This window comes from Aldersonia kunmingensis (genome assembly GCF_001646865.1).
In the GTDB taxonomy this organism is placed as follows: Bacteria; Actinomycetota; Actinomycetes; order Mycobacteriales; family Mycobacteriaceae; genus Aldersonia; species Aldersonia kunmingensis.
In genome coordinates this window covers 1-56448 of the sequence record NZ_LRRB01000315.1, presented here as the reverse complement: position 1 = coordinate 56448, position 56448 = coordinate 1, and the positions used below count along the sequence as shown (strand labels likewise).

At 66.3% G+C, this 56448-nt stretch carries 54 protein-coding genes and 1 pseudogene; 30 read left to right on the top strand and 25 right to left on the bottom strand.

Going from position 1 to position 56448, the window contains the following annotated elements; translation table 11 throughout:
* Positions 1-181: 181 nt before the first annotated feature.
* From A8G08_RS25330 to A8G08_RS25320, 3 genes are read right to left on the bottom strand one after another with little or no spacing between them, the layout of a single operon-like run.
* Positions 182-823: an RES family NAD+ phosphorylase gene (locus tag A8G08_RS25330; RefSeq protein WP_084436865.1), complete on the bottom strand. Its 642-nt coding sequence runs from the start codon at positions 821-823 to the stop codon at positions 182-184.
* A complete protein-coding gene (locus tag A8G08_RS25325; RefSeq protein ID WP_068280534.1) occupies positions 820-1326 on the bottom strand; it encodes a hypothetical protein in 507 nt (168 codons plus the stop codon). Before A8G08_RS25325 ends, A8G08_RS25330 begins: the two co-directional genes overlap by 4 nt.
* A 49-nt stretch (positions 1327-1375) precedes the next feature.
* Positions 1376-2212, bottom strand: a complete 837-nt coding sequence (locus A8G08_RS25320) for an SMP-30/gluconolactonase/LRE family protein (RefSeq protein ID WP_068280531.1) — start codon at positions 2210-2212, stop codon at positions 1376-1378.
* A 312-nt stretch (positions 2213-2524) separates the two neighbouring features.
* On the opposite strand from A8G08_RS25320, the gene A8G08_RS25315 reads away from it, so the two are divergent.
* Positions 2525-3706, top strand: a complete 1182-nt coding sequence (locus A8G08_RS25315) for a pentapeptide repeat-containing protein (protein ID WP_068280528.1) — start codon at positions 2525-2527, stop codon at positions 3704-3706.
* 173 nt (positions 3707-3879) lie between these two features.
* Here the strand turns inward: A8G08_RS25315 and A8G08_RS25310 are convergent, their stop codons facing one another.
* Positions 3880-5025 carry a thiolase family protein gene (locus tag A8G08_RS25310; RefSeq protein WP_068280525.1) on the bottom strand — a complete coding sequence of 382 codons (1146 nt, stop codon included), beginning with the start codon at positions 5023-5025 and terminating at the stop codon, positions 3880-3882.
* 149 nt (positions 5026-5174) lie between these two features.
* Here A8G08_RS25310 and A8G08_RS25305 point away from each other — a divergent pair, with 149 nt between their 5' ends.
* The 8 genes from A8G08_RS25305 to A8G08_RS25270 all read left to right on the top strand — a co-directional run bounded on the left by A8G08_RS25305 (position 5175) and on the right by A8G08_RS25270 (position 13451).
* Positions 5175-6203, top strand: coding sequence for a TIGR03617 family F420-dependent LLM class oxidoreductase (locus A8G08_RS25305; protein ID WP_068280522.1), 1029 nt, complete (start codon positions 5175-5177; stop codon positions 6201-6203).
* Complete coding sequence (locus tag A8G08_RS25300) at positions 6203-7063, top strand: alpha/beta fold hydrolase (RefSeq protein WP_068280519.1); 861 nt, start codon at positions 6203-6205, stop codon at positions 7061-7063. The genes A8G08_RS25305 and A8G08_RS25300 overlap by 1 nt, the downstream gene beginning before the upstream one ends.
* A 12-nt stretch (positions 7064-7075) precedes the next feature.
* The gene (locus A8G08_RS25295) at positions 7076-8050 is read left to right on the top strand and encodes an NADPH:quinone oxidoreductase family protein (RefSeq protein ID WP_068280516.1); all 975 of its coding nucleotides are present in this window, start codon (positions 7076-7078) and stop codon (positions 8048-8050) included.
* A gap of 181 nt (positions 8051-8231) precedes the next feature.
* Entirely contained in the window at positions 8232-10382 is a 2151-nt protein-coding gene (locus tag A8G08_RS25290; protein WP_068280513.1) for an acyl-CoA dehydrogenase family protein, read from the top strand.
* Between the two features lie 112 nt (positions 10383-10494).
* Positions 10495-10941: a nuclear transport factor 2 family protein gene (locus tag A8G08_RS25285; protein ID WP_068280562.1), complete on the top strand. Its 447-nt coding sequence runs from the start codon at positions 10495-10497 to the stop codon at positions 10939-10941.
* Positions 10938-11915, top strand: a complete 978-nt coding sequence (locus tag A8G08_RS25280; RefSeq protein WP_068280510.1) for an NADP-dependent oxidoreductase — start codon at positions 10938-10940, stop codon at positions 11913-11915. Before A8G08_RS25285 ends, A8G08_RS25280 begins: the two co-directional genes overlap by 4 nt.
* Entirely contained in the window at positions 11915-12502 is a 588-nt protein-coding gene (locus A8G08_RS25275; protein ID WP_068280507.1) for a TetR/AcrR family transcriptional regulator, read from the top strand. The genes A8G08_RS25280 and A8G08_RS25275 overlap by 1 nt, the downstream gene beginning before the upstream one ends.
* A 43-nt stretch (positions 12503-12545) precedes the next feature.
* A complete protein-coding gene (locus A8G08_RS25270; RefSeq protein ID WP_084436863.1) occupies positions 12546-13451 on the top strand; it encodes an acyl-CoA thioesterase in 906 nt (301 codons plus the stop codon).
* Between the two features lie 3 nt (positions 13452-13454).
* On the opposite strand, the gene A8G08_RS25265 is transcribed toward A8G08_RS25270, so the two are convergent.
* The gene (locus tag A8G08_RS25265; protein ID WP_068280557.1) at positions 13455-14261 is read right to left on the bottom strand and encodes an enoyl-CoA hydratase; all 807 of its coding nucleotides are present in this window, start codon (positions 14259-14261) and stop codon (positions 13455-13457) included.
* 97 nt (positions 14262-14358) lie between these two features.
* Between A8G08_RS25265 and A8G08_RS25260 the strand changes: the two genes are divergently transcribed.
* Together A8G08_RS25260 and A8G08_RS25255 are read left to right on the top strand one after the other, a co-directional pair.
* The gene (locus A8G08_RS25260) at positions 14359-15189 is read left to right on the top strand and encodes an enoyl-CoA hydratase/isomerase family protein (RefSeq protein WP_068280502.1); all 831 of its coding nucleotides are present in this window, start codon (positions 14359-14361) and stop codon (positions 15187-15189) included.
* Positions 15190-15203: 14 nt separating this feature from the next.
* Positions 15204-15974 (top strand): SDR family NAD(P)-dependent oxidoreductase, encoded by a 771-nt coding sequence (locus A8G08_RS25255; RefSeq protein WP_068280499.1) that lies wholly within the window; start codon positions 15204-15206, stop codon positions 15972-15974.
* Positions 15975-16559: 585 nt separating this feature from the next.
* Here the strand turns inward: A8G08_RS25255 and A8G08_RS25250 are convergent.
* On the bottom strand, positions 16560-16859 hold the full coding sequence (locus A8G08_RS25250) for a putative quinol monooxygenase (RefSeq protein WP_068280495.1): 300 nt from the start codon (positions 16857-16859) through the stop codon (positions 16560-16562).
* Between the two features lie 112 nt (positions 16860-16971).
* Positions 16972-18372 (bottom strand): dihydrolipoyl dehydrogenase, encoded by a 1401-nt coding sequence (gene lpdA, locus A8G08_RS25245; RefSeq protein WP_068280492.1) that lies wholly within the window; start codon positions 18370-18372, stop codon positions 16972-16974.
* 123 nt (positions 18373-18495) lie between these two features.
* Here lpdA and A8G08_RS25240 point away from each other — a divergent pair, with 123 nt between their 5' ends.
* Positions 18496-20523 carry a prolyl oligopeptidase family serine peptidase gene (locus A8G08_RS25240; RefSeq protein ID WP_187344526.1) on the top strand — a complete coding sequence of 676 codons (2028 nt, stop codon included), beginning with the start codon at positions 18496-18498 and terminating at the stop codon, positions 20521-20523.
* Between the two features lie 141 nt (positions 20524-20664).
* On the opposite strand, the gene A8G08_RS25235 is transcribed toward A8G08_RS25240, so the two are convergent.
* The gene (locus tag A8G08_RS25235) at positions 20665-21525 is read right to left on the bottom strand and encodes an alpha/beta hydrolase family protein (protein ID WP_068280489.1); all 861 of its coding nucleotides are present in this window, start codon (positions 21523-21525) and stop codon (positions 20665-20667) included.
* 221 nt (positions 21526-21746) lie between these two features.
* On the opposite strand from A8G08_RS25235, the gene A8G08_RS25230 reads away from it, so the two are divergent.
* Positions 21747-22037, top strand: coding sequence for a hypothetical protein (locus A8G08_RS25230; protein WP_068280486.1), 291 nt, complete (start codon positions 21747-21749; stop codon positions 22035-22037).
* Positions 22038-22180: 143 nt separating this feature from the next.
* On the opposite strand, the gene ppk2 is transcribed toward A8G08_RS25230, so the two are convergent.
* From ppk2 to groL, 4 genes are all read right to left on the bottom strand, one after another.
* On the bottom strand, positions 22181-23098 hold the full coding sequence (ppk2, locus tag A8G08_RS25225; protein ID WP_068280483.1) for a polyphosphate kinase 2: 918 nt from the start codon (positions 23096-23098) through the stop codon (positions 22181-22183).
* 63 nt (positions 23099-23161) lie between these two features.
* On the bottom strand, positions 23162-23794 hold the full coding sequence (locus tag A8G08_RS25220) for a TetR/AcrR family transcriptional regulator (RefSeq protein WP_068280480.1): 633 nt from the start codon (positions 23792-23794) through the stop codon (positions 23162-23164).
* 154 nt (positions 23795-23948) lie between these two features.
* Entirely contained in the window at positions 23949-24092 is a 144-nt protein-coding gene (locus tag A8G08_RS27325) for a hypothetical protein (RefSeq protein WP_157108798.1), read from the bottom strand.
* A gap of 301 nt (positions 24093-24393) precedes the next feature.
* Positions 24394-26019, bottom strand: coding sequence for a chaperonin GroEL (groL, locus tag A8G08_RS25215; RefSeq protein WP_068280477.1), 1626 nt, complete (start codon positions 26017-26019; stop codon positions 24394-24396).
* 277 nt (positions 26020-26296) lie between these two features.
* Here groL and A8G08_RS25210 point away from each other — a divergent pair, with 277 nt between their 5' ends.
* Entirely contained in the window at positions 26297-27085 is a 789-nt protein-coding gene (locus A8G08_RS25210) for an HAD-IIA family hydrolase (RefSeq protein ID WP_068280474.1), read from the top strand.
* Positions 27086-27101: 16 nt separating this feature from the next.
* Here A8G08_RS25210 and A8G08_RS25205 read toward each other — a convergent pair whose 3' ends face one another.
* Complete coding sequence (locus tag A8G08_RS25205) at positions 27102-28649, bottom strand: carboxylesterase/lipase family protein (RefSeq protein WP_068280471.1); 1548 nt, start codon at positions 28647-28649, stop codon at positions 27102-27104.
* Between the two features lie 382 nt (positions 28650-29031).
* A complete protein-coding gene (locus A8G08_RS25200) occupies positions 29032-29676 on the bottom strand; it encodes an NAD(P)-dependent oxidoreductase (RefSeq protein WP_068280468.1) in 645 nt (214 codons plus the stop codon).
* A gap of 125 nt (positions 29677-29801) precedes the next feature.
* Between A8G08_RS25200 and A8G08_RS25195 the strand changes: the two genes are divergently transcribed.
* Positions 29802-30767, top strand: a complete 966-nt coding sequence (locus A8G08_RS25195) for an AraC family transcriptional regulator (protein WP_068280465.1) — start codon at positions 29802-29804, stop codon at positions 30765-30767.
* Positions 30768-30863: 96 nt separating this feature from the next.
* Here the strand turns inward: A8G08_RS25195 and A8G08_RS25190 are convergent, their stop codons facing one another.
* Positions 30864-33659 carry a helix-turn-helix transcriptional regulator gene (locus tag A8G08_RS25190; protein ID WP_068280462.1) on the bottom strand — a complete coding sequence of 932 codons (2796 nt, stop codon included), beginning with the start codon at positions 33657-33659 and terminating at the stop codon, positions 30864-30866.
* A 74-nt stretch (positions 33660-33733) separates the two neighbouring features.
* Between A8G08_RS25190 and A8G08_RS25185 the strand changes: the two genes are divergently transcribed.
* The 3 genes and pseudogenes from A8G08_RS25185 to A8G08_RS25175 all read left to right on the top strand — a co-directional run.
* The gene (locus A8G08_RS25185; RefSeq protein WP_245672999.1) at positions 33734-34138 is read left to right on the top strand and encodes a hypothetical protein; all 405 of its coding nucleotides are present in this window, start codon (positions 33734-33736) and stop codon (positions 34136-34138) included.
* Positions 34135-34653: a YceI family protein gene (locus A8G08_RS25180; RefSeq protein WP_068280459.1), complete on the top strand. Its 519-nt coding sequence runs from the start codon at positions 34135-34137 to the stop codon at positions 34651-34653. The genes A8G08_RS25185 and A8G08_RS25180 overlap by 4 nt, the downstream gene beginning before the upstream one ends.
* A 140-nt stretch (positions 34654-34793) precedes the next feature.
* Positions 34794-35675, top strand: a pseudogene (locus tag A8G08_RS25175) (alpha/beta hydrolase); the annotation flags it as partial.
* A 6-nt stretch (positions 35676-35681) separates the two neighbouring features.
* Here the strand turns inward: A8G08_RS25175 and A8G08_RS25170 are convergent.
* The 4 genes from A8G08_RS25170 to A8G08_RS27690 form a co-directional block, all read right to left on the bottom strand.
* Entirely contained in the window at positions 35682-36032 is a 351-nt protein-coding gene (locus A8G08_RS25170) for a UBP-type zinc finger domain-containing protein (RefSeq protein ID WP_068280453.1), read from the bottom strand.
* Positions 36029-37507, bottom strand: coding sequence for a sensor histidine kinase (locus A8G08_RS25165; protein WP_068280449.1), 1479 nt, complete (start codon positions 37505-37507; stop codon positions 36029-36031). The genes A8G08_RS25170 and A8G08_RS25165 overlap by 4 nt, the downstream gene beginning before the upstream one ends.
* Positions 37508-37524: 17 nt before the next feature.
* Complete coding sequence (locus tag A8G08_RS25160; protein ID WP_068280446.1) at positions 37525-39213, bottom strand: NAD(P)/FAD-dependent oxidoreductase; 1689 nt, start codon at positions 39211-39213, stop codon at positions 37525-37527.
* Positions 39214-39301: 88 nt separating this feature from the next.
* The gene (locus tag A8G08_RS27690; RefSeq protein WP_169823367.1) at positions 39302-39454 is read right to left on the bottom strand and encodes a hypothetical protein; all 153 of its coding nucleotides are present in this window, start codon (positions 39452-39454) and stop codon (positions 39302-39304) included.
* Between the two features lie 199 nt (positions 39455-39653).
* Between A8G08_RS27690 and A8G08_RS25155 the strand changes: the two genes are divergently transcribed.
* The 4 genes from A8G08_RS25155 (at position 39654) to A8G08_RS25140 (ending at position 41372) form a co-directional block, all read left to right on the top strand.
* Positions 39654-40019, top strand: coding sequence for a DoxX family protein (locus A8G08_RS25155; RefSeq protein WP_068280442.1), 366 nt, complete (start codon positions 39654-39656; stop codon positions 40017-40019).
* A gap of 41 nt (positions 40020-40060) precedes the next feature.
* Positions 40061-40480 (top strand): MarR family winged helix-turn-helix transcriptional regulator, encoded by a 420-nt coding sequence (locus tag A8G08_RS25150; RefSeq protein WP_068280439.1) that lies wholly within the window; start codon positions 40061-40063, stop codon positions 40478-40480.
* Positions 40481-40501: 21 nt separating this feature from the next.
* Entirely contained in the window at positions 40502-40834 is a 333-nt protein-coding gene (locus tag A8G08_RS25145) for a rhodanese-like domain-containing protein (protein WP_068280437.1), read from the top strand.
* Between the two features lie 85 nt (positions 40835-40919).
* The gene (locus A8G08_RS25140; RefSeq protein ID WP_068280435.1) at positions 40920-41372 is read left to right on the top strand and encodes an SRPBCC family protein; all 453 of its coding nucleotides are present in this window, start codon (positions 40920-40922) and stop codon (positions 41370-41372) included.
* 57 nt (positions 41373-41429) lie between these two features.
* On the opposite strand, the gene A8G08_RS25135 is transcribed toward A8G08_RS25140, so the two are convergent.
* The gene (locus tag A8G08_RS25135; RefSeq protein ID WP_068280432.1) at positions 41430-42110 is read right to left on the bottom strand and encodes a TetR/AcrR family transcriptional regulator; all 681 of its coding nucleotides are present in this window, start codon (positions 42108-42110) and stop codon (positions 41430-41432) included.
* Positions 42111-42155: 45 nt separating this feature from the next.
* Here A8G08_RS25135 and A8G08_RS25130 point away from each other — a divergent pair, with 45 nt between their 5' ends.
* Positions 42156-42905: an SIMPL domain-containing protein gene (locus tag A8G08_RS25130; RefSeq protein WP_068280549.1), complete on the top strand. Its 750-nt coding sequence runs from the start codon at positions 42156-42158 to the stop codon at positions 42903-42905.
* Positions 42890-44140: a PQQ-dependent sugar dehydrogenase gene (locus A8G08_RS25125; protein WP_245672998.1), complete on the top strand. Its 1251-nt coding sequence runs from the start codon at positions 42890-42892 to the stop codon at positions 44138-44140. The genes A8G08_RS25130 and A8G08_RS25125 overlap by 16 nt, the downstream gene beginning before the upstream one ends.
* 96 nt (positions 44141-44236) lie before the next feature.
* On the opposite strand, the gene A8G08_RS25120 is transcribed toward A8G08_RS25125, so the two are convergent.
* Positions 44237-45268, bottom strand: a complete 1032-nt coding sequence (locus A8G08_RS25120; RefSeq protein WP_068280545.1) for a beta-ketoacyl-ACP synthase III — start codon at positions 45266-45268, stop codon at positions 44237-44239.
* Positions 45269-45504: 236 nt separating this feature from the next.
* Between A8G08_RS25120 and A8G08_RS25115 the strand changes: the two genes are divergently transcribed.
* The 5 genes from A8G08_RS25115 (at position 45505) to A8G08_RS25095 (ending at position 52818) form a co-directional block, all read left to right on the top strand.
* Positions 45505-46224, top strand: a complete 720-nt coding sequence (locus A8G08_RS25115) for a phosphatidylserine decarboxylase (RefSeq protein ID WP_068280427.1) — start codon at positions 45505-45507, stop codon at positions 46222-46224.
* Positions 46225-46315: 91 nt separating this feature from the next.
* The gene (gene pssA / locus A8G08_RS25110; protein WP_068280424.1) at positions 46316-47116 is read left to right on the top strand and encodes a CDP-diacylglycerol--serine O-phosphatidyltransferase; all 801 of its coding nucleotides are present in this window, start codon (positions 46316-46318) and stop codon (positions 47114-47116) included.
* Positions 47117-47125: 9 nt separating this feature from the next.
* Complete coding sequence (locus tag A8G08_RS25105; protein ID WP_068280421.1) at positions 47126-49303, top strand: AAA family ATPase; 2178 nt, start codon at positions 47126-47128, stop codon at positions 49301-49303.
* Between the two features lie 355 nt (positions 49304-49658).
* Entirely contained in the window at positions 49659-51110 is a 1452-nt protein-coding gene (locus A8G08_RS25100) for a hypothetical protein (protein ID WP_157108797.1), read from the top strand.
* 109 nt (positions 51111-51219) lie between these two features.
* Positions 51220-52818, top strand: coding sequence for a hypothetical protein (locus A8G08_RS25095; RefSeq protein WP_157108796.1), 1599 nt, complete (start codon positions 51220-51222; stop codon positions 52816-52818).
* Positions 52819-52870: 52 nt separating this feature from the next.
* On the opposite strand, the gene A8G08_RS25090 is transcribed toward A8G08_RS25095, so the two are convergent.
* The 4 genes from A8G08_RS25090 to A8G08_RS25075 form a co-directional block, all read right to left on the bottom strand.
* Positions 52871-53623 carry an isocitrate lyase/PEP mutase family protein gene (locus tag A8G08_RS25090; RefSeq protein ID WP_068280411.1) on the bottom strand — a complete coding sequence of 251 codons (753 nt, stop codon included), beginning with the start codon at positions 53621-53623 and terminating at the stop codon, positions 52871-52873.
* Positions 53624-53665: 42 nt separating this feature from the next.
* Positions 53666-54133, bottom strand: coding sequence for a hypothetical protein (locus A8G08_RS25085; protein WP_068280408.1), 468 nt, complete (start codon positions 54131-54133; stop codon positions 53666-53668).
* 110 nt (positions 54134-54243) lie between these two features.
* Positions 54244-54834, bottom strand: a complete 591-nt coding sequence (locus A8G08_RS25080; RefSeq protein WP_068280405.1) for a hypothetical protein — start codon at positions 54832-54834, stop codon at positions 54244-54246.
* Positions 54835-54996: 162 nt separating this feature from the next.
* Entirely contained in the window at positions 54997-55407 is a 411-nt protein-coding gene (locus tag A8G08_RS25075) for an NUDIX hydrolase (protein WP_068280402.1), read from the bottom strand.
* Positions 55408-55523: 116 nt separating this feature from the next.
* On the opposite strand from A8G08_RS25075, the gene A8G08_RS25070 reads away from it, so the two are divergent.
* The coding region (locus A8G08_RS25070) for a proton-conducting transporter transmembrane domain-containing protein (protein ID WP_281182183.1) at positions 55524-56448 on the top strand (925 nt) is incomplete at its 3' end.

Here is a 56448-nt window from a genome sequence, read left to right as displayed (position 1 = left end):
GCGGCCGGTTCGCCCCCGTCAGCCGAACCGCCTGCGCTGCACAGCCTTCGATACCCACTGCGCCATGCACCGAAACCTCGTCCCGGGCAAGCGGCAAAACTTCATGCCCTACGCGGGCGGGATCGTGGGGTACGAGAACACCTGGAACGGAGTCCGCGACGCGGAAGAGCGGTTACCGACCTCACAACGAGTGCGGGATCGGCAGAACGGTGATTCCGGTGTTGCGGCGCAATGCCTCGATCAGGCCCGGCCGGGTATCGAGGGTGTGGGTGGTGACCACGGCGTAGTCGCCGGTGATTGTTCCGATATTGGCACGATCGCCGGCCCCGTCGAACAGCGCGAGACAGGCGCGCGTGTGAGCCAGGTCGTGGCGGGCCCAATAGCGGATGCCTCGGTAGCCCGCGGCCCGGAGCGCCGCCGCCCACAACTGGGTGAGCTGATAGTTGCCGGTCGTGAAAATCTCTGCGGTGACACCGAATTGTGCGCATTCGTTCGATGTCAGATCGGCGACCGTGCGGTCCACGCCGAGTTGCACCCGCGAGATCGCCCGGGCTGACAGCTCGGAACTCGGGATGACTCGCATGCCGCCCCAGGTCTCGAGCAACGTGATCTGTTCGGACTCGGCGACGTAGCAGGTCCCATCCGGGGGTGCGAGATCGATACGGCCGTAACCGCTGTGGCCGAACCAGCACGGCCCCAACCCGGCGCCGTGGCAGCGGTAGGTGATCGTGCCCGCGGGCAGCGTCCTGGCCGGAAAACGACCGCGGAGCTGATCGGGGGAAGGAGGGGCGAGCAGGTGCAGAGCGGTGCGAGGTGCACTCACGCGGCAAGTCGCCCCGTCGCCGCATGGGCGAGGTCGACTACGGCAAGCGCATCGCCGTCAAGCAACGCCTGGCGAGGGGTGCGACCATCCAGCTCGGGTTGTTCGGTGCTCAGCCAGGACGCTGTCATCCAGCCGGACGCGTCGGGACCCGCCCACACCTTCAGCACGTCCTTGAGTCCCACGATCGGACGGGCGGGAGTGGCGTCATCGAATCCCGCCACCGAGTATCCGGCCGAGCCGTCCTCGGCCTGCAAACGCACAACCCGGTGCTCGCGAACGGCCTGGCTCAGGGCCTGCTTACTCCACCCCGTCACCTCGAGGACCTGCTTGTGGGTGAGGATCGGGCCGATGTGGTTTTCCCAAACTCGGCGCGCCTTCAGCCCAGAGAGCACGCTGCGGATCCCATGTTCTATGTAGGCAACGTCGGCCGGGTTCAGCTCGGCCTGTTCGAGACCGCTGGCGGCGAGCTCCGCGGCAACGATGTCCCGTATCGGGGTGCTCATGCCACAATCATCCTAGGTCAAGCAGGTCAAGTCAAGTAGGTCAAGTAACCTAGGGCGACCCAGCACCCGGGACGTCGACCCGCGTCTGCACAACCCATCCGGTCGACTCGCCGGCCATGAGGCCCTCGTGGGTCGTGTCGTCGACAACCATGTAGAGCGTGCGCCCATCGGCGCCACCCAGTGCGGGTGCCACGGCCCAGCCACCTTCGATTTCGACGAGATGAGTCACGTTGCCGCCCTGCATAACTCGCAGGAACTCGCCGGTGTCATAACACCCGACCCACACGGCGCCTTCGGCATCGACGCAGAGTCCGTCGGGGTGCCGCTCGGGCCCCAGATCCGCGAACACGCCTCGAGCGCCCAAGCTGCCGTCCGGCTCGATTCGGAACGACGAGATCCGCGACCCGCCCGTCTCGCTGACCACCAACGTTTGCCCATCGGGAAGGACGCACATCCCATTGGGCAGTTCCAGGCCATCCGCGACCACCCGAACCGCACCGCTTCGGTCAACGAAGCCGATCGCACCTCCGCCTTCGCGATAGAGATCGACGTAGGCATAGCCGCCGGGAGTGACGAGGAGGTCGTTGGTCGACCAAGCCACGTCGCTGATGTCGAACGTTGTCGCCGCGTTGGTCTTCGCGTCGACGTGATGGATCTTTGCCGCGAAAAGCGAGGAAACGACGAGCGTCCCGTCGGGAAGCCAGCCCAGGCCCGAGGGGCGTTCGACCTCGGCCTCAACGGTGAGGTCCTCACCTTCGCCCACCGAGTACACCTTGCCCGCCGGCCCGTCGGTGAACCACAGCCGATCCGCATGCCAACGCGGCCCTTCGCCGTAGACGAAGCCGTCGATGAACGGATGCGAGTCGAGGGCTGTGGGCGCAGTCATGTCCGCAGGTTAGTGACAGGGACGCTGAGCAACCACTCTTCGCCAGTTTCAACGGGATCCCGCGGATCCGAGCGCCGAGTGGTTGCCCAGCACCAAGCCGGCGGCAGGCGTGGTCGGGCGAGGTCCGGCCCCGTACATGTAACAAGGTAGACATTCCACTGGTACGCGTCGTCGGGTAGTTCTAGTGCGACACGATTCCGATTTGGACGCACGATGCCGAACTCTCCTGCAGGTCCACCCGGGCGCATCACAGCGAGCGCTCGGCGATGGCTGCTGGCTGCGTTTGGGACGATCGCAATCACCGCTGCGACGATGTTCGTTCTCGCGGTCGCCTCGTTCGTACTCGACTGGCAGGGGTTTTGGTCAAAGGCCAGCGCACCTTTCGGAGTGGTCATCGCGGGAATGGCCGTGCTCGGCGCGGGCGCACTCGTCCTCCACAACGGTGAACGCCAACGCCATAGCGACGCCGAGCATCAACTCGACGCGGCTCGACGATGGCGCGAGGAGCAACATCGCGCGGCCGCCGTCGCCGACCGGGCCCACGCTCGTGAGGTCGACCGGGAACTGCGCGTGCGGTTCAACACCGCGGCCGATCAGCTCGCGCATCCGAATCCAAATTTGCGTCGGTCCGGTGCCGCTGCGATCGCCACGCTCGCCGACGACTGGCACAGCTTCCGCGGCAACAAGGCCGAGCGTCAGGTCTGCATCGACGTACTGTGCGGCTACCTGACCACGCCCAACTCGACGCTCCACGCCACCCAGACGGAGCGCACCCATCGCCCCGCCAGCGACAACCCGCCCAGCGCGGGTGCCGACGGTACCGTCCGCACCACGATCGTGCAGCTGCTGTCCCGCCACCTGATCAGTCCGGATCGCGACATGAACTGGCGTGATGCGACGTTCATGCTCAAAGGCGCGGACCTTCGAGCCGTCGACCTGACGGGCGCGGTTTTCCACTATGCCGATCTCCGGCGCGCGCTGCTGAGTTGGTCCGCGCTCGGGGGTGCAGCGCTGCACTACGCCGATTTGTCCCACGCGATCCTGTCCTACGCCGAGCTATCCGGCGCGAATCTCACCGGCGCACGGCTGTTCGGCACAAATCTCACCGGCGCAACGATGTTCGGCACCAACCTCGCCAATGCGAACCTGGACTACGCCAAGCTGACCAACGCCGCTCCGTTCAGCGCGAACCTCACCAACGCACACCTGAACTACACCGATCTGAGCCGTGCGGATCTCACGGGCGCGGACCTGACGAACGCCGGCCTGGTCCGCGCGAATCTGACCGGAGCGAACCTCACCAACGCGAACCTGTTTGGCGCAAACTTGGCCGGAGCAGACCTCACTGACGCCCGACTGATTGGCGCAAACCTGACCGCCGCGAACCTGAACGGCGCGAATCTCGAGTACGCGGTCGTCGACCACGAAACGACCTGGCTGCCGCGATCGGCTGCCCCAGCAAGACACCGCCGCGTGCTGCGGACGACCGGATAGTCGCCGCTCGCGTTCACAGGTGCAAATTGTGTTTGTGGGTGCGAAGTTTCGGCCCCGTTTGGGGGTTTTGCACTCGTTTGGCTCGGACTTGGTTCTGTCCAACGGCCACGGCGTGCACAGACAACGACGCCGCGACGCTCGGTGAGCGCCGCGGCATCGGATGAAGCGTGGTGTTACTTGACGAGCTCGAGGATCGTCGCGTTGGCCTGGCCGCCACCCTCACACATGGTCTGCAGGCCGTAACGAATGTCGTTGCGGCGCATGTGGAAGATCATGTCGGTCATGATGCGGGCGCCCGAGCCGCCGAGCGGGTGGCCGAGCGCGATCGCGCCGCCGTTCGGGTTGAGCAGTGCCTCGTCGGCGCCGATCTCCTTCTGCCATGCCATGGGCACCGGCGCGAAGGCCTCATTGACCTCGAAGACGCCGATGTCGGAGACGGACAGGCCGGACTTCTCGAACGCCTTCTCAGTGGCCGGGATCGGCGCGCCGAGCATCATCACCGGGTCGGCACCGGCGACGACCGCGGTGTGGACGCGGGCGATCGGGGTGAGGTTGTGCTTCGCGGCGAACTCGTCGCTCACGATCAGCAGCGCGGCCGCGCCGTCGGAAATCTGCGAGGCGTTACCCGCGTGGATGACACCGTCCTCCTTGAAGACGGTCTTCAGCCCGGCGAGCTTCTCGACGGTGGTGCCGCGGCGGATGCCCTCGTCCTTGCTGATGACCTCGCCGTCCGGGTTGGTGACCGGGACGATCTGCTCGTCGAACAGGCCGGCGTCCTGCGCCGCCGCCGCACGCTCGTGCGAGCGGGCCGCGAACGAGTCGACCTCGTCACGCGAGATCGCCCACTTCTCGGCCATCATCTCGGCGCCGACGCCCTGGTTCGGACGCGCGTTGTAGCGCTCCATGAACAGCGGGCTCAGCGGGCTGCCACCGGCAGCTGCGCTGGTGCCGATCGGGATGCGCGACATCGACTCGACGCCACCGGCGATGACCGCGTCGTAGTGCCCGGCGAGCACACTGGCCACCGCGAAGCTCATCGCCTGCTGCGACGAACCGCACTGGCGATCGACGGTCACGCCCGGCACGGACTCGGGCCAGCCCGCAGCGAGCACGGCGTTGCGCGCGAGGTCGTTGGTCTGCTCGCCGACCTGGCTGACAACGCCCCAGATGACGTCGTCGACCAGCTCGGGCGCGATGCCCGCGCGGCGGACCAGCTCGTTCAGCACGACGGCCGAGAGGTCCACGGGGTGGATGCCGGAAAGCCCACCGTTCTTCTTGCCGACCGGGGTCCGTACGGCCTCGACGATCACTGCGCCCATCTGTCCTGCTTCTCCTTTGTCGCGGGTCCTGTGGTTGTGTTGATGACAGCCACATGGCCCTTGTATTGCATCCGCTCTGAGTTGCGTTGACTCCGAGCTTAGCGAGCGATAACTATTTAGCAAGAAGTTGAGACCTACGGGAGCTGATCATGAAGGTTGACCTGCCGCTCGGTGCACGCGGGGGCGCGCTTACCGGCGTCGACGAACTCGCGCGCGAGGCCGAGGACATCGGCGCCGATGGTGTCGCGTTCAGCGAGCTCACCGGCGATCCGATGCTGCACCTGACCGTCGCCGCGGGCGCTACCCGCCGCGTCGACCTGCTGACCAACATCCTGGTGGCGTTTGCCCGCTCACCGATGACGGTCGCCGTGCAGGCCACCGCGATTCAGGAGTACAGCAACGGCCGGCTGCACCTAGGCCTCGGCAGCCAGATCAAGCCGCATATCGAGCGGCGCTTCTCGATGCCGTGGAGTGCCCCGGCCGATCGGATGGCCGAGTTCGTGTCCGCGTTGCGGGCGATCTGGCACTCGTGGGAGACCGGCGACAAGCTCGATTTCCGCGGTGACTTCTACTCGCACACCTTGATGACGCCGATGTTCGTACCGAAGACCGACAATCCCCCGCCCAAGGTGCTGATCGCCGCGGTCGGCACCAAGATGACCGAGACCGTTGGCAAGGTCGCGGACGGACTGCTCCTGCACCCGTTCACCACCATGAGCTACGTGAACGAAGTGACACTGCCTGCGCTGCAACGCGGCCGGGCCGTGGCCGGCGCACCCGAGGCCGCACCCGAGATCGTCTCGTCCGGCATGATCGTCACCGGCCGCACCGAGGAGGAATTCGAGGAAGCCAAGACCGCGGTGCGCAACCAGATCGCGTTTTACGGCTCCACTCCCGCCTACCATCCGGTGCTCGAACTGCACGGACTCGGCGACCTTGGCGCCGAACTCAATTCGCTCTCCAAGAGCGACCGCCCGAAAAAGTGGTTGGAAATGGGCGAACTCATCGACGACCACGTGCTGAACCTGTTCGCCGCCGTCGGCACGACCAGCCAGGTCGCCGGAATCATCGCGGAGCGAAATGGTGACGCGACGCGCTACATGCTCAACTCCACCGGGCTGCCGTCAGCGGAGCTGCGCATCGAACTCATGCGCGCGATCCAGGAGGCAACGCGCTGATGTCGCCGGAGTGGTTCACCGATGCGTTGGCCGCCCCGGTCGAATCGCGATTCGTCGAATCGGCCGGCGTCTCTGTGCACCACCGCATTTGGGGCGCCCAGCACACCGGACCGGGCATTCTGCTGGTACACGGGAACACCGCGAACACCCACTGGTGGGATCACATCGCGCCGGCACTGGCCGCCGATCGCCGCGTGGTCGCGATGGACATGACGGGCTTCGGTGACAGCGACCGCCGCGATACGTACAGCTTCGACTTGTGGGCCAACGACATTCGGGCCGTACTGGACGAATCCCTTGCGTCCGGCTCGGTGATCGTGGCGCACAGCATGGGCGGCAAACCCGCGTACCTCGCCGCGACCAAGTACCCGAAGCTCGGTGGGTTGGCACTGCTCGACTCGAATATCGCGATAAAGCCCGACCCGGACCGCCTGGCGATGCTGGTGTCACACGCCGACAGCACGCCCCGGATCTACCCCGAGCGCGAGGATGCGGTGCGCGCCTATCGCTTGTTCCGCCCCGACGACAGCCCAATCGACGTGGCGGACTTCATCACCGAGCACATCGCACGGAATTCGGTGCGGCCCGTACCCGGCGGCTGGAGCTGGAAGTTCGACTACGGCGTGTACAAGGCCGTGCTCGATCCGCCCGCGCCGCTGCGGCCGCTCGATGTTCCTGTCTCAGTGATCCGCGCCGGGCATCACTCGGTCATCGACGATGTCTGCCACGAAATTCTGCTGCGTGATCTCGGGCCCGGGGTGATCGACACGACCCTGCCGAACGCCGGCCATCACGCCATGCTCGATGACCCGCATGGCGTGATCGAGCTTGTCCGCCAACTGGTTTCGGACTGGATCTGATAGAGGAGTCTCATGCGTGCAGTGCGGTGCGAACGGTACGGCGATCCCGACGTGCTCGAGGTCAGGGAGTTGCCCGACCCGGTCGCGGGCCCCGGCGAGGTGCTGGTCGGAATCGAGGCAGCGGGGGTCAACTTTCCCGATGTGCTGATGGTGGCCGATAAGTACCAACTGAGCATTCCCGTGCCGTTCACGCCGGGCGCCGAATTCGCCGGGCGCGTACTCGCCGTTGGAGACGGTGTCACCACCTTCGCTCCCGGGGATGCGGTGATGGGCGGCTCGTTCCTCGGCGGCTTCGCCAACCGCATCGTCCTGCCCGAGGCGATGCTGGCGCCGGTTCCGGAGGGGTTGGACATGGCGGGTGCCGCGGCATTCGGCCTCACCTACCGGACGGCTTACCACTCGCTCGTCACGACAGCAGCGATGAAGCCCGGCGAGTGGGTGGTCGTGCTCGGTGCCGCGGGCGGTGTGGGTTCGGCGGCCGTCGATATCGCGACTCGACTCGGTGGCAAGGTCATCGCGGCGGCCGCGACACCGGACCGGCTCGAGGTCGGTGCCGAACTCGGTGCCGTCGCTGGCATCGCCTACGGCAGCGAGGACCTCAAGCAACGCATCAAGGACATCACCGGCAGCGGCGCCGACGTCATCATCGACCCCGTCGGCGGCGTGTACGCCGAGCAGGCGATCCGCGCCGGGGCATGGGGCAGTCGCTACGTGACAGTCGGCTTCGCCGACGGCGCGATCCCCCGAATTCCGATGAACCTGTTGCTCCTCAAGGGCGTCACGCTCAAGGGATTCGACATGCGGACGCTGCCCGAACACCAGCCGGAGGCGCTTGCCGCAGGTGAACAGGCGCTTGCACAACTGATCGCCGGCGGGCTGCGTCCGCACGTCTCCAGGACGTACGCGCTGGCCGAGGTTCCGCAGGCACTGGAGGCAATGCGCACCAGATTGGTCCGCGGAAAAATCGTGATAGACACCACACGCTGAACCCGGCACTCTTGTGAACAGCCGCCAACCGGCGGCTCGCCAACGCATCGGGGTCAGCGTCGGGAACGAAATGTTTCCCAATTCTGCCCCGGCGTTTACCGGGGGTGCGCCAAGCTGGCACTGGCCATCGTCGGTATGGCGACGGCCCGTTGACCCGTCCGCGCACCGAGGAGTTGCCCAGATGTCCCTCGCACTGACCGACGAACACCGCGCGCTAGCCGATGTCGTCGCATCATTCCTTGCCGATCAGAAGACCTTGGCGCTCTCCCGTGCCGTGCTCGATCACAACAAGGGCGCCGATGACATCGGCCCGCTGTGGCGCGGGCTGGCGAAGCTGGGCTGGCTCGGCCTGCACCTGCCGTCCGAGTTCGGCGGTGACGACGCGGGCCTGCCCGAACTCGCCGTGGTCGCGGAGCAACTTGGTCGCGTCGTCGTCCCGGTTCCGTTCGTTTCCACGGTCGTGGCTTCGGAACTGCTCAACCACGCCGGAAGCGATGACGCCAAGCAGCGACTGCTCCCCGGCTTCGTCGACGGAACGAACATCGGCGGCATCGGCCTCGGCGGCTCATTGGCCCTCGGTGCCGACGGCACCGTGGCTGGTGAATCCGGATACGTCATCGGAGGCAAGGTGGCGACCGTGCTTGCGCTACGGGCCGGCGATGACGTCGTGCTCGTCGCGGCCGACGCACCGGGCGTGACAGTCGAGAAGGTCCGGGCCATGGACCCGACCCAGCACATCGCGAAGTTCACGCTGAGCGGTGTCACCCCGGAGGCGGTGCTATCCGGTGCTGCCGTGCGCGCACGCCGACTTGCCAGGGTGCTCGGAGCCGCGGACGCGGCCGGTGGTGCCCGCGCCACGATGGAAATGGCCGTCGAGTACGCCAAGGTGCGCCAGCAGTTCGGCCGCATCATCGGCTCGTTCCAGGCGATCAAGCACCACGCAGCGAACATGCTCGTCGCAGCCGAACTCGCGGTTGGCGCGGCCTGGGACGCCGCGCGGGCCGGCGTCGACGACGAGCAGGGCGTGCTCGCGTCGGACGTCGCGGCCACCGTCGCATTCGAGTCGTATGTCACGAACGCGGAGATGAACATTCAGATCCACGGCGGCATCGGCTTCACCTGGGAGCACGACTGCCACCTGTTCCTGCGCCGCGCGCAAAGCCTGCGGGGCCTGCTCGCCGACGGGGAGGCCGCCCGCGATGAACTGATCGCGATCAGCCGCTCCGGTGTGCAACGCCAGTACGCGGTAGACCTGCCGCCGGAGGCCGAGGACTACCGGCGGGATGCCGCCGAGGTCGTGGCGAAGTACAACGCGCTGCCCGAGGCGGACCGGCGTCTGCATCTCGTCGACACCGGCTACCTCGTGCCGCACTGGCCCGCACCGTTCGGGCGCGGCGCATCACCGGTCGAGCAGTTGGTGATCGAGGAGGAATTCGCGGGCGTCGAGGTGCCGAAGCTCGGCATCGCCGGCTGGGTGATGCTGACGCTCTCACAGCACGGCGATCCGGCCCAAATCGAGCGCTGGATCCGTCCGGGCCTGCTCGGCGAACTGGTGTTCTGTCAGCTGTTCAGCGAACCGGGTGCCGGTTCCGATGCCGCCGCGGTGTCCACCAAGGGCGTGAAGGTCGACGGCGGCTGGCGGGTGACCGGCCAGAAGGTGTGGACCAGCGACGCGATGGCATGTAACCGCGGCCTGGCGACCATCCGCACCAACAAGGACGCGCCCAAGCACCTCGGCATCACCACGATGGTGATCGATCTGAAGGCGGAAGGCGTCACGATCCGCCCGCTGAAGCAGATCAGCGGCGATTCCAACTTCAACGAGATCTTCTTCGACGACGTATTCGTGCCCGATGAGGATGTCGTCGGCGCGATCGATGCCGGCTGGACGGTCGCGCGCGCGACGCTGGGCAACGAGCGCATCTCCATCGGTGGCGGCCAGGTGATGTTGAGCGCCACCCACCTGCTGGCCATGCTCGAGGGCGAGACCGGCAAGGACCGGGCCGCCACCCGTGCAGTCGCCGACCTGATCGGCACCGAGCAGGCCATGCGGATGCTCAACCTGCGTCAGGTGGCGCGAGCAGTCGCCGGCGCAGGTCCCGGCCCGGAAGGCAATGTGACCAAGCTGGTTTCGTCCGAGCATATGCAGAACATCACCGAACTGTTCATGCGCCTCGGTGGAGAAGGCGCAGTGACCGGCGAATTGCCCGCGGCCCAGCTGATGTACCTGGGCAGCCGCGCGATCACGATCGCGGGCGGCACGTCCGAGATCAATCGCAATGTGATCGCAGAACGACTGTTGGGTCTGCCGCGCGAGCAAATCGCGAACTAGGGCTCCACCCAAAAGGGTGCGCACTTGAGGGGTGCGCACCTTTTTGATCTTGACCTAAAGAGACAGATCGGTCTATATTTACGGAGTCCCGGGGGAAAGGGTGGATGCAGGAATGAGCGAACAGTGCAGTGCCGCAACCGAAGCGGCCGAGATTGTCCGGCGGTTGGCACAGGCGAAAAGCCGTCAGGACGTAGCAGGGGCGATGGCGATCTATCACCCGGACGTGGTGCTGGAGTCGCCGCCGCTGGGGACCCGGTCCGTAGGGGAGGAAGTCAAGGGGGCCATCGAGGGTTGGTTCGCCTTCGCGCCCGATTACGAGGTGCGCGTAGATGGGCACGGCCTCGACGGTGACACGCTGTGCTGCTGGGGTGAAATATCGCTCACTCCTGCATTCACCTGGAACGGTGCTGTGCCGAACGGCAATCGGGCGACGGTTCCGGTCTTCATGCTGTTCCGGTTCCGCGACGACCGGATCGCCTACGAGAGTTTCCATTTCGACGTTGCAGGCGTGGCGCGGCAATGCGGAGTGGACGCCTCATCTCTGGTGGGTGCCGCATGATCATCGGTGCACGCCGGCCCAGCAGCACGACGATGCGCGCTGCGGTGCACGAGCAGTGGGGAGCGACGCTCGCGCTCGTCGAAGTTCCACGCCCGGAACCCGCTGCGGGCGAGGTACGCATCGCGGTTCGCGCAACGAGCGTGAACCCGATTGATATGCACACCGGCAACAACATCGGTTACGAGCAGTCGATGCAGCTTCCACATATTCCCGGCTGGGATGTCGCGGGTGTGGTGGATGCCGTCGGGTACGGCGTCAGTCGGTACGAGGTGGGAGACCGCGTCTACGGCCTGGCCTGGTTTCCGCATCCGGCAGGGACATATGCGGAGTTCGTGACGGTACCCGCGTATCAGCTTGCGCCGATGCCGGTTTCTGCGTCGTTCACGGAAGCGGCGAGCCTCCCGATGGCGGCACTCACGGCGTGGCAGATGCTCGACGCGGCACGCGTGGAAAGTGGACACCGCGTGCTCGTCACCGGCGCCTCCGGCGGAGTTGGGCATCTGGCCGTGCAGTTGGCGGTTGCCCGCGGAGCCAGCGTGGTCGCCCTGGCCCGGCCCGACGATCACGCGACGGTGCACGACTTGGGCGCTGACTCGTGCGTGGACTACAACGACGCCGAAGCAGTGGCGGCGATCGGGAAGGTCAATGCCGCAATCGATTTGGTCACCGGCGGTTCCGGCACGTCGTTATTCGATCTCGTGGCTCCGGGCGGCACCATATCCCTGGCCAACGGATGGTCGATACCCACCTACCGCTCCGACGCGGCCGAGCGCGGCGTGCACGCGGTGTCGTGTCTGGTCGAACCGGATCCCGAAGCATTGAAAGCAATTGCTGCCCTGTTCGACTCAGGCCGTGTCCGCGTCATCGTCGGTGCCGAGTTCGATCTCGATCACGCCGCGGATGCGCAACGGTGGGTGTACAAGCGATTCGGCTTCGGCAAGGCGGCGATCGTGATCGGCAGTTCGGAGGCGTAGTGGCTAAACAGGTGCGAGGCGACGCGCTGCGGGACAGGATCGTCGGGATCGCGGCGACCCTGTTCTACCGCAACGGGACTCGTGCCGTTGGTGTGGACGAGGTCGTTCGTCGCGCGGAGACCACCAAGGCAAGTCTGTATCGGTGGTTTCCGAGCAAGGACGATCTCGTCCTCGCCGTGCTGCAGCGGCGGGACGAAACATTTTGGGCGGCATGGGACAGGGCCGCTGCCGACAATTCCGAACCGCGCGACGAACTCGACGCGCAACTCACCTGGATTCAGGACCTCGCGACGCTCCCCGAGTACCGCGGGTGCGCCTTCGTGAATACGGCCGCGGAGTTCGACGGCGCGGACACGGCAAAGATTAGAGAACGCTGCCTCGCCCACGAGGAGGAACTTCGGCGCCGATTGCGTGCCCTGACCGCGCGACTTCATCTCGTCGACAGCGACCTGCTCGCCGACCGACTGCACATCGCGATCGTCGGCACACTAGCCATCGGTGGGATGTATCCGGCAAACGGGCCGGCCGATCAACTCCGCGCCCTGGCAAACGTTCTACTTACTGCGGCAGAACCGGACAAAACATGACGTCCTACCGTTACCGAAGGAAATGACGTCATAAAGTGACCAAATGGTCGAAACCACTGCAGACATTCCGGATAGTCCCGCGAGCCGGCGACCGCCGCTCGACCGGATCCTGCACGTCGAGCCCATCGGCGACGATGTCTTCGAGGGTCGCTCCTACACCGACGCGGGTCGGATCTACGGCGGAACGGTAGTCGGGCAGGCACTGGTCGCCGCGGGACGGACGGTGGAGCCCGATCGGCACGTACATTCACTACACGCGCAGTTCCTGCACCCGGGAAGCACCGCCGACCCGGTGATCTACCGGACGGAACGTGCCCGCGACGGGCGCAGCTTCACCACTCGCAACGTCGTGGCCGAGCAGAACGGCAAGACGATCTTCGAACTGTCCGCGTCGTTCCAGCGGCTCGAGGACGGCCTATCCCACCAGCCCGAGGCGCCGACGGCCACAGCCCCCGAGGAACTTCCGGACATGCTGGCGCTGTTAACCGACGAGCACAAGGCGGTAAACGAGTGGGCTCGTAATTACGAGCGCAATATCGCGATCGACTTCCGCTTCCCCGGTCCCGATCAGCCGCGTATGGCCGGTGGCGCCGCTGGGCCCAAGGATCCGCATCAACTTGCCTGGGTCAGGACCTCCCAGCAGCTCTCCGACGACCCGATCGTTCATGCCGCGGCGTGGGGCTATATCTCGGACATGTTCCTGCTGTCCGCCGCGCTACGTCCGCACGCGATCAGCATGCAGCCGGATCAGATGCAGGTCGCGAGCCTCGACCATGCGGTGTGGTTCCACGCGCCGTTCCGCGCCGACGAATGGCAGCTCTACGAGCAGGACGGCATGTGGACCGGCGGTGGCCGCGGTCTGGCCCGCGGCCACCTCTACACCCGCGACGGCCGACTGATCGCGACCGTTATGCAGGAAGGCCTGCTGCGCGTCGTGGGTAAGGGCTGAGTCCTACTGCCCCGCAACGGTATTCTGCGCGCGACCGCGATCGATGACAGCTTCGCGGCGCTGCGCGACGGACGCGGGATTGAACTGCGCCAGCCACGCCTTCGAAACCGCCGCCTCGGACTCCAACGCCGGATCACCGATGTGCTCCTCGGCGCTGCGGTAGGACGCGAGGAGCGTCCGCACGCCGCTCTGATCGTTGCCGGAGATGGTGTTTGCCACCTCGAGGGCCTGGTCCAGCAGCTGATCGTGCGGCACGACCTGGGTTACCAGGCCGGCTCGCAGCGCGTCCTCGGCGCCGACAAAATCACCCGACAGGCTCATTCGGCGCGCGAACCCACGCCCGACCGCAGCGGGCAGCCGCCACGTCAGCCCCCAGCCAGGCAGCACGCCGACCCGAGCATGGGTGTCGGCGAACCGGGCCTGCTCGGAGGCGATGAGGAAGTCGCACGCCAGCGCGATCTCGAGCCCGCCGGTGATGGCGGCGCCATTGATCGCGCCGATGACCGGCTTACTCAGCGGGCGCCACGGATGCCCGGTCGGAATCCCTTCGACGTGAACCAGATTGCGGTCACCGTCGCTCGAACCGAGCTCGCGCAGGTCGACGCCCGCGGAGAAGGCCGGGTCGGTTCCGGTCAGGATCACGACGTCCACGTCGTCGTCAGCGTCGGCGTCGGCAAGTTCGGTTCGGATCGCCCCGATCAGCGCCATGCTCAGCGCGTTTCGCGACTTCGGGCGGTTGAGGGTCAGGACTCGGACACGGCCTCGCTGCTCGGTGAGCAGAACTGATTCGAGCGGCGACTGGTCCGACATGTGCACTCCCATATCTGCGGTCAACGTGACGTGGCACACTGCAGCCTACAGAGCTAGCGTTCGCTCAGGTACCGCCGAATGTGGAGAGGACTTCGTGATGAGCACAGGGGTCGATGCGCCGACCGGACCGCCCGTCATCGTCGAGCAACCCCGTCCGGGCGTGGTCGTACTGCGCATGAACCGACCGGCCCAGCTGAACGCGATGAACCACGACCTGGTCGCCGCGCTGCACGCCGAACTCGACCGACTCGCCGACGACCTGCACACGCGCGTCGTCGTCCTCACCGGCGCCGGGCGCGGCTTCTGCTCCGGCCTCGACCTCGGCGGCTACGGACAGATTCCGGGTGCACAGGACATTGGCGAGACGCAGCAGTCGATGCTGCTGCAGAGCCGAATCGCTCTGCTGGTGCAGAAGATTCGTCGTCTACCCCAGGTCTTCGTCGCGGCCGTCAATGGCCCGGCCGCAGGTGGCGGCCTCGCGCTGGTATGCGCGAGCGACGTCCGGATCGCCGCCGAACCGGCGGTCTTCGCGGCGTCCTTCATCCGCATTGGCGTCTCCGGCTGCGATATCGGCGTCTCGTGGCTGCTACCGCGCCTCGTCGGCGCCGGCCGGGCACACGAATTGCTCCTCACCGCAAGGAAATTCGGATCCGAGGAGGCCCTGCGAATCGGTCTCCTCGCCGATGTCGTTCCGTCGGACGAGCTCGATGCGCGCGTCAACGCAGCCATCGACGATCTGCTCCTCGCAGCGCCGATGTCGTTGGCACTGACCAAGCGCGGCATGTGGCTGGCCCTGGAGACCCCCAGTTTCGACACCACGATCGAACTCGAGAACCGGCAGCAGGTGCTCGCCATGAACACCGCCGACCAGACCGAGGCGATGGCGTCCTACGTCGGACGACGCGCGCCCAACTACCAGAACCGCTGACGAAGGGCTCGATCATGACCAACACGAATCCCGTTGCCGTCGTCACCGGAGCCGGCCGTGGCATCGGCCGCGCCATCGCGCTCCAGCTCGCCACCGACGGTTACGACGTGGTCGGCACGTACAACCGCGATGACGCGGCCGCCGAGGAGACCGCGCAGGCGGTCGCGAAGCTCGGCCACACGGCCACGATGGTGCGCTCCGACGCCGGCGACCCGGAGGCCGCTGCCGCCCTTGCCCAGCTGGTGCAGGACGAATTCGGCCGCGTGGACGCGCTTGTGCACAACGCGGGCATCGCGAGCCGGGGCCGCATGATCGCCGACACCGATCCGGCGGAGATCCAGAAGGTGCTCTCGGTGCATGCGCTGGGTGCGTTCTACCTGTGCTCGGCGCTCGCGCCGACGCTGCGCAAGAGCCCGAGTGGCGCGGTGGTGCTGATCTCGAGCACGGTCGCCGCCCGCGCGGGTATCGGCAGCGCGCCGTACATGATGGGCAAAGTCGCGCTCGAAGCGCTCGGCCGCACGCTGGCGGTCGAGGAGCAGCAATTCGGAACTCGGGTGAACATCGTTGCGCCCGGCCTGGTCGCGACCGATATGGGCGACCGGCTCGCTCGCGCAGTCACGGGTGCCGCCGACGCAGCGGCGCTGGATGCGGACATGCCGTTTGGCAGGGTCACCCGCCCGGAGGACGTGGCAGACCTGGTGGCGTTCCTGGTGTCCGAGCAGTCGTCGCTGATCACCGGTCAGCGCATCGAGGTGCACGGCGGGCGGCCGAGCATCACGCACTGAGCAGCCGGCGAGCCCGGCATGTGCACGAGGCACATGTCGATACCATAAAGGCGAGACTTGTAAATCACGATTCAATTGCAATGCAATTGAATTTCGCAGCATGGCGAGTGTAGGCCGATCATTGTTGGCTTCGATCTCGTCCGAGATCGTCAAGCGGACCGTTCAGGAGCTGACAGATGAAACTCAAGCGAATCGCAGCGGGTCTCGCCGTAAGTGGTGCAGCCGCCGCGGCCATAGTGCTCGGTGGCAATCAAGCCTCGGCTCATTTGCCGAGCGAAACCGCCCCGGGCTGGAACAACACGACGTTCTACGGGTGCCTCTTCCCGTATTACGGCTTTGTCTACTTCATCCAAGACTCTCCGCTCAACGAAGGCGCATGCGGTCCTGGCGTACCAATCTCGTTATATGGCGCAGTCCCGATCACCCCGCCGCCTCCCCCCAGCGGCCCTTCGGGGTCCTTCGGGTCCTGACGCAGCCGAGGCAGCCTGAGCGGCGGCGAAACACCGTTCCCCGCGGGCGAAGCGTGCAGTCGCGGGCGAATTGTCGCCCGCGAGGCACACTGTGCCCGCGGGAAGCAGTGACGAGTTAGACGTCCTCGGCGACGTTGTAGCTGCTGAGGCCGGGGGCACCGGCGAGCAGCGGGCCCAGACCCTGGGCAGCACCCTCGGGGGTCGCCCGCCAAGCGCGGTAGGCCGCATCAGCCTCGGCCGACGCCCACCGCTCGATGCAGAGCCACCGGGTCTCGTCAGTGCTGTCGATGAGGACGTCGACACCGAGGCAGCCCTCGAACGCACGGGTGTCCGCGAGAATCTTTCCGACGACTTCCTTCGCCGTATCGAGAGCGTCCGCCTTCAGCTTCAGCTCGAGAATTGCCGTGATGGCCATGCGCACAAACTCCTTATAAGAACGTGTTTCGGTCGACCCAACGTAGACGCGAACCGCCCGTCACGTCACTACTTGACGCGGCGGGCGGTCCGGGGTACTGAGCGTTCTTCGATCAGAAGTTGATCATGTGCCCGGCGAGGCCGTGGATCGCTTCCTGCAACGCCTCGGACAGCGTCGGGTGGGTGTGGACGTTGCGTGCGAGCTCGTTCACCGTCAGGTCCCACTTCTGCGCGAGTGTCAGCTCCGGCAGCAGCTCGGAAACGTCCGGGCCGATCAGGTGCCCGCCGAGCAGTTCGCCGTACTTGTTGTCGGAGATCAGCTTCACGAAGCCGGTCGCGTCGCCCAGGCCGTGCGCCTTGCCGTTCGCGGTGAACGGGAAGGTGGCGACCTTGACGTCGTAGCCCTCGTCGCGCGCCTGCGCCTCGGTGAGGCCGAAGCTCGCGACCTGCGGCTGGCAGAACGTCGCGCGCGGCATCATCCGGTAGTCGTCGATCGGCAGCGTCTCGGCGCCTGCGATGGTCTCGGCGGCCACCACACCTTGGGCCTCCGCAACGTGCGCAAGCTGCAGCTTCGCCGTGACGTCGCCGATCGCGAAGATGTGCGGAACGTTGGTGCGCATGACGTTGTCGATGACGATCGCGCCGCGCTCGAGTGCCACGCCGGTGTTCTCGAGGCCGTAGCCCTCCACGCGCGGCGCGAAGCCGACCGCCTGCAGGACCTTGTCGACCGTGACCGTCTCGGTCTCGCCGCTTTTGTTGTCCTTGATCGCGACGGTGACCTTGTCCCCGTCGTCGTCGATGGACTGCACCGCGGCGCCGGTCGAGATGGTGATGCCCAGCTTCTTGAAGGCCTTGGTGATCTCCTTGGACACATCGGCGTCCTCGTTGGGCAGTGCCCGGTCGAGGAACTCCACGATGCGCACGTCCACGCCGTAGTTCTTCAGGACGTAGCCGAACTCCATGCCGATCGCGCCGGCACCGACGATGAGGACCGAACCGGGCAGGTCGCGGGTGAGGATCTGCTCCTCGTAGGTCACGACATTGTCGGACAGGGAGGTACCGGGCAGCAGCTTGGTGACCGTGCCGGTGGCGATGATGACGTTGTCGAAGGTGATGGTCTCCGAGCCACCGTCGGACTTCTCGACCGCGATGGTGTTCGCGTCGGTGAACGAGCCGTGGCCGTCGTACTCGGTGATCTTGTTCTTCTTCATCAAGAAGTGGACGCCCTTGACGCGGCCGTCCGCGACCTTGCGGCTGCGGTCGAAGGCCGCGCCGAAGTCGAACTTCGCCTCACCCTCGATGCCGAAAGTTCTGGCTTCCTTCGTGAAGATGTGCGCGAGTTCCGCGTTGCGGAGAAGCGCCTTCGAGGGGATGCAGCCGACGTTGAGGCACACACCTCCCCAGTACTTCTTCTCCACGATGGCGGTGGTCAACCCGAGCTGCGCCGCGCGGATAGCTGCGACGTAGCCGCCGGGTCCTGCACCGAGGACAACGACGTCATAGTGTGAGGTCACGAGTTCCCAGGATAGTCCCGCACTGTTTCGGTGTCGTCGCATGGTCCGCGGGCTCGCGGCTGGACGATTGCCCAACGAAGCTGGGTGCGAGCTCACCTGGACGACGTCGGTAAGAATGTCGTCATGATCGACGATCCGTACCTGTGGCTCGAGGACGTCACCGACGAGCGCGCCCTCGATTGGGCCCGGGAACGCAACGACCTGGTCCGGGAACGCTTCGCTTCTTCCGACCGGTTCACGGAGTTGTACGACCGCATCCTCACGATGCTCGATACGGATGCCCGCATCCCCTATCCGGGCCGGCGCGGCGAGTGGCTGTACAACTTCTGGCGCGACGGCGAACACCCGAAGGGCCTGTGGCGGCGCACCACGTTCGAGGAGTACCGCAAGGACGACCCCGAGTGGGACGTGCTCATCGATGTCGACGCACTCGCCGAGGCCGAGGGCGAGAACTGGGTGTGGGCCGGGGCCCGAGTGCGCCGCCCGGCACAGGACCTCGCGCTGATCAGCCTGTCCCGCGGCGGTGCGGACGCCCGTGTGATTCGCGAATTCAATATGGCGACAAGGCAATTCCGCGAGGTAGCGGACGGTGGATTCGCGCTGCCGGAAGCGAAATCCACCATGAGCTGGATCGACGCTGACACCGTTTATGTCGGAACCGATTTCGGCCCGGGAAGTTTGACCGATTCCGGCTATCCCCGCATCGCCAAGCGGTGGCAGCGCGGCACGCCACTCGAAGAGGCAGAGACCGTTATCGAGGGCTCGGTTTCCGACGTGTCGGTGGGCGCCGGCTACGACCGAACCCCCGGCTATGAGCGGCATTACGTGTCCCGCTCCACCGATTTCTACAACGGCGAGACATATCTCCTCGCCGAGGACGGCCGCACCACCCACATCGACGTCCCCAGCGACGCCTCCGAATCCTGGTACAAGGACCGACTGCTCGTGCAGCTGAAGTCGGATTGGGAGATCGGCGACCGCACGTATTCGACCGGCGCCCTTCTCGCCATCGACTTCGAGGACTTCCTCTCGGGTGCACGGGATTTCGATGTCCTGTTCGAGCCCGACGAGCACACCTCGCTGGAAGGCTACGACTGGACCGAAAACCACCTGCTGCTGGTGACGCTCGCCGACGTTCAGACGCAGCTACACGTGCTCACCCCCACCGAGGACGGCTGGCACCGGGCACCTCTCGCCGTGACTCCACCCATGTCGAGTTCGGGGATTCGGAATGTCGACCCGCTCGAGGCCGGCGACGAATTCATGCTGACCACAAGCGGTTTCACCACACCGCCCACCCTCTTGGCGGGCGCGATCGGCACACCGCTCACGGTGCTGAAATCCGAGCTGAGCTACTTCGACGCCGACGGCCTCGAGACCGAACAGTTCTTCGCCACCTCGCTCGACGGCACCCAGGTGCCCTATTTCGTTGTGCGCCGGCCGGGCGCGAGCGGGCAGACGATGCTGTCGGGATATGGCGGCTTCGAGGTCTCCCGCACGCCGGGGTACGGCGGCGCGTCGGGCATCGGGTGGCTGGAGCGCGGCGGCATTACCGTCACCGCGAATATTCGCGGCGGCGGCGAGTACGGCCCGGGGTGGCATACGCAGGCGCAGAAGGCCGGCCGCCACAAGGTCTACGAGGACTTCGCCGCTGTCGCAAGCGATCTCGTCGCGCGCGGCATCACCACGCCGAAGCAACTGGGCGCGGTCGGTGGCAGCAATGGCGGCTTACTGATGGGCGTCATGCTTACCGAGTACCCGGAACTGTTCGGAGCGCTGGTGTGCCAGGTACCGCTGCTCGACATGAAGCGCTACCACCTGCTGCTCGCCGGTGCCTCGTGGATGGCGGAGTACGGCGACCCCGACGATCCGGCGCAATGGGAATTCATCGCGCCACACTCTCCGTATCAGAACGCGCGTGCCGGCGCCGACTACCCGCCGATCCTGCTGACCACCTCTACCCGGGACGACCGGGTGCACCCCGGGCACGCGCGCAAGATGGCTGCACGGCTCGAAGAGCAGGGGCATCGGTTCTGGTACTACGAGAACATCGAGGGTGGCCACGGTGGGGCGGCCGACAACGCGCAGGCGGCGTTCCAATCGGCGCTGGTCTTCGAGTTCCTGTGGGAGATGCTCAACGAGTCCGAGTAGTCCCGGAACGGAGGCGCCGCCCACATTGTGGGACGCAGTTTCGGGTCGTGAACGGAAGAAATGTTGCGTTAGAAGGAGTGAACGCTTCCGTTCACTCCGCTGAACGCAACGGATGTTCCGTTCACATTGTGGGATGCGCGGTCAGCGATCGTGCAGCCACTCCGCGACGCGGTCGACCGTGCTCGCGGGGCTGCGGATCCAGCCGTTGTGGCCCAGTCGTTCCGGCTGCAACCAGGTGGTGACCTCCGAATTCGGCAGCTTCTCGGTCAGGTGTCGCGTCGACGATTCGGGGGCCACATCGTCGCCGGTAATCGAGATCGACAGCACGGGCAACTTCAGCCGGGCGATGCGCTCCTCGTAGTCGATATCGGCACCCTCGGGTTCGAAGCGCCCGGTGCGAGCGAGCCGCGACCAGTCCGCGATGAGCGTCCGGGACTGTCGGCCGAAACCGCCGATGTCCAGTCGGTCGCCGGGCCAGAATCCGGCGACGTTCGCGGTCAGTGACATCGCCGCAGAGCCGACGAGGATGCCGGGCGACATGGCTCCGCGGAAGCCCCGGAAGTACGGGGTACCCGAGGCGACGAGGATAAGCCCGCCCAGGCGGCCGCGAATGCGCGCGGCGTAACAAACCCCGAGTTGCCCGCCCATGCTGTGCCCCAACACGTAGGGCGTGCTGTCCGGGAAGCGCGTGCGCACAACATCGAACATCGCCGGGAAATCGATAGAAACCAACTCGTGGTATCCGAACGTGCTCGCTGCCGTCGGCCGCGGTCGACTGTCGCCCTGGCCGCGCAGCTCGCAAATGGCGGCGTCGAATCCGCGCATCGACAGCTCGGCAGCGAACAGGTCGTAATAGCCGCCCGGTATGCCGAGGCCCGGCACGATGACCACGACCGGGCGCGGCATGTCCGGCCGAACACGGTGGCTGCGTTCCGGATCGGCGGGCACCAGCCGCACCGGAACGGTCGTGCCGTCGGGCATCTGAATGGGAACGGTCTCCACCAGAAACACCCTATTTCTTGGGTCCCAGGGCCGGTCGCCGCGTGCTTCCTGTGGTCGATAAAAGCTTTGGTCGATTACTCCGCGATATTTCGGTAACGACCAGGTCACGTCGGGCGAAGTGTGGGAAAGGTTGGCATCTCAGTCGGCTGACCAGTGGCGAATCTCGCCGACGTCGGGTAGTGGCAAACCGAGCAATACAACATCAACGGAGGAACCAGGTAATGCGAGCACTACTTGTGGCCGGAAGTCTGGCCGCGTTCACTCTCCTCGGCTCTGGATTGGCCCAGGCTGACATCGTCATTCCGATTCCCGGCGGCGGCAGCTCGATCCCCACCCCGGGCGGTTCGTTCGGCAGCTCCGGGCTCGAAGTCGGGTCGGGACCCACGGGCAGCGCGCTCGGTTCCGATTCCCTGGGCAGCACGTCCGCGCCGCCCGCGGGCAGCTCGCTCTTCCCCTCGCGAGCCGAACTCGCGGACCGCGTCGTCGCGGAGCTCTTCAACCTTCCGTCCTGAGGAATAGCTCGCCAAATCGTGGCAGGACGTACTCCTGATCCTGTCGGCGAAACGGTAGTTCAGCCCGCGAAGCAACGCTCCGATCTGCGCCGTGCTTGTAGTGACGAACACTACGAGCACGGCGCAGCCGCATTTGTGGCGGACTATTCCCCGATGACGTCTCGAGCGCGGCCGACGAGCCGCGGGTCCGCCGCGCCGACGAGTTCGGCATCCTTGTTGGCGTAATCGAAGCGGCCGAGGACGTGTCGCATCGCGTTGACTCGCGCCCGCTTCTTGTCGTTGCTCTTCACCACCGTCCACGGCGCGTGGTCGGTGTCGGTATGGCGCAGCATCGCTTCCTTGGCCGCGGTGTAGTCGTCCCACTTGTCCAGCGAAGCGATATCCATCGGTGAGAGCTTCCACTGCCGGACCGGATCGACCTGCCGGATCGCGAACCGCGTGCGCTGCTCGAGCGGCGATACCGAGAACCAGAACTTCACCAGGTCGATGCCGTCGTCGACGAGCATCTGCTCGAACAGCGGGACCTGGCGCAGGAAACGCTCGTACTGGTCGTCGGTGCAGAACTCCATGACACGCTCCACGCCGGCGCGGTTGTACCAGGAGCGGTCGAACAGCACGATCTCACCCGCGGCCGGCATGTGCTGGACGTAGCGCTGGAAGTACCACTGGCTCGACTCGCGGGCGGTTGGCTTCTCCAGCGCGACGACCCTGGCGCCACGGGGGTTGAGGTGCTCCATGAAGCGTTTGATGGTGCCGCCCTTGCCGGCGGCGTCGCGCCCCTCGAACACGACGACAAGCCGACGGCCCGTCGCCTTCACCCAGTTCTGCAGTTTGAGCAACTCGATTTGCAGCAGCCGCTTTTCCATCTCGTAGTCCGGCCGCGACATTCGCTGCGAGTACGGGTACTGCTCGCGCCAGGTATCGACGACGTCGCCACTGGCAGTGAGCAGCAGCGGATCGTCGTCATCGCTGTCATCGACGCGGAAACCCGAGGTGTCGGCGAGGTCCACGATGCTCAGATCGAAGAGATGTGCGGACAGCTCGATATTCGGTTCCGTCATGGGCGGTGAAACTAGTGACCGCACACGTCGGACAGGTGATCAAAAGGTGAACGAGTGGTTAGCTCAGGCAACAATCGCGGCGACGAGCATCTTCCGCAAAACCTGAACGACGTGGTCGAGAGGCTGGCGCGGCTCGGACACACTCCAGTCGTAGACAACATAGTTGACGGCACCCATCACGGCGCTGACCCGGATCTCCAGATCGTCGGGAGGAATCCCACCGTCCTGCACAGCGCGGCGCGCGACGCTGGCGAGCAGCGCAGCCCAGTCCCGACGCTGTTGTTGGCGCCGTTCCTCCATGCGCGAGCTGGCGCCGACGACCTCGACGAGGGCGACGCGCGCCTTCCTCGGGTCGCTGCCGATCGACTCGATGTACGCCCGAGTCCCCGCATCAACCACCTCGGCAGGACTGTTGGAAGCGCCCGCGATCATGGCGGCTGCAACGGCGTTCTGTGCGATCGTCTCGATCTCGCCATAGAGCTCGATCAGCAGCGCCTCGCGCCCAGTGAACTCTTCGTAGAACTGCCGGGACGACAGTCCGGCGTCACGGCAGATCGCGCCGACCGAGCTGTTCGCGTATCCGTCGCGTGCGAACACGGTCAGACCAGACTCGAGGAACCGCGCGCGCCGTTCGCGCTGACGATCCTCGACCGGCTGTCCGGCATAAGTCCGGCCGACGGAGGCTTCCTGTGTCATTGAGGCTGAGAATACCGAACGCCGGTCTGTTTTCGGTACGACCGGGCGGATCGTTTTTGCAGGTACTCGCGGGGCTCGAGCAACGCCGGATCTTTGACGCCAGCGCCCAAAAAGCCCGGCCTGCATACAGGCCGGGCTCTGGGCAACGAGTCGATTAGACGGCGGGCGGGGTGGTGGTGGTGGGGGGAGCCGTCAGACTTCCCAGGAGCCCGGCGATGAGCGCCGCAAGGTTCGGTCCGATGTCGACGATGCCGGACGAGAGGTTGCTGGTGTCCTGCTTGGTAGCGATGGTGCGCATTTAAGTTCTCCAGGGTTTCCAGGGGTGAGCTGACGCGCTACGACGATGAGTCGACCGCGACATCGATATCGGTCGACCGACTTGTCAACCTTGCGGACACTGTGTCAGACGTGACCTTCGCGTTACAAGATTGAGATCGAGATTCTTAAGATATTGAGAGAGATCACGTTGATTGCTCTTACCGATTTCGCCACATTTCCCCGGAAGCCATCGCTCAGCCCACAAAAATGCAACCAGCCCGGCCCCGCCGAAGCGGGACCGGGCTGATGTAACCAGCGATTGCTGACCGGGTAGCGAGGACTTAGAAGTCCATGCCGCCCATGCCGCCGGTCGGATCGCCCGCAGGCGCTCCGGCCTTCTCCGGCTTGTCGGCGACAACGGCCTCGGTGGTGAGGAACAGGGCCGCGATGGACGCCGCGTTCTGCAGCGCCGAGCGGGTGACCTTTACCGGGTCGTTGATGCCGGCGACGAGGAGGTCCTCGTAGACACCGGTCGCGGCGTTGAGGCCGCTGGCCGCGGGCAGGCCGCGAACCTTCTCGGCCACCACACCGGGCTCGAGGCCGGCGTTGAAGGCGATCTGCTTCAGCGGAGCCTCGAGCGCGACGCGCACGATGTTCGCGCCGGTCGCCTCGTCACCCTCGAGCTTCAGGTCGTCCAGGACCGGGGCAGCCTGCAGCAGGGCCACGCCACCACCGGCGACGATGCCCTCTTCGACGGCAGCCTTGGCGTTGCGCACGGCATCTTCGATGCGGTGCTTGCGCTCCTTGAGCTCCACCTCGGTGGCAGCTCCGGCCTTGATCACCGCAACACCGCCGGCCAGCTTGGCCAGGCGCTCCTGCAGCTTCTCGCGGTCGTAGTCGGAGTCGCTGTTCTCGATCTCGCTACGGATCTGGGCAACGCGACCGGCGATGGCCTCGGAGTCACCCGCGCCCTCGACGATGGTGGTCTCGTCCTTGGTGACGACGACCTTGCGCGCCTGGCCGAGCAGCTCGAGGCCGGCGGTCTCCAGCGAGAGGCCAACCTCTTCGCTGATGACCTCGCCACCGGTGAGGATGGCGATGTCGGCGAGCTGAGCCTTGCGGCGGTCACCGAAGCCCGGGGCCTTGACGGCAACCGACTTGAAGGTGCCACGGATCTTGTTGACGACCAGGGTGGACAGCGCCTCGCCCTCGACGTCCTCGGCGATGATCGCCAGCGGCTTGCCGGACTGGATAACCTTCTCCAGCAGCGGCAGCAGGTCCTTGACGGTCGAGATCTTCGAGCTCACGAGCAGGATGTAGGCATCCTCGAGCACGGCTTCCTGACGCTCGGCGTCGGTCGCGAAGTAGCCCGAGATGTAGCCCTTGTCGAAGCGCATGCCCTCGGTGAGCTCGAGCTGCAGGCCGAAGGTGTTGGACTCCTCGACCGTGATGACGCCTTCCTTGCCGACCTTGTCCATGGCCTCGGCGATGAGCTCACCGATGGACGGGTCGCCGGCGGAGATGCCCGCGGTGGCAGCGATCTGCTCCTTGGTCTCGACCTCCTTGGCGGTCTCGAGCAGGCGGGCGGTGACGGCCTCGACGGCCTTCTCGATGCCGCGCTTCAGGCCGAGCGGATTCGCACCGGCCGCGACGTTGCGCAGGCCCTCGCGCACGAGCGCCTGGGCGAGCACGGTGGCGGTGGTGGTGCCGTCGCCAGCGACGTCGTCGGTCTTCTTGGCGACCTCCTTGACGAGCTCAGCGCCGATCTTCTCGTAGGGATCCTCGAGCTCGATCTCCTTGGCGATGGAGACACCGTCATTGGTGATCGTGGGGGCGCCCCACTTCTTCTCCAGCACGACGTTGCGACCCTTGGGGCCCAACGTCACCTTTACTGCGTCGGCGAGGCTGTTAAGGCCACGCTCGAGACCGCGACGGGCCTCTTCGTCGAACGCGATGATCTTGGCCATTGCGAAGTGTTCCTCCGGGTATGGGATGACACACGAGACCACCCCTTACGAGCAGTCTCATTACGCTGGCCAGGCTCGGTGCCCGCGACGGACGACCGGAGTGTCATAGGTACCGGTCTCACCGTCCCGACCTGGCACTCACAGTTCGCGAGTGCCAACAGCCTTTTTAGCACTCGACCATGGCGAGTGCAAGGAGAGCGCGTGCGTCGTACTCCCAGGATGCAGGCCACCGGCGGCATGCGCCGCAGGGGTGAAGCCGCTGGATTATCGTCGGAACATGCAGACACTGGGCGGGGTGCTCTTCGATATAGACGGGGTGCTCGTGACGTCCTGGGAGCCCATCGAGGGTGCCCGCGAGACGATCGAATTGCTGGACAAGAAGTCGATCGCCCGCACGTTTCTGACCAACACCACGTCGAAGACCAGGGCTCAGATCGCCGAGGCGCTCTCGCGGGCGGGGATGTCCGCCGCCGAGGACGAGGTGCTCACCGCTGCGGCCCTGACCGCAGGCTACGTGCGCGAACACCATCCGGGCGCCCGCTGCTACCTGCTCAATAGCGGCGAGGTTCGCGAGGACATGCCCGGTATCGAGTTCGTCGAGGACGACCCCGATGTGATCGTGCTCGGAGGCGCCGGTGAGGAGTTCAGCCACCGCGCCCTGTCCGCGGTCTACGAATGGATGAGCCAGGGAGTGCCGGTGGTCGCAATGCACCGCAGCATGACCTGGTCCACGTTTGACGGGCTACGCATCGACACCGGCATCTACCTGACCGGCCTCGAGGAGTCCTCCGGCCGCAAGGCGATCGCCGTTGGCAAGCCTGCGCCGGCCGGATTCCTCGCCGCCGCGCACCGGATGGGCGTCGACCCCGAGGATGTCGTCATGGTCGGCGACGACCTGCATAACGACGTACTCGCCGCACAGGTCGTCGGGATGACCGGTGTCCTGGTGAAGACCGGCAAGTTCCGGCCCGACACGCTCGAGCGCTGGGCGCGCGACGACTTCGCCATGCAGCCCGATCACGTCATCGACACCGTCGCCGACCTGCCGACGGCGCTCGGACTGTAGATATCCGCCCGGATAGCTAGGCCCGGATCGCAGGCTCGCCGGGTGAGGTGCCGCCGCGGCGGTGGTAGCGCTCGTATCCCTCCCACGCCCGACGCCGCTGGGAGTACGGATCGAACTCCACTCGCGGCGGCGCGTCGAAGATCATCGTCGCCCGGTCCCCCGTGGTGTACGCGGGCCAGGACGACAGCGGCCGCCCGCGACGCGCGAACGTCAACCAGTTGTCCTGCATGGCATGCGTGACGCGGCGCATCTCGCGCCGGCCGCCGAGCGCCGTCATCGAGCGGCCCACGCCAGTGTCCCCGTAGCCGAACACCGCCATCATCTCCATGCCATGTGTTGCGCCGAGGCCGATCCCGCTTACCAGGCGGGGCGCGAAGTCGTAGCGATACATGTAGGTCGGTGCGTGCTGCGAATGCGCCTGCGCGACCTCCACGCTCGGGTGCCAAAAAGTGACGTCGCTGCCGATCGCCCGTGCTGCCGACTTGCCCGGGTAGCCGGGGTAGGCGGCTACGACACGATCGCGCACCTTCGGATCGGTTGCGGCGAACATCGCCTCGATGCGTTCCTCGGTGGTCGGCAACGCATCCGGAATCCGCGCAAACAGGCTGCTCTCCCGCCGATTCGCGCCGATGATCAGCGGCACCTTGTGCGCGTTGCCCTCGTCGAACGCCGCGATCGGCCACTGCGGGAAGAAATCGCCGTCGATTACCGGTTCGAGCGGGAAGTGTCCTGGGATCTCGTTCGCCACCGACCGATAGAGCGCGATCATGGCCTTCCCGAGTTCCTTCGGCGTCGCCCGTTCGATCGCCCGAATCGCGGTGTCGGGGGTCGCGCCGAGGATGTCGACAAAGCTGCGCGCCCACCGCGCCGAGTCCTCGGAATCGTGCGCCCAGTGCGCTGGCGAACTCTGCGCGATCGCGCGGTGGAACAGCCCTTGCGCGGCGGGCGTGACCATCAGCGACGTCACCGCATTGCCCCCGGCGGACTCGCCGAAGATCGTGACGTTGCCGGGGTCGCCACCGAATGCGGCGATATTGCGCTGCACCCACTCCAGCGCGGCGACCTGATCGCGCAGACCGAGGTTGCTGTCGATCGGGCGTCCCGGCGTGGCCAACGAGCTCAGGTCCAAGTAACCGAGCGGCCCGAGCCGGTAGTTCATCGAGACAAAGACGGCGTCCCCACGTTCCGCCAGGCGCACACCGCTATAGAGGGCCAGCGCCGAGGTGCCGAAGATGTATCCGCCGCCGTGAATGAACACCACCACTGGGCGCGGTGTCGCACTGGGCTGGGCCGGTGTCACCACATTGAGCGACAGACAGTCTTCGCCGACCTGCTGAAAGTTGCCCGGGCCCAAGGCCGCGCCCCAGCGTGGCTGCGGGGACGCGTTCCCGAACTCGGTTGCGTCGCGTACGCCGCTCCACGGAGTGACCGGCATCGGCGCTCGCCAGCGAAACTCTCCGGCCGGCGGCGCGGCGTACGGAATCGAGCGCCAGCGCAGCACTGCACCCTCATCACGTCCGCGCACCAGACCCTCGTTGGTCTGCACGACGAGCCTCGACGCCATTGTCAGCTCCCCTCGGTCAGCTCAGTTCCTTGCCGTCCCAGTACCCAATTGAACACGTTTTGGTCTTGTCACCGCGTGTGACCTCAATCAATTCGACACGCGAGACGCTTCGGGTGAACGTTCGGGTTGGCAACGGCCGGAAACCCCCCGAGGGGTCGCTCGTCACACCAGGGGGTTGACGGTCAGGGGGTTGATGATGGGAATCGAGGATCCGCTCCCGAGCACCCCCAGCAGGACGACGAGCGGGTTGGGCGGATAGATACGCTGCTTCATCGAGTACTCCATCATTCCGGGGCTACGACGCGAAGGCGGCCGGTTTCTTTCCGTGCCATCACCCGCAGCCGGGTGAACGTTACAGTTCGGCCAGTCCGTGTGGCTTCGATCAATTCGACACGCTCACCGTGGCGCCGATCCAATCGGGCCGCTCGACGGCATCGGCGTGCACTCGGCCCACTTGCTCGCGTGAGACCCGTGTGCTGTGCATGCCGTCGTTCAGGTCGACATGCGCCGGCTCGGGCTCCCGACCGTCGTGCAGCGCGACCGGCCGGATCAGCGTCCAGTCCAGCCCACTGTTCCGCGTGATCTCCTCTTGCCGCTCGCTATCGGCCACCTGCGGCGCGAGCACGAGCCGGAAGAACGCCTTGAACGCGGGCGTCAGGTTCGCGTACGTCTCGCCGACACCATAGGTGGTCTGCACCACCAGTCGGCGAATTCCGTTGCCGTGCATGGCCTCGATGACCCGCTCGGTGCCCGCGGAGCGCACATCGAGCGGAGTCTTCGCGCGCCGGAACAGGCGCACTCCGAACGGGTTGTCGGAGATGCCGAGCGTCACGACGACCGCGTCCTGCCCGATCATCGCTTTCGTCAGCGTGTCCTTATCGAAGACGTCACCGGTGATCACGCGCACACCCTCGGGTGCTGGTCCTGCGGTTCGCGCGAACGCGGTGACCAGGTGTCCCGCATTTGCCAGCGCCGCAACCGCCTCGGTGCCGGTTCCCCGGCTAGCTCCCACTACCAAGACCTTCATGATCGGCTCCTCGTTTCGTTCCGGTACTTCCTGACATCTCCAGCGTTGCCCGGCTCGTCGATACGATCAATGCCAGATCGACCGGATTCATTGCTCAATCGTCCGAAGCGGAGCACACTGGAGTTATGGAGTCCGATCTGCTCACCGCGACCCTGCAGGACTTCGGGATGAGCGGCGTTTTCTACGCCGCCTCGGAGCTATCCGCGCCATGGGGTGTCACGATGCCGCCGATGCCGGGCGTGCTGATCTTTCACCTGCTCACCGAAGGTTCCGCGGTGGTGCGCGTGGATGATCAGGACGTCCACTTTTCGACCGGCGAGGTGGTTCTCGTACCGCACGGCACCGGCCATCTCCTCGCCGACGACGTGGACACCCCCGGTGTTCCACTGTTCGACCTGCCGCGCGAGGAACTCACCGACCGCTACGAACGGCTCCGAATCGACGGCGGCGGTGCGCCCAGCAATTTGATCTGCGGGGCGGTCGCGTTCTCCGGTCTTGCCGTTGCCCGGTTGGTGCAGGCGCTTCCGCCGGTACTCGTCACGACGGGCGCCGACGCCGAATGGCAGCGCGCCGCACTGGAAATCATCGCTGCCGAGTCCAGGAACCCGCGCCCCGGCAGCGATGTCGTCACCGCACGCCTCGCCGACGTACTGGTGGTGCAGGCCATCCGCACCTGGCTGGAAAGCGAACCACCGCAACAGGGTTGGATCGCCGCCGTGCGCGACCCCGTCATCGGCACCGCACTGGCCGCGTTGCATGCGGACGCGGCCCGTCCGTGGACCCTGCAGTCCCTCGCCGCCGAGGCAGGCATGTCCCGGTCGTCGTTTGCCGCCCGGTTCGCGGCCCTGCTCGGCGAACCCGTCATGCGCTACGTGACCTCCTGGCGCATGGACCTCGCCGCCCGCCTGGTCCGCGAGGGAGATTTGCCGCTCGCCCGAGTGGCCGAACGCGTGGGCTACCGGTCCGAGGCAGCGTTCAACCGCGCGTTCCGGCGGGCGCACGGGTGTACGCCCGGACTGTTCGCGCGGCGCGGGTCGGCGTTCATGGATCGGGCGGGGATCGAGATGCCGGATATATCGCTGGTGAATTGACGGTTGCGAAACGGATTTGAACGGAAGATCCGTTGCGTTCAACGGAGCGAACGCTTCCGTTCACTCCGCCAGATGAGCGCGCGCCGAGCTCCGAGCTCACCCCGACCGCAGCGCCCAGGCCACAATCTCCGTGCGGTTCGCGACACCCAACTTCGCAAGAATGCTGCGCACATGCGTCTCGACCGTGCGCTCGGAAAGCACCAGCCGCGAGGCGATTTCACGATTCGACAGCCCCTCGGCGACGAGTCCCGCGACCTCGGACTCCCGCGCAGACAGCGGACTCGCGGCCTTCGCGCTCTGGTCGAGGGTGGCGATCAGCCGGTCGGCATCGCGCAGTGGGCCGGGCATGCCGATCCGTCGGAACTCCTGAGCAGCGGCCAGCGCAAGCCTACGGGCGTCCGCGGGGTCCCCCTGCTCGCCGCGGCGCGTCAAAGCCTGTGCCAGGCCCAATTGGCTCAGCGCGGTGAAGGGCCGCGCGGCGATGCGCGCGTTCATTTCGATTCCCTGCTCGAACAGGTCGATCGCCTCGGCGACATGTCCAGCAGCCAAGGCGAATTCGCCGATCGGCCGAGCCATCGCCCCCGCGCAGAAGAATGGACCGGTGCCATCGCCCGAGTAGTACTGGGCCGTGTCCCTCATTCGCCGGTACACCCGATCGGCGGTCTCGGCATCGCCGAGCAGTACCGCGGCGACACCGATATGGAACACCAACGCGCCCCAGCGCGGTCCCACCGGCGTGGTGTCCGCCATCGTCCGGAACTCCGCGAACGTGGCTCGGGCGGAATCGAAGTCGCCTGCCAGCACATGCGTGATGGGAACGAATATCCGCACCAGCGCGATCGTGTGCGCCGCCGCGATCGCCGCAAGTTGCTCCGCGGAGTCGTCCACCTCTCCGCGGAGGATCATCAGCTGGGTGCGGAACGCCTGATGCATCCCTGCCAGGGAATGGTCACCCGTCGCCAAGCCGATCTCGAGCGCCCAGTCGTTGAGTACCTCGGCACCAGGAAGGTCGCCTAGCAGCGCCACCCACGCCGCCCTGATCCGGTACGCATGCCATTGGGCCAGTGGCAGTTTGCGATTCGAGGCCAATTCCTCGATCCGCGTCACCAGGGTCGCGACAGTTTGCAGGTCACCCTGCTGGAACGCCGCGTCGGTCCGCCACAGGAGGGCCCACAGTGCGGCATGCGGTTGCGAGGCAGTCCAGCCAACCTCCATCGCCCGATCCGCGATATGAAGTCGCTCCTCGAGGCGGTACGGCGTGGACAACACGAGATGCCGACAGTGCAACCCGTCGAGCAAGGCATCCGGATCATCACTGCGCTCGGCAAGTTCGAGTGCGCGAGCAGACAGTTCCTGCGCCAGGTCGAAGTCTTCCACCTCCACAGCGATGAGCGCCCGCAACGCGACAAGTCGTGCGCGCAGCGCCACCTCGTCGTCGGGCAGCAGCCGAAGGCCGGTCTGCGCAAGCCGATCCTGCGTTGGCATGACGGTCCGCGACGATATCCCCTGGATCACCAGCGCGGCCGCCGCCACCGATCGCGCGTCACCAGCCTGCTCCGCAGCATTCGCAGCGAGCACGCAGTGCTCGAGGCTCGCCGCGATATGCCCACCGGCGTATTCGGCCCGGGCCATGCCGATAAGAAGGTCGGTTCGCCCCGCGGAGGATTCGGTTGCGGCGAGCGCGATCTGCAGGAAGCGGACCTCTTCGTCGTAGGCGTGGCTTGCTCGCGCGGCGTCGGCGGCGCGGCGTGCCCATTCCGCACACTGCTCCGGCGCACCCGCACGCTGGAAATGACTGGCGATCAGGCCGGCGAGGCCGTCCGCATCGCTGCGGGCAGCCAATGCGTCGGATGCCTTGCGATGCAACGACTTTCGCGCCGCATCGGACAGCTCCGCATACACCGCGTCCCGGACGAGGGCGTGGGTGAATGCGAGACGTCCATCCGCTGCGGTGCCGATAGCACTGCCTCGCGCCTGCTGCAGTGCCTCGACGACCTCGTCTCCACTGCGGTCGATCATCGTCCCGAGTGTCACCGGGTCGATCCGCTCGCCGAGCACACTTGCCGCATCGAGGCAGGTGCGGGCCGATTCACCGAGGGTGGAAAGCCGGGCGAGCACCAGCCGACGGATCTGCGGACTCACCGCGGTCTCGTCGGCGGGCGATTCGAGCAGCAGCCGCACGTACAACGGGTTTCCGCCGGTGCGCTCGCGCAGGCTCTCCGCGGCATCCGCAGCGACGTCCGCTGCTGCCTCGTCGAGCCACGGCCGCGGTGCGGCCACATCCATCCACTGCCGCGGTGCGGCCTCATCCATCCACTGCCGCAGCTCCGCCGAACTCAACCCGCGCAGGTTTATGGCACGTCCCTCAGCGAGGCGCAGCAGTTCCGGAAGCTCGTCGGCCAGTACCTCGCCGACCGCGTCCCGGTGGGTGATGACCAGCAGCAATCGCGCACCGGCGAGATCGGCGGCGACGTGCTTCAACAGCAACAGCGACGTGCGGTCGGACCAGTGCATGTCCTCGAGCACGACGACCAGCCCGTGCTCCGCGGCGGCGTCGCGCAGGGCGTCCGCCACCGAAACGAACATGGTGAATCGGTCACTGGCAGACCCATCGACGGTCCCGGCGAGAGCTTCGGTCAGGCCGGGAACGTGGCGTCCCAGCCGCTGCCATGGCCACAGCGCAGGCATGCCGGGGTCGTCCACCGCATAACCCCGGGCGACCGGCAGGCCGTATTCGGCCGCGATCTCCCCGAGCGCGTCGACCAGTCGGGTCTTGCCGATTCCCGCCGGACCGCTGACCTGGATCAACCGCCCGGAGCTGCCGAGCACAGCCACAACTCCGGCGCGCAACTGCGCGAGCTCGGACCGACGCCCGACGAACGGAGTGTCCACGCACCGAGTATCCACCGAGGGTTCCGATCGCTGCTCGGTACTCGAGTTCAGTACTCGGCTACGTACTGGCACTGATGTCTGCGGGGCCAAACGAATCGAAACTCGAGTTCGAGAGTTCAACACCGAGCGACTTCAACACCGACAAGGAGAACGCCATGTACGTCCAGTTGACCTACTTCGACGGACCCCGCACCGCGGCTCAGCTCGCCGCCCACGATTACGCCGGCGAACATCGGGTCGCCGACGCGGTGAAATCCGTACCCGGCATCGTCGGGACCCACGTCCTGCGCGGACCGGATGGATCGGACGTCATCGTCTCGATCGGCATGACCGAGCAAGACCTGCTCGACGCGCAGCAGGCCATCATGGCGACCGAGCTGCTGCCCGGCGAGGACCCGGCACTGCTGACGGGACCGGACCGCGTCGAAATCCGTGAGGTCGTCTACACGTGGGATCGCGAGAAGGAGGCAGTGCGATGAGCAGGGCAATCGACGACGCCCGCGTCGTCACGAAGGCCGGTAAGTGGACGGTGGACGCATCGGCGAGTACTGCGATATTTGCCGTGCGCAACCACGGTAAGACCGTTGAAGGCACCGTGCCAGTGCGTTCCGGATCCGTAACCTTCGGACCCGACGGCCAGCTCGAAAGCGTGTGCGGTGAAGTGGATCTCAGCGCCATCGACACCGGCCACAAGCGTCGCGACAAGGATTTGCGCAAGCCGGGCCTGCTCGACCTGGATGCACACCCGTACGCGATCTTCAGCGCGGACGAGGTCAGCGCCACGGCCGATGGCTGGACCGTGGCCGGCACGTTCTCCGCGCGCGGCCGCGAAACCCGAGTGGAATTCCACGCCGATCGTGACCGCACGAGCCTGGGCATGGTGCTCGTCGCTGAGGCGACGTTCGACCGCAGGTCGCTCGGCATTCGCGCGCCGAGTTTCATGATCGGCAAGGTCGTCACCATGCGCCTGCGCGCGCCGCTCACCCGCGACTGACGCCTCAGCCCACCGCCGGGTCACCACGGATTCGAGTAGTGAAGTACTCGGTCCATCGGGTGGCCCGGCGGATTAGCGTCGTGAACCAGGCGGCCGAAACTGCGGTCTGTGCAACGAAGCGAGGGGTTCACATGCCAGTCGATGGTCACGGCCTGCACATCGTCAATCGCAACGAAGCCGACGCAAGATTGAAGTTCTACCGATTCCAAACCGCCGAAATCGGCTGGCCCCCAGGCCCCGCCCCCGGTCCCGGCATCAACGTGGTTCTTCCGACCGGCTTCGATCCGGCGAAGCGTTATCCAGTTCTCTACCTGTTGCACGGCGGCATGGAAGACTTCCGCACCTTCGACACCGTCTGGAATATCCGCCAATTAACCGTCGACCGACCGATCATCATCGTGACGCCCGACGGTGGAAATGCGGGCTGGTACAGCAATCCGGTCCGATCGAATGTCGGCCCACGCAACTGGGAGAACTTCCACATCAATCAATTGATCCCGTGGATCGACGACAACTTCCCCACCCATGCGAACAAAGCCGGCCGCGCGGTTGGCGGCTTCTCGATGGGCGGCTTCGGCGCGTTGAAATACGCCGGAAAGTACCCCAACAAGTTCGCGTCGACGAGCGCGTACTCCGGTCCGGCGAGCCTGCGGCACAACGGCGGCATAGTGACGCACTGGGCAAACCTCAGCTCATTCCTGGTCGAATTGGGCTTCGGCGCCGTGTACGGCGTGCCCTGGGACGAGGCGAAGGTGAAGGCCGACGACCCATGCGAGGACGTGAACCGATACAAGGACACAAGGATCTTCCTGGTGTCCGGGGATTCTCCCGACCCGCTCAAGCTCTTCGACTTCGTCAATGAAAAGGTCGTCCGCGAAACACAAAAGTTCTTCGTAGAACTGCTGCGTGCCAACGGCATGGCGCCCATTTTCCACACGAGCGCGGGCGGCCACACATTCCGGCCGACAGAATTCGTCCTCGATCTCGACGGCATCATCGCCCACCTGACGCCGGCCGGCTAGCGCGCGTCAGTGAATGTGCTGCCGCCAGTCCAGCGGAACACGGCCCTTTGGGCCGGGTGAGGGCTGTTCGACCGGGCGATGTTGCGGCGGGGTGAGTTCCGGGCCGCCCGTTGCCTCCTGGGTCCGGTAGTCCCAGTACCAGTCCTCCCCCGGCTCGAAGCTCTGGATGATCGGGTGGCCGGTGAGCCGCGCGTGCGCAGTGGCGTGCTGCGCTGGCGAGGTGTCGCAACAACCGATATGGCCGCACTGCGCGCAGCGGCGCAGATGCACCCACCAGCCTTCGACCGCATCGCATTCGGCGCAGCCGGTTCCGCTCGGTGGCATCGTCGGGTCGATGCCCAGCACCGGTTCGCTCATGCCTCGCTCCTCTCGGGATTCGTGTCGCCTTCAGGTGTGCCATCGCGCTCCGGTGGCTCCAGCGGCAGGCGGACGATGAACCGGGTGTCTCCCGGTTGCGACTTCACCCGAATATCGCCGCGATGCTTGTTGGCCACGATCCGGAACGAGATGTCCAGGCCGAGGCCGGTGCCCTCACCGACCGGCTTAGTGGTGAAGAAGGGTTCGAAGATGCGGCTGCGGATTTCCTCGGGCACCCCGGGACCGGTGTCGGCGATTTCCACTACCGCACAATCATTTTCCCGATAGGTGCGCACGGTCAACGTCCCGGCGCCCTGCATCGCGGCCACTGCGTTGTCGATCAGGTTGGTCCATACCTGGTTCAGTTCGGCTGCATAGCAGGGTAATTCGGGCAGTGTGCGGTCATACTCCTTGACCACCTCGATGCCGTCGCCGATCTTGCGCGCGAGCATCACGAGCGTGCTGTCGAGCAGTCCGTGCACATCGACGACTTGGAACGGGGCGCGATCCATCTGGGAGTACTGCTTGGCCGCATCCACGAGCGTGGAGATGCGCTTGGTCGAATCGCCGATCTCATTCATCAGTAGCTCGGTCTCGACCGTGTAGTTCAGCCAGCGGATGGCGCCCTCGAATGTCCCCTCGCCCGCGCCCTCGAGCGTGCTCACGACCCGTTCGAGCCAGTCCTCGTCGATACCTGCCTGCACGAATGTCGGTGCGAGCGACCAGCCACCGTCGATGCCGTGATCGTCGAACCAATCGCTGAGCGCGTCCTCGCGATCGGATTCCTCGATTGGGGTGAGCGTCGGCGCCTTGGCCACCTGAGCGGCGGCTTCCTCCTGCAACCGCACCAGCGATTCGAGCGCCGAGGCCTCGAACTTGCCCTTCGCGATCATCGCGAGCTTGTGACGCTGGCCGGCAATCCGCTCTCGCAACGATTCGGTGGCCCGCACCGCGGCCGCTGCTGGGTTGTTGAGTTCGTGGGTGAGCCCCGCCGACAACGAACCGAGGGCAAGCAGCCGCTCGCGCTGATCGAGGATCTGACGGGTGTTCCGGCTGCCGAAGAACAGACCTTCCAGCAGGTGCACCGCCATCGGGAACCACTCACGCATCATGCCCGCGAACGTCGAGGCATCGAGCACGAAGAACCGGGATGGCACCGTCACATACATCGACGCGTCGTAATTCTGCTCGACGCGGTCGCCGACGTAGGCACTCCATGCACCCGAGTAGGCGCCGCGCTGATGCGAGCGCACCGTCTCGATTTCATCGCCGCGTGACAGCCTGGTGAGCCGCAACTCGCCGTCGAGGAGCACGTAGAAGCACGTCGCCGGATCTCCCTCGCGATACACCCGACCCGGTTCGAGCAGGACGATCCGGCCGTCGCGGCACAGCCAATCGATCTGAGCGTCGTCGAGCTTCTCGAACAGGAACAGCGAACGTAGTTCGGTTGGATCGCAAGGTAATCCGGTGCTCATCGATCCTCCTCGATAGGTCAGGCCAAATACTTGTGCACCAACATCACGGCCATCGCGCCTTCCCCCACCGCCGACGCCACGCGCTTGGCCGAGTCCGAACGCACATCGCCCGCGACGAATACGCCGGGAACGCTCGTTTCGAGATGGTGGGGCGCGCGGTCGAGATCCCATCCGGGTGGACGTGTCCCGCCGACCGTCAGATCCGGACCGGCGAGCACGAACCCGCGCTCATCGCGCGCGAGGCGGCCGTCGAGCCAATCCGTTTGCGGCGCGGCGCCGATGAACAGGAACAGCCACTGCGCATCGACTTTGTCCTCGGCACCGGACACGTTGTCCCGCAGAATGATTCGCTCCAGATGGCCATCGCCCTCGGCGCCGATCACCTCGGTGCAGGCCCGAACCACAATGTTGGGGATCTGCTCGATCTGCTGAATCAGGTAGTGCGACATCGACGCCTGCAGGGATTCGGCGCGGACCAGGATCGTCACCGAGCGCGCGGTGCGGGACAGGTACACGGCCGCCTGCCCCGCGGAGTTCGCGCCGCCGACGATGTAGACGTCCGACGCGGCACACGCCGCCGCTTCCGTCATGGCAGAGCCGTAGTACACGCCGCGGCCGGTGAAATCGTCCACGCCGGGCGCCGGGTGCCGGCGGTAGTGCACGCCGGTCGCCACCACCACGGTGTGTGCGTCGAGCGAACCACCGTCCGCGAAGCGCACCGTGCGCGCCGAACCATTCACCTCCAGCCCGACCACGTCGCGGGCAGTAATCAGCTCGGCGCCGAACTTGGTGGCCTGTCGCCGCGCGCGTTCGGCGAGTTGTGAGCCGGACACGCCGTCCGGAAAGCCGAGGTAGTTCTCGATGCGTGAGCTCTGCCCGGCCTGCCCGCCGGTCGCGGTTCGTTCCACCAACGCCGTCCGCAAACCCTCCGAGGCGCCGTAGACCGCGGCACCGAGTCCGGCCGGGCCACCGCCCACCACGATCAGGTCGTAGAACTCCTGCGACGGCGTCGTCGTGAGCCCAACGCGCCCAGCGAGCTCGGCGTCGGTCGGGTTGACCAGCGGCTCTCCGGATTCGGTGATGACCACGGGGCAACTGTCCGCGTCCGCGCCGGCCGCCTCGAGCAGCTGCGCGCCCTCGGGCTCGTCCGCCAGGAACCAGCGGTAGGACACCTGGTTGCGAGCCAGGAATTCGCGCACCTGGGAACATCGCGCCGACCAGCGATGACCCACCACCTTCGTTTCGGCGATGGGCCGGTGATCGGCGGTTCGCCACGCCTCGAGCAGCGCGTCGACCACCGGGTAGAGCTTCTCCTCCGGCGGATCCCATGGCTTGAGCAGGTAATAGTCGAGATCGACGACGTTGATCGCATCGATCGCGGCGTCCGTGTCGGCGTAGGCGGTGAGCAATACGCGACGAGCGAAGGGATGCAGGTCCATCGCCTGTTCGAGGAACTCGATGCCATTCATCCCCGGCATCCGGAAGTCGGCGACGATTACCGCGACCTGCTGGCCGCGCAGTTTGGTCTCCCGCAACAGGTCGAGCGCCGCCGGCCCGGATTCTGCCCGCATCGTTCGGTAGTCCTCGCCGTAGTGCCGGCGCAGGTCACGCACGACCGCCCGGGAAACTCCCGGATCGTCATCGACGCTGAGGATGATCGGCTTTGCGGACGTGCTGGTGGTGCGAGTCGCACGCGGGGTCGTCACCTAATCGAGTATGCCGAATTGCTGCGCATGGTGAGTGGTGTGCGCCTCGCCCGGTTGGGCGCCGAGCGACCGCGCCATGGCGGGCGGGTTAGAGGCGGCGCCTGAGGACCTGGTCCATCTCGTTGGGCGTCAACAATCGCTCGAGCTTCTCGCTCGGCCAGGACTTGGGATCGCCCTTCATGCGGGCAGTCTTCAGCAACGGGACAGCTTGCCCCCGGTGCAGGATCGAATTCAGCCTCATGATCAAACACTTCCGTGCGTGGCGGACGGACCGTTAGCTCGTAGGTGGTTCTCGGTTTGCTGATTCGTACATCGGTAATCGTCCCTCGAGCATTACTTTTCATTCGTGAGGCGCGCTGAATCTTTCGCCGTCCAATTGTCTCCGGCTGCGTATCTCTTCGTAAGGTCTTGGTGCCGATAACGGACCGAAGGGACGCGCAGTGGAAATCGCCTATTGGATCGTGGCCGGGTTACTCGCCGCGTTCTACCTGTTCGGGGGCAGCAAGAAGGTAATCCAGAGCCAGGAACAGCTTGCGCCGATGATGGCGTGGGCCGGGACGACCGTGCCCATGTGGTTGGTGCGCTGCATCGGCGTCATCGAGGTCCTCGGCGCCTTCGGGCTGCTTCTTCCGCCTGCGCTCGGTATCGCGCCGGTCGTCGCGCTGCTCACCGCCGTCGGATTCGTCGTTCTTCAGATCCTCGCCGCGGGAGTTCATTTCCGTCGCGGCGAGACCAAAGAAGTCGGCCTCAACATCGCGTTGATCGTTGTAGCGGCCGCGGCCGCCTGGCTGGCAACAGTCTGGTGAACACCCGCGGGTACCGCAGAACCGGTGGGTAGCCTGCCCACATGTCCGAGCCGCCTCCCTTCAGCCCCACGATCGCGCTGCTCACCGTGGGCCGCGTCTGGGAGGCCGCCTACGCCGAGGCGCTGAAACCGCTCGGGCTCACCACCCGCAAGTACGGCCTGTTGGGTCACGTCCGCGGCACGCCGGGCATCTCGTTCAGCGAGCTCGCACGGCGCTCGCGGATCACCGTGCAGAGTGCCCACACCGCGGTCGCCGCGTTCGTTGCCGCCGGACTGGTCGACGACGGAACTGCGCATGCCGGCGCCGCGTCGACGCTGCGAGTGACGGCCGACGGTGAGGCGCTGCTGGCGCGGGCAGGCGAGGTGGTGGCCCGTCTCGACGCCGAGTTCGCCATGCACAACCCGGAGCTGACCGAGGCTCTGCGGGCACACATGATGCGGATCATGTCGGCATCGGAGTGACCTTCAGTTAATCTGAAGGTTATGAAAATCCGGCACTACCTCCGCCGACCACCGGCCATCAGCGCCGAAGAGGCGGTTCGGCTCGTCGAAGCAGGTGCTCTGGTGATCGACGTGCGCCGCGAGTTCGAATGGAACCGGGTCCACATTCCCGGCGCGGTGCACGCGCCGCTCGAGGTGCTGCTCGAACGCTGTGTGGACTTCCCGGAGGACCGCCTGCTCATCGCCTTCTGCACCGGCGGTCTGCGATCGGCCGGTGCGGCGAACCTACTGGTGGAGAACGGTTTCGACGCGGTCAATATGAGCGGCGGCCTGATCGGATGGCGTTCCGCCGGAGGCCTGCTCACCGATCGGTGAACCCGCGCAGAACGGCACTGCCTCCCGACGCTACTTTTGGGTAATATCCGGCGCACTCGCTTGACCCGACTCGGATGGAGACCCAGTGCCACAGCCCCTCGAAGCCAGCATCGACATCTCCGCTGCACCTGAGCAGGTGTGGGCTGTCGTCTCCGATCTGGAGCGCATGCCCGAGTGGAGCCCACAGTGCACGAAGATGAAGGTCCTCGGCGAAATGCGCGAGGGCGCCCGGACGCTGAACCTCAACAAGGACGGCTGGAAGCGCTGGCCGACGACCGCTCGCGTGGTGCGCTTCGAGCCCAATCGTGCTGTCGCCTTCAGGGTCGTCGAGAACCGGATGGTGTGGTCGTTCGAGATCGAGCCGACCGATTCGGGCACGCGCCTCACCCAGCGTCGCGATGTTTCCGGCGGACAGAGCGCGTTCTCGCGCTACTCGATCAAGTTCGCGCTCGGCGGCGAGACCGATTTCGAGACGAAGCTCCTCGCCGGAATGAACTCGTCGCTGGGCAAGATCAAGGCAGCCGTCGAAAAGGGCTGACCAAGCGATGACGGCCCGGTCGGCACGCGGCCGTACTTGATCACCGAGGTGTCGAGGCTAGTCCGAAAGGTTGTCCGCTTCGGGGAGTTCCGCGGCTGCCGTGGCTACCGCTTCGACATCGCCGGACCAGCCGAGCACCTGAAGCGCGGCAACCGGAAAGACCTTCGCCGCCCACTTCGGCGAGCGCCCCTCGTCGGACCGGATGCTGATCGACGACTCGACGAGCCGGAACGGCAATTCGACAACGGCCGGGTCCCGCGGAGCGGCACTCTCGGCGAGGCCGTCCACCACGGCCTGGGCCAGCGTGGCGTAATCGTGGCGCAATTGGTTACGCCCCCTCCGGAACTCGGCGAACCGTTTCGTGCGCAACTCCGGCAGGAGATACAGGGCACCGAGATTCCACCGCCCCGCACACAGCTGGGAGACATCGAACTGCACAAGTCGATACAGCCGCGCCTCGGCGGGCGCATCGATGGCGATCAGCCGCTGCGACAACTCGAGCGCATCGGCCACCGTGCCGCCTAGCAGCGCGTCGAGAATGTCGTCCTTCGTCGCGAAGTGGTGATAGAGCGAGGCCTGCCGGATACCGACCGCGTCGGCGATCCGTCGCGTCGAGGTATTGGCATAGCCGTCTTTGGTGAACAATTCCGCAGCGGCATCGAGAATCTCCGCCCGCGGTGTCTTGCCGGGCCGTCGGCGCTGTTCGAGCCGCGGACGTCCGGGACCGGAACTGGCCATCGGGCAATTCTGGCATTGCCGGACCGCATGGGTGACGATGGGGTTATGCGCCGAGTCAGCAGTGCCGCCGATTCAAAACGCCACACCATCACACGCTCGGCGTTGGTCGCGTTTGCCGCTCTCACGCTCGGCGCGGGCACCGTTGCCTGCTCGAGCTCCAACGACAACCCGCGCGAGGTGACGGTCGTCGGCACCGGCGAAGTACGCGGCGCGCCCGACATTCTCAACGCCGACGTCGGTGTCGAGGTCATCGCACCCGATGTTTCCGGCGCGGTGTCCGAGGCGAACGCCCACGTGCAGGCGATCATCGATGCGGTCACCGCGGCCGGGGTTGCCCGCGAGGATGTTCGGACAACCGAGGTGACGTTGCAGCCCGAGTACGCCATGCCCGGCGCCGGCGGCGGCACCCGTGCCGTTTCCGGTTACCGGGCCACCAACACCGTGCGGATCACCATTCGGGAACTTGGCAGCGCGTCGGAGATCCTCGACGACGCGGTGCGCGCCGGCGGTGATGCGGCACGGCTCGGCAACGTCTCGTTCGCCATCGAGGACGATTCCCAACTGCTCGCGGACGCCCGCGCCAGCGCATTCAACGATGCCAAGACGCGCGCCGAGCAGTACGCGGACCTGGCGGATGTATCGCTCGGGGATGTCATCACCATCAACGAAACCTCCTCGGGTTCACCATCTCCGATGCCCCGCGCCAGCTCCGCGGATGAACTGTCCGCGATCCCGCTCGAACCCGGTACACAGACCGTCACCTTCAACGTCACCGTCTCGTGGGCTCTGGACTGACCCGCGCAGCACCCTTGGCGCTGCTGGCCGCACTTCTCGTCACCGCGTGCGGCAGCGGCGGCGACACACCCACGACCTCGACACCGGGTCCGTCAGCGCCTTCCTCAGCAGTCCCAACCGCGGCCGCAGGCACCGCACTGCCGCCCGTCCAGGTCGACACTGTGCTCGGCGAACTCGACCACCCCTGGGACGTGGTAACCGCACCTGATGGAACCCTGCTCACCGGCGAACGCAGCGGCAGCTTTGTGGCACGGCTGCCCACCGGTGAGCGACGCGAACTCGAGGCCGACCTGGACGATCTGTTCGCCAGCGGTGAGACCGGATTGATGGGCCTCGCACTCGCACCCGATTTCGCAATGAGCCGGAAGTTGTTCAGCTGTCAGGGTTTCCAGGACGGCGACACCACAGATGTTCGGGTGGTGACGTGGACGGTGGATCCGCAGTGGACGTCACTCACGCGCACCGACACGCTGATCGACGGGTTCCCGGTGAGCAGCGGGAGGCACGGCGGCTGCCGGTTGCTGGTGCGTGGCGGGGCCGACGGGCAACCCGCCACACTGTTCATCGGCACCGGCGATGCCGCCCGCCCGACCAACGCGCAGGACCCCAACTCCCTCGGCGGCAAGGTCCTTCGCGTCGACGCCGCAACAGGGCGGCCCGGTGCCGGAAACCCGTTCGGCGACAGCCCGATCTACACGTTGGGCCATCGCAATGTGCAGGGCCTCGCGGTGCGGCCGGGGACGGACGCGATCTACTCGGTCGAGCACGGACCGACCCGCGACGACGAAGTGAATCTGCTTGCCGCAGGGGCGAACTACGGCTGGAAGCCCGACCGTTCCTCGGGCGAGCGAAGCGACGGGAGGATTGATTCTTCCGGCCGTTACGACGAATCCGTGCCGATGACCGACCCCGACCGCGTACCAGGCGCGGTATCTGCGGTGTGGAGTTCGGGTTCGAGCACGATCGCGACGGCGAGCACGGCATTCCTCGATGACCCCGCGTGGGGCTACTGGGACGGGGCACTCGCCATCGGCGCACTGAAGGGCGAGCGGGTTGTGCTGCTGCGCCTCTCGCCCGACGGCCGCACCGTCGAAGCGGAGACGACGGTGCCGGAACTCGACGGCACGGTAGGACGGATCAGATCGGTTGTGACCCAGCCCGACGGGTCACTACTCATCACCACCGACAACGGCGGCGGCGAGGACCGGATCCTGCGCGTGACGCCGCAGCGCTAACTGGCGCTCCGCAGGCTTCGCGCCTGTGCTGACGGGCGAGACGAGAACGGGCCCCGACTCGAGAGTCGGGGCCCGTCCTGGTCCAGATACGGTGCGTCAGGCGCTGATCGCCGGCAGCTTGACGACCTGGCCCGCGTACGCGAGGCCGGCGCCGAAGCCCATCAGCAACGCGGTGTCGCCCGGCTTGGCCTGGCCGCTGCGCAGCACCTGCTCCATCGCCAGCGGGATCGACGCGGCCGAGGTGTTGCCGGTCTCAACGATGTCGGTGGCAACGACGCAGCTCTCCGGCAGCTTCAACACGCGCACCAGCACGTCGGTGATGCGCAGGTTCGCCTGATGCGGCACGAACACGTCGATGTCGTCCATGGTGACCTCGGCATTGTCGACCGCCGCGCGGCATGCCTTCTCCAGGAACGAGGCGGCCCAGCGGAACACCGCCGTGCCCTCCATACGGATGTAGGGCCGCTCGGACTCCTTGCCCTTCTCCGCGACCTCGTCGAAGTAATCGTCGAACGGCTTGTCCTGACGGATCGCCTGCCACTGCGTGCCGTCCGAGCCCCACGCGACCGGGCCGATACCGACCTCGTCCGACGGACCAACCACGACGGCGCCCGCACCGTCCGCGAAGATGAACGCGGTGGTGCGGTCGGTCTTGTCGAGCAGGTCGGTGAGCTTCTCGACGCCGATCACGAGGACGTGCGAAGCGGTGCCGGCGCGGACCATGTCCGAACCGACGGTCAGCGCGTGGCCGAAGCCCGAGCAGCCCGCGGCGAGGTCGAACCCAGCCGTGTCGTTCATGCCGAGCGCGGTGGCAACCTGTGCCGACGCGGCAGGACCGAGCACCATGCGCGACGAAGTCGCGACGATGACGCAGCCGATCTGCTCGGCGTCGACTCCCGAGGCCTCGAGCGCACGCCGCCCGGCCTCGATCGCCATCGTGACGGGGGTTTCGTCGCGCTCAGCGAACCGACGGGTCTGAATGCCCGAACGAGTGCGGATCCATTCGTCGCTCGAATCGATCGGCCCGGCGACGTCGTCATTCGTGACGACTCGCTCCGGGCGATAAACGCCCAGTCCAAGCATCTGCGTGTTCGCAACGCCGGCACGCCGGGCGATGGGAGCGGCCATGGTGTTCTCCTTGTCAAAAATGCGGCGCGCCACGCCGCTACCCCAGCTCGGGGCTGGAGTTTTTGTGCCTCACCGCCTGTGACGAAGTAGACATGAGGACACCTCATATTACTCCGGGCAGGCCGTGGCGTTACATATCCCCGCCCGAGCACACGGTACCGGCGAACCCCTGGTTCAGCCGCGGCGGCGGTAGTGTTCGACAACGACGATGATCAATCGAGGTTGAAGAGGAGCCTGTGGCACGCCGCCCAACCCCACCGGGGACCCCGACTCCAACGGGAATCGGACACTTCGTCGACCTGGTCCGCACGACGGTCCCGCCGCTGCATCCGGGCGGAGTCCCGTTCGTTGCGGTGCCGCTGGCCATCGCCGGCCTCGGCCGCAACCGGCCCTGGATCCGGCGCATCGGCCTTGCCACCGCGGCCGCGAACGCCGCTTTCTTCCGACATCCGCATCGAGTGCCACCGAACCGCGCCGACATCGTGGTGTCGCCGGCAGACGGCGAAGTCGCCCTTGTGGACCACGCGGCGCCGCCGGCGGAACTGGGCCTCGGCACCGAGCCGCTGCCGCGGGTCAGCATCTTCCTGTCGGTGTTCGACGTGCACGTGCAGCGCGTACCGGCCCCCGGCGTGGTGCGTTCGGTTCTGCACCAGAAGGGTCAGTTCCGCTCCGCCGACCTGCCCGAGGCCAGCGACCACAACGAGCGCACGAGCATGGTCATCGACACCCCGTCCGGTCATCAGATCGTCGTGGTGCAGATTGCCGGACTCGTTGCCCGCCGCATCGTCTGCGACGCCAAGCCCGGCGACAAGCTGACCCTCGGCGACACCTACGGGCTGATCCGGTTCGGATCCCGTGTGGACACGTACTTCCCCGCGGGCACCAAGCTCCTCGTCGAAAGGGGCCAGCGGGCCGTCGGCGCCGAAACGGTGCTCGCCGATCTGTCTGAGCTATGACCCACCCGCCCGCCACGCTGGAGGCGTCGTGAGCGCATTCGAGAGGCCTGCCCGGCTGCGGATCACCGGACCGGTTCGGCTACTGCCGAGCATGATCACGATTCTGGCGCTGTGTTCGGGTCTGTCCGCGGTGAAGTTCGCGCTCGAGGATGACCTCGGCGTGGCGCTGGCGATGGTCGGCGCGGCCGCGGTCCTCGACATGCTCGACGGCCGGATCGCGCGATTGCTCGACGCCACCAGCAAGATGGGCGGCGAGCTCGACTCCCTAGCCGACGCCATCTCGTTCGGTGTCGCGCCTGCGCTCGTGCTCTACGTGACGCTGCTCGATGCCAACAGCGCGGGCTGGATCATCGCGCTGATCTACGCGGTGAGCATCGTGCTGCGGCTGGCCCGGTTCAACACGCTCACCGCGGAGACGAACCGGCCGGGCTACACCCAGGAGTACTTCGTCGGCGTGCCCGCGCCGGCGGGCGCGCTCATCGCGCTACTGCCGATCGCGCTGTACGAGGAATTCGGCAATGGCTGGTGGACGTCGTTCGCGGCCGTCGCCGCCTGGACGGTGTTCAGCGCCGCACTGATCGTGAGCCGCATCCCGACACTGGCGATGAAGACCGTCGCGGTGCCGCCGCAGGCGGCCGCGGGACTTCTCGTGCTCGTCGCGCTCGCCGCGGCGTTGCTGGTGACCTACCCGCTGATTCTGCTGATGGTGCTCGACGCGCTTTACCTGTTGCACATCCCGTTCGCCGTGCGCTCCCAACGCTGGGTTGCCGCGCGGCCGCAGCACTGGGAGAGCAAGCCGTCGGAGCGGCGCGCCGAGCGGCGCGCGACGCGAAGCGAAGGTGCCCGGCGGTCAGTAGCTCGACTCGGGCTGCGACGGCCCGGCAGTCGGTAAGTTGGCCGCATGGCGGAACTCGCACTAACCGCGCGGCTCAACACTTCTGCGGCCGACACGCGTCGCGGTGTGGTTCGCCTGCACCCCGAAGCGCTGGCGGCACTCGGTCTGCGCGAGTGGGATCCCATCGCGCTCACGGGCGGCCGGCGCACCGCCGCGGTGGTGGGTCTTGCACCGGCCGGCACTCCGAGCGGGACGGCGTTGCTCGATGACGTGACGCTGTCCAACGCAGGTATCAAGGAAAACGCAACGGTGGTGATCGCGCCCGTCACCGTGTACGGGGCGCGGTCGGTGCGGGTCACCGGGTCGGCGCTTGCCACCCAATCGATCCCGAGCGCCACGCTGCGACAGGCACTGCTCGGCAAGGTGGTGACCGTCGGCGATGCGGTATCGCTGCTGCCGCGTGATCTCGGGCCCGGCACCAGCACAGCAGCCACCACGCAAGCACTTTCGCGCACCTTCGGCGTCGCATGGACGACCGAACTGATCACCGTCGCTGCGACCGATCCGGCCTCGGGCCCGGTGAGCGTGCAGCCGAACACCGCCGTGGATTGGGGAGTCGGCCCGGTCCGGCCCAAACCCGGCGCGGTGGCCAACCCTGTTTCACCGACGCTGCCCCCGGTGCGGCGGCCGACGATGGCCGTGGAGGATCTGGTCGGTGTCGGGGCTCAGGTGGGGCGGCTCACCGAATGGCTCAGTCTCGCCCTCGACGAGCCCGAACTGCTTCGCTCGCTCAACGCCCCCGCGCGGCTCGGTGTGGTTGTGACCGGGCCCGCCGGCGTTGGAAAGGCGACGCTCGCGCGGTCCGTGCTCGGCGGCCGGCACGTCGTGGAACTCGATGGGCCAACCGTTGGCGCCGCGGAAATCGGCGAGCGACTGCGCGCGGTCAGCGAGGCCGTGTCCAGTGTCGCCGCCGGAGGCGTGCTGCTCATTACCGACGTGGACGCGCTGCTGCCCGACGATCCCGTTCCCGTCGCGACGCTCATCCTCGAGCAAATACGCGCCGCCCTGACCGCTCCCGGTGTCGCGTTCATCGCGACCACGGCACACCCCGATGCCGTCGACGCACGATTGCGCGACCCCGAACTGTGCGACCGCGAACTCACCCTTTCCCTGCCGGACGCGGCCGTGCGGCGCGCTCTGCTCGAGGCGCTGCTGCGTCGGGTGCCCACCGATAAGCTTGCGCTCGACGTGATCGCCTCGCGCACACCGGGATTCGTCGTCGCCGACCTCGCCGCGCTGTGCCGCGAGGCAGCGCTGCGCGCGGCGTCGCGGGCGAGCAAGACCAAGACCGATCCCGTGCTGCAGCAGGAAGACCTACTCGGCGCGCTCGAGGTGATCCGCCCGCTGTCACGCTCGGGCACCGACGAACTCGCCATCGGCAGCCTCACACTCGATGACGTCGGCGACATGGTGGCCACAAAACAGGCGCTCACCGAGGCCGTGCTCTGGCCGCTGCGCCACCCGGATTCTTTTGCGCGCCTTGGCGTCGACCCACCGCGCGGCGTGCTGCTGTACGGACCTCCCGGATGCGGCAAGACGTTCCTTGTGCGGGCGCTCGCGAGCAGCGGCCAACTGAGCGTGCACGCGGTCAAGGGCGCCGAACTCATGGACAAATGGGTGGGCGCATCCGAGAAGGCCGTGCGCGAATTGTTTCAGCGGGCAAGGGATTCCGCGCCCTCGCTCATCTTCCTCGACGAGGTCGACGCGCTCGCCCCCCGCCGCGGCCAGAGCAGCGACTCGGGCGTCGCCGATCGCGTGGTGGCCGCGCTTCTCACCGAACTCGACGGCGTCGAACCGCTGCGCGAGGTTGTGGTGCTCGGCGCAACGAACCGACCCGAATTGATCGACCCCGCGCTGCTTCGCCCGGGCCGGCTCGAGCGGCTCGTCTTCGTGGAGCCACCCGACGCCGAGGCCCGCACCGAGATCCTGCGCACCGCCGCGCGGTCGGTACCGCTGGCCCCCGACGTCGATCTCGTTGCGCTGGCCGCCGACCTCGACGGGTATTCCGCCGCGGACTGCGCCGCCCTGCTGCGCGAATCGGCTCTCGCGGCCATGCGCCGCGACGTCGACGCCGCCACCGTCACCGCCGCCGATGTTGCGTCGGCCCGTGCGTCGGTGCGCCCCTCCCTCGATCCGGCGCAGGTCGAGGCGCTGCGGGCTTACGCGGACCATCGCGCGGGCTGATCCTGGTTTCGAGTAGTCAACTACGCGTGAAGACGGGACGCGCGGGGCCGAGGGTGGTTATACGGCCAACGTAGGCAGGTGGACACCCATGGCTCCCAGTGGCAAGCCACGCAGCATCTCCGGTGCGGCTAACGGCAAAGCCCGCGATACTTCCCGCGCCAAAGCCACAAGACAGGCTCCCCACTTTCGATCCGCACCGCCAAAAACGGCGGGAGAGCAGGGACCTCCCGGACGTCGGGGCCCACGGGGACTTCAGGGACCCCCCGGACCCCCGGGACCGCCCGGACCACCCGCGCCTCCGATGCACCGGGTCGGGACTGTCCTGAGCACGCTGCGCAACGCCACGGTAAATCGCTTGCGCATCACCTACTGCACCGGCGAGACACTTGTGCTCGCACCGCTCGAGTCCCGCACACTTAGCGGCACGCCACAGCAGTGGCCCTGGGACGAGTTGCTTCGCCGGGGAATAGTTGAAGATGGCCACGGCGATGGCGAGCCAGGATTCGACGACACCGACGGCAGTCCGCGCGGCATTTTCCATGGCCTCGCGATTCTCCTCGTCGTCGCGATCAGCATCGCGGTTCCCATCGTTGCGTACTTTTTCGACCAGGTCGCGCAGGTCGCAATACCCGCGGTAGCAATCGCCTTCGTCGCGGTGGCGACCATGTTGCCGGCGCTGCTGTTCTTCCTGTTCGATCGCCAACGCTTGAGTACGCTTCGAGATCGATTCCAGCACGACATCTTTCGGCTTGATCCAAATATGCACACCCTCGCGGATGTTCGGTCGAGGTACGGGCACCAGATGGATGAGGTGTACTTTAAGCCCAGCGAGCGGACCACCATCGGGAGCGCGGGCCAGCGGCTTTGGCCGATAGTGATTGCTACCGCGACGATCGCCCTCGGATGGACTATGGCACTAGCCCCGAAGCCCTGGCTGTTTGGCGACCCTCCACCGCAAACCTTGTTCGACGCCCTCGGGCATCCGCAATCGTTCGCGTTTCTTGGCGCCTACTTCTACACTCTGAATACTTGCCTCAATAGATACGCACGAAATGACCTGCGCCCCAAGGGGTATTCCGCCATCACGGTTCGAATAATCATTTCCGTCGTACTGGCATTTCTGCTCCAGGCAATACTTCAGTCGTCCACCATCAACGACTACAACGCCGTAATACTTCCACTCGCGTTCACGGTCGGCGTGCTACCAGAAACTGCCATCACACTACTTCGCGACGTGCTGAAGAAGGTTGGACTGTGGGGTCGAGCGAGCCAACTCGAGGACAAACTGCCACTGACTCTCCTCGAGGGCCTCGAGCTCTATGACCGCGCTCGCCTGATAGACGAGGGTGTACCCAATATGGAAGCGCTCGCGCATCAGGAGAATATCGATTTGCTGTTGGAGACACGGATTTCAATTGGGCGGCTTGTCGATTGGGTCGATCAATCGATCTTGTATCTGCATGTCGTCAACTCGACGCTAAGCAAAGACAAAGAGGGCGCGCAGGTCCTGGAAAAATTGCGGGCATTGGGCATCCGAACCGCAACCGACTTATTCCAGGCAGTCCGCATCGACCCAAGGCCAGCCGTGTTGATCGATGCATTTCGCCGCGGCACCGACACTGCAGCCATAGCAGCCGACCGCCTCACCCTGCTACTCGCCGCAATGCGCGACGACGAGTGGATGAGCTACCTGTGGACGTGGCGACGCCGCACGCTTGTGAGCGATCGAAAGATAAATCTGGCTAGGGACGGGAGTTTCGAGCCCGATTTCGGGCCAAACACCAGTGATGGCGATCTGCCGGGATAACAGCCAGACAATCCTGTGATCTGAGTCTTTCAAAAGCAAGTAGCGCACTACGCGCGCTTGCCCGCGGCGAACCTCCGAAGCTGGATACATAGCAAAGGAGGTGAAGACCATGGCGAACCATGTCGGGGACAGCCCGCGCCGACAGAACGGAAGCTCGGGCATAAACAATCGCCGCGCTCGCGAAGGTATCCGAGCAAAGGTCTTTCAACGAATTGCGCACGCCGCGGGCGTCCACGAGACCGCGCCCCCCAAGCGGCTGCGCAACGCCACCGCGACCCGGCTGCACATCAGTCGGGCGGGAGAGACGGTCGTGTTCGCTCCGTTGGAGCGAGCCAAAGCCGATGCATCCCTGCCCAATTGGAATTGGACGCCGCTGGTGCAGCGCGGAGTACTCATCAATGAGGATCGCCGCAAGGCCGAGCGGCGACCCGGCGCACCCAAGACGTACCTTCGCAGCCACGTCAACGCGGCAACGGTGCTGTGCCTCATCGTCATCAGCATCGCCGTGCCGCTGGTGGCCTGGCATCTCGGGTTCCTGCAGACCGTGCGGCCGGCTCTGACGATCGCTTTCGTTGCGGTTGCGACGATGCTGCCCGGCTTGCTGTTCTTCATGTTCGACCGGCAACGATTGAGCACGCTGCGCGACCGCTTCGAGCGCCAGATCTTCCGGCTGGATCCGAATGTCCACACGCTGGACGACGTCGAGTCCCGCTACGGAATGCAGATGGACGAGGCGTTCTTCGCGCCGGATGGCAAGACAACGGCCGTGCATGCCACGCAACGCTTGTGGCCGGTCGGCATTGCTACCTCGGTTCTCGCGCTCGGTTGGGTCATGGCGTTTGAACCGATTGCGGCCGACAGCGACCACAGCATGTTCGACGCCCTGGCCAATCCACTGGCCTTTGCGTTCCTCGGCTCGTACTTCTTCGCGGTGAACATGTGCCTCCGCCGGTACTCCCGAAACGACCTGCGCCCCAAGGCATACACCACGATTGCGGTGCGCGTGATCGTCGTCGTCGTGCTGGCATGGCTTGTGCAAGCCATCGTCGGCGACTCCACGATCGCGGATTACAACTCGGTGCTGCTGCCGTTGGCGTTCGCCATCGGCGTCCTGCCGGAAACCGCGATGACCGTGTTGCGCGACAACTTGCGGCACATCGGTTTGCGTGGTGAGACACGGCAACTGGAAGAGCAGCTACCACTCACTCGCTTGGAGGGTCTCGATCTTTACGATCGGTCGCGCCTGATCGACGAGGGCGTTCCCAATATCGAGGCGCTGGCCCACCACGATCTGGTGGACCTCCTTCTGGAAACCCGGATTCCGGTGGGCAGGCTCGTCGACTGGGTCGATCAGTCGGTCCTGTATTTGCACCTGATCGACTCGTCATTAGACGAGGACTCCGAGGGCAAGCGGCTGCGCACCGAGTTGCGCAGGCTTGGTATCCGAACCGCGACCGAACTCGTCGCGGCTGCTGGTGATCGGCCACACCGTCGGGTTCTCATCAACGTGTTCGGCCGTACCGGCGATTCGCCACGGGCCGCTGCGAGCAGGCTGGAACTGTTCGTCGGCGCCGTCCGCGACGACGAGTGGATGGTCTACGTGCAGACGTGGCGCGACCGAACGGTGGTTTCGGACCGCAGCATCGTGCTGGACGAGAACGGGAGGGTGCTGTCCGACGCCACCTACCCGGGAACGCCCACGCAGTAACAACCGAACCGACAGCGGTGCGCGGGACTACCGCGCACCGCTGCCATGTCCGCTACTTCCAGCGGGCGAGCAGCCGCTGCGCCTCGCTCGAGAGCGCCATCTGCAAAAACGGCCCGAAGCTGATCCGGCCGACGCCGGCGGCAGCAAGCGTCGCGAGGTCGTCCTCGCCCGGCAGTCCGATCGCATTCACGGGCAGCGGGAGCTCGGCGGTCAGCCGGCGCTGGGTGGCGTCGTCGTGGCGCCCAACCGGGTACAGGACGTCGGCGCCGGCGTCGGCGGCGAGCCGCAAGCGCTCGATTGCGCGGTCGACCCGGTCCGCCTCATCGCCGTCACCGCGCAGGAACAGGTCGGTACGCGCGTTCACAACCAGATGCACACCGGCCGCGTCCGCGGCCTCCCGCAGCGCCCGCACGAGGTCCGCGTGTTCCTGCGGGGACCGCAGCCGGCCGCCCTCGCTATGCACGGTGTCCTCGATATTGAGCCCGATCACGCCTGCGTCGAGCAGGCCCTCGATCAGTCGGGCCGGTTCCTGGCCGTAGCCGGACTCGATATCGAGGGACACCGGCACGTCGACCGCGGCGGTGATCTCGCGGACCCGGCCGAGCGCCTCGTCGAAGGTCATCCCTTCCTTGTCGGCGCGACCGAGCGAATCGGCAAGCGGGTGGCTGCCCACCGTCAGTGCCGAGAAGCCAGCACTGACAGCGAGATTCGCCGACCACGCGTCCCACACGGTGGGCAGCACGGCGGGGTCGCCCGCGCGATGCAGGGAGAGGAACTCTTCGGCCTTGGCACTCAACGAGGTCATCGCACGATCATTGCGCGCTCACCCAGGTAAGCGCCACCTCCCCTAGCGGCAGAAGCCTGAGGAGTATCCGTACGCCTGACCGCTGATCGCCACCGACGACGGCCAGACGTAGTTGCCGCTCCGGCGATCCGGCGGAACCTCGGTGAAGATCACCTGCACGCAATCCACGCCCGGAGTGTCGGCCACTGCGACCAATGCGCCCGGACGGAATCCGATCGGACCGAGCGAGATCGGCGGCGCGTTCTGCAGACCGCGCAGCGCGCCCGCCGCCAGCTCGGTCTCGGCAGTGCTGAGGCTGACCGCGATGTCGTTGCGCGTCTGGTTGTACTGCAGCAGGTTGCCTGCGTCATCGGTGATGTAGATGTCGCCGAGCATGGGCGCGATGATCGGCTTGTTGGCCGGGAGGTCGCCCATCGGCGCATACATCATGTCGGCGGCGGCAGTGCCGGCACCGGTTGTCGCGAGCGCGGACGCCGCGAGGCCGATGAATGCAATGCGTCTGTACTTCATCCGTTCCCCTTGATTCGACTGACCCTGCGGCTTGCCCAGGGACTACATCAGACGGTCGCCGGAATTGGTTACCGCCGCTACGAGGACCGATCTTCGTCGTTGTCGCCGGATTACGGGTCGGCATCGAGAAATGCGCTTCCCCGCGGGCTGATTCGGTAGCCGACTTCGAGACTTTCCGTGAGTCCGAGGTTCTTGAGCCGCCGCACGCGCAGCTTGAAGGCCGGACGGTCGATGCCCGCCGCGGCGGCGAGTTCAGTGGACACCACCTCCGGATGCGCGGCGATCAGCCGGAGGTAGGTGCGCGTCCACGGCTCGTCGGCAGCGGCGTCCATCCGGTCCAGACGCTTGCGCAGCGAGTCGAGTTCGTCGGCCGCGAGATCCGCCGACGCCCGCAGTGCGCGGCGCGGATCCTCACCGCCGAAGCGCACCCCAACCCGGAACAGTCGGGTCGTTCCGTCGGCTCCGGTGCGACCCCGCTTCTTGTCGACCAGCGCGCGCAGCTTCTCTGCATCGTCGAACCCTGCAGCGCGCGCATCGGCGGCGCTGATTGAGTCGACCTCCTCGACCGAGACGATTTCCACCACGCCGCGCGCGTTGCGGATCATCGAGCCCGGCTTCACCCGCGGCCGCTCCCAGCGCCGGAACGCCAGCGTCACCCGCCCCTCGGCGATCGCATCGATGGTGGCGGGCGGGAAGAGCACGGGGCGTGTCTCCTAATTTCCCTCGGATGCACCTGTCAGGACAATCGTCGTCCTGCAAGGCGGAGGAGAAGTCGATACCGGGGTTGTATCGACGCCGACGACAACGCAGCAGGGCGGCGATTGGGCGCCAGGGGCGCCGAAAGGGAGATTGGGAGACATGCCCTAGTCCACCAACCCCAGTTCGGCGAGTCTGCGGAAGACCAGCATCGAGCCGGGCGCGACGTGCGGCATCGCCGCGTATTCGGCAACCGTGAAATAGCGGAGCTCCGCGATCTCGCTCGTCGGGCTCGGATCATCGGTCAGCTCGGCGACGAAGCACGTCATGTGCAAGTGCGTGCCGGGTGGATGGCCGTACGCGGGCGCCTCGAACACACCCAGCTCGGACAGGCTGTCGGCGACGATCCCGGCGTCGAGTTCCTCGCGGATTTCCCGGTGCAACGCATCAAGCGCGGACTCACCCGGATCGATTTTTCCGCCCGCCATGTAGAACGCGGGGTTGCCGACCGAGCGGGTCTGCAGCAGCCGCCGATCGCGCACGTGTGCGAGAGCTGCGGTGCGGATCTCGCTGGCCACAGCGCCGAGACTACGGCCACATCGGTCCACCACGAAGGAGGCACGGCGAAAACGGACACGTAGGATGGGTAAGCAACACCCCGCCGCGTCCACCACCAACGACGGAGTGCTTCTTCTTGCTCTTGATCCTGACCGCGCACGCGATCGCCGCTCTTCTAGCACCAGTGTGCGTTCGGGTTCTCGGTCGCAACGCGTTCCTGCCGCTGGCCCTCGTTCCACTCGCCTCGCTCGGCTGGGTGATCGCCAACTGGGGTGACGAGCAATCGGTCTACGTCGAGTGGGTCCCCGGCCTGTCGATGAACTTCGACGTCCGGTTCGATTCGCTGGCGGCCATCATGTCGCTGCTCGTGCTCGGCGTTGGCGCGTTGGTGCTGGTCTACTGCGCCCGTTACTTCTCCGATGACGAACCGCGGCTCGGCGTTTTCGCCGCCGAGATGGTGGCTTTCGCCGGCGCCATGTTCGGGCTGGTCACCGCCGACAACATGGTGTTGCTCTATATCTTCTGGGAACTGACCACCGTCCTGTCGTTCCTGCTCGTCGGGCATGCCTCGGAGCGTGCGACGGCCCGGCGCGCGGCCGTGCAGGCGCTGCTCGTGACCACCGCGGGCGGGCTGGCCATGCTTGTCGGCATCATCATGCTCGGCGAGGTCTCGGGCAGTTACCTGCTGTCGGACGTGATCGCCGAGGCGCCACGGGGCTGGCTCGTGAACGTCGCGATCGTCCTCATCCTGATCGGTGCCCTGAGCAAGTCGGCCATCGTCCCGACCCACTTCTGGTTGCCAGGCGCCATGGCCGCCCCGACACCGGTGAGCGCGTATCTGCACGCCGCCGCGATGGTGAAGGCCGGTGTCTATCTCGTCGCGCGGCTCGCACCCGGTTTCGCCGACATTCCGCCGTGGCGACCGATGGTGCTGATCCTCGGGCTCGCGTCGGTACTACTGGCGGGCTGGCGGGCGTTGCAGGCGAACGACCTCAAGCTCCTGCTCGCGTTCGGCACGGTCAGCCAGCTCGGGCTGATGATTCTTCTCGTTGGTCTCGGCA

What these genes read in the sequence shown, in the direction of transcription:
- A8G08_RS25185 (WP_245672999.1), top strand. Translation starts at nt 33,734, where the DNA reads ATGTCTGCGGGGCCAAACGAATCGAAACTCGAGTTCGAGAGTTCAACA.
- A8G08_RS27690 (WP_169823367.1), bottom strand. Translation starts at nt 39,454, where the DNA reads ATGAGGCTGAATTCGATCCTGCACCGGGGGCAAGCTGTCCCGTTGCTG.
- A8G08_RS25130 (WP_068280549.1), top strand. Translation starts at nt 42,156, where the DNA reads ATGCGCCGAGTCAGCAGTGCCGCCGATTCAAAACGCCACACCATCACA.
- A8G08_RS27325 (WP_157108798.1), bottom strand. Translation starts at nt 24,092, where the DNA reads ATGCGCACCATCGCTACCAAGCAGGACACCAGCAACCTCTCGTCCGGC.
- A8G08_RS25195 (WP_068280465.1), top strand. Translation starts at nt 29,802, where the DNA reads ATGGAGTCCGATCTGCTCACCGCGACCCTGCAGGACTTCGGGATGAGC.
- A8G08_RS25165 (WP_068280449.1), bottom strand. Translation starts at nt 37,507, where the DNA reads ATGAGCACCGGATTACCTTGCGATCCAACCGAACTACGTTCGCTGTTC.
- A8G08_RS25250 (WP_068280495.1), bottom strand. Translation starts at nt 16,859, where the DNA reads ATGGCCATCACGGCAATTCTCGAGCTGAAGCTGAAGGCGGACGCTCTC.
- pssA (WP_068280424.1), top strand. Translation starts at nt 46,316, where the DNA reads ATGATCACGATTCTGGCGCTGTGTTCGGGTCTGTCCGCGGTGAAGTTC.
- A8G08_RS25095 (WP_157108796.1), top strand. Translation starts at nt 51,220, where the DNA reads ATGGCGAACCATGTCGGGGACAGCCCGCGCCGACAGAACGGAAGCTCG.
- A8G08_RS25305 (WP_068280522.1), top strand. Translation starts at nt 5,175, where the DNA reads ATGAAGGTTGACCTGCCGCTCGGTGCACGCGGGGGCGCGCTTACCGGC.
- A8G08_RS25090 (WP_068280411.1), bottom strand. Translation starts at nt 53,623, where the DNA reads ATGACCTCGTTGAGTGCCAAGGCCGAAGAGTTCCTCTCCCTGCATCGC.
- A8G08_RS25170 (WP_068280453.1), bottom strand. Translation starts at nt 36,032, where the DNA reads ATGAGCGAACCGGTGCTGGGCATCGACCCGACGATGCCACCGAGCGGA.
- A8G08_RS25240 (WP_187344526.1), top strand. Translation starts at nt 18,496, where the DNA reads ATGATCGACGATCCGTACCTGTGGCTCGAGGACGTCACCGACGAGCGC.
- A8G08_RS25205 (WP_068280471.1), bottom strand. Translation starts at nt 28,649, where the DNA reads ATGGCGTCGAGGCTCGTCGTGCAGACCAACGAGGGTCTGGTGCGCGGA.
- A8G08_RS25310 (WP_068280525.1), bottom strand. Translation starts at nt 5,025, where the DNA reads ATGGGCGCAGTGATCGTCGAGGCCGTACGGACCCCGGTCGGCAAGAAG.
- A8G08_RS25270 (WP_084436863.1), top strand. Translation starts at nt 12,546, where the DNA reads ATGGTCGAAACCACTGCAGACATTCCGGATAGTCCCGCGAGCCGGCGA.
- A8G08_RS25135 (WP_068280432.1), bottom strand. Translation starts at nt 42,110, where the DNA reads ATGGCCAGTTCCGGTCCCGGACGTCCGCGGCTCGAACAGCGCCGACGG.
- A8G08_RS25220 (WP_068280480.1), bottom strand. Translation starts at nt 23,794, where the DNA reads ATGACACAGGAAGCCTCCGTCGGCCGGACTTATGCCGGACAGCCGGTC.
- A8G08_RS25120 (WP_068280545.1), bottom strand. Translation starts at nt 45,268, where the DNA reads ATGGCCGCTCCCATCGCCCGGCGTGCCGGCGTTGCGAACACGCAGATG.
- A8G08_RS25180 (WP_068280459.1), top strand. Translation starts at nt 34,135, where the DNA reads ATGAGCAGGGCAATCGACGACGCCCGCGTCGTCACGAAGGCCGGTAAG.
- A8G08_RS25280 (WP_068280510.1), top strand. Translation starts at nt 10,938, where the DNA reads ATGATCATCGGTGCACGCCGGCCCAGCAGCACGACGATGCGCGCTGCG.
- A8G08_RS25210 (WP_068280474.1), top strand. Translation starts at nt 26,297, where the DNA reads ATGCAGACACTGGGCGGGGTGCTCTTCGATATAGACGGGGTGCTCGTG.
- A8G08_RS25315 (WP_068280528.1), top strand. Translation starts at nt 2,525, where the DNA reads ATGTTCGTTCTCGCGGTCGCCTCGTTCGTACTCGACTGGCAGGGGTTT.
- A8G08_RS25290 (WP_068280513.1), top strand. Translation starts at nt 8,232, where the DNA reads ATGTCCCTCGCACTGACCGACGAACACCGCGCGCTAGCCGATGTCGTC.
- groL (WP_068280477.1), bottom strand. Translation starts at nt 26,019, where the DNA reads ATGGCCAAGATCATCGCGTTCGACGAAGAGGCCCGTCGCGGTCTCGAG.
- A8G08_RS25230 (WP_068280486.1), top strand. Translation starts at nt 21,747, where the DNA reads ATGCGAGCACTACTTGTGGCCGGAAGTCTGGCCGCGTTCACTCTCCTC.
- A8G08_RS25085 (WP_068280408.1), bottom strand. Translation starts at nt 54,133, where the DNA reads ATGAAGTACAGACGCATTGCATTCATCGGCCTCGCGGCGTCCGCGCTC.
- A8G08_RS25265 (WP_068280557.1), bottom strand. Translation starts at nt 14,261, where the DNA reads ATGTCGGACCAGTCGCCGCTCGAATCAGTTCTGCTCACCGAGCAGCGA.
- A8G08_RS25255 (WP_068280499.1), top strand. Translation starts at nt 15,204, where the DNA reads ATGACCAACACGAATCCCGTTGCCGTCGTCACCGGAGCCGGCCGTGGC.
- A8G08_RS25295 (WP_068280516.1), top strand. Translation starts at nt 7,076, where the DNA reads ATGCGTGCAGTGCGGTGCGAACGGTACGGCGATCCCGACGTGCTCGAG.
- A8G08_RS25325 (WP_068280534.1), bottom strand. Translation starts at nt 1,326, where the DNA reads ATGAGCACCCCGATACGGGACATCGTTGCCGCGGAGCTCGCCGCCAGC.
- A8G08_RS25320 (WP_068280531.1), bottom strand. Translation starts at nt 2,212, where the DNA reads ATGACTGCGCCCACAGCCCTCGACTCGCATCCGTTCATCGACGGCTTC.
- A8G08_RS25145 (WP_068280437.1), top strand. Translation starts at nt 40,502, where the DNA reads ATGAAAATCCGGCACTACCTCCGCCGACCACCGGCCATCAGCGCCGAA.
- A8G08_RS25150 (WP_068280439.1), top strand. Translation starts at nt 40,061, where the DNA reads ATGTCCGAGCCGCCTCCCTTCAGCCCCACGATCGCGCTGCTCACCGTG.
- A8G08_RS25300 (WP_068280519.1), top strand. Translation starts at nt 6,203, where the DNA reads ATGTCGCCGGAGTGGTTCACCGATGCGTTGGCCGCCCCGGTCGAATCG.
- A8G08_RS25105 (WP_068280421.1), top strand. Translation starts at nt 47,126, where the DNA reads ATGGCGGAACTCGCACTAACCGCGCGGCTCAACACTTCTGCGGCCGAC.
- ppk2 (WP_068280483.1), bottom strand. Translation starts at nt 23,098, where the DNA reads ATGACGGAACCGAATATCGAGCTGTCCGCACATCTCTTCGATCTGAGC.
- A8G08_RS25200 (WP_068280468.1), bottom strand. Translation starts at nt 29,676, where the DNA reads ATGAAGGTCTTGGTAGTGGGAGCTAGCCGGGGAACCGGCACCGAGGCG.
- A8G08_RS25260 (WP_068280502.1), top strand. Translation starts at nt 14,359, where the DNA reads ATGAGCACAGGGGTCGATGCGCCGACCGGACCGCCCGTCATCGTCGAG.
- A8G08_RS25285 (WP_068280562.1), top strand. Translation starts at nt 10,495, where the DNA reads ATGAGCGAACAGTGCAGTGCCGCAACCGAAGCGGCCGAGATTGTCCGG.